Raw genomic sequence first — 56607 nt, 5'->3', positions numbered from 1 at the left:
GAGCGCGCCCGCTCGACCACCGCGAACACGAACAGGAGCAGCGCGGGCGCGAGTCCGAACAGCGCTGCGGTGATCAGCACCTCAGTCGATCGGCTCGATGATGGGGATGGCGGTCGTGATCACCGGGACGGATGCGGACAGCCGCGTGCCGTCCTCGCGCAGCGCGTCGGCGAACTGCCGCAGCGACGGGCGACCGGGGATGAGCGGTCCCTGATCCGCGAGTGGGACGACGACCTCCTGCTCGGTCGTGGCGATGTATGCCACATCGCGCACCGTGAAGGGCACCGGGTCTCCGGAGAGCACTCGCACGCGCAGCTCACCCGTCGTGAGCGTGACCTGCAGAGAGGCCCCCTGCCACTGCAGCGGGTACGACAGCGACGGCCAGTCGGCGGGCAGCCGCGGGTCGAAGCTGAGCTCGCCGGCATAGTCGCGCATACCGCCGAAACCGCAGACGAGAGCGGTCCACACGCCTCCGGCCGACGCGACGTGCACACCGTCCGCCGCGTTGTGGTGCAGGTCGTGCAGGTCGACGAACAGCGACTGCCGGAAGTACTGCAGAGCGAGATCCTGGTAGCCCACCTCGGCGGCGAGGATCGACTGCACGACGGCCGACAGCGTCGAATCGCCCGTGGTCAGCGGGTCGTAGTAGTCGAAGTCGGCCTTCTTCTCCTCCGGCGTGAAGTGGTTGCCCTGCAGGAACAGCGCGAGCACGACATCCGCCTGCTTGAGCACCTGGAACCGGTAGATGACGAGCGGGTGGAAGTGTAGCAGCAGCGGTCGCTGCTCCTTCGGCGTGTGCGCCAGATCCCAGACCTCGCGCTCGAGGAACAGCGAGTCCTGCGGGTGGATGCCGAGCCGTTCGCTGAACGGGATGAACATCGCGTCGGCGGCGCGCTCCCACCCTTCCGCCTCGCCCTCGGCGAGTCCGGTGCGCTCGACGACCCGGGCGAACTCCTCGCCGTTGGCCTCCTGCGCCTCACGCACGACCTTCGCCGCGTAGCGCAGGTTGTAGCGCGCCATGACGTTCGTGTAGAGGTTGTCGTTGACGACGGTGGTGTACTCGTCAGGACCTGTCACACCGTGGATGTGGAAGGTCTCGATGCCGTCGTCGTCCTTCGTGTCGGCGACGAGGCGCGAGGTGCGCCAGAACCCGAGTGTCGCCCACAGTCGCGCCGTCTCGATCGCGATGTCGATGCCCTCACGCCGCAGGAAGTCGTCGTCGCCCGTCGCGCGCACGTACTTGCCGAGCGCGAAGCTGACGTCGGCGTTGATGTGGTACTGCGCCGTGCCGGCCGCGTAATAGGCGGAGGCCTCTTCGCCGTTGATCGTGCGCCACGGGAACAGCGCGCCCGCCTCGTTGAGCTGCGCGGCCCGTCGGCGAGCCGCCGGAAGCATGAGCACTCGCGCCCGGAGGGCGTTGCGCGCCCACTGCGGCGACGTGTAGGTGAGGAACGGGAGCACGTAGATCTCGGTGTCCCAGAAGTAGTGTCCGCTGTATCCCGACCCCGAGACGCCCTTCGCGGGCACGCCGGTTCCGTCGGCGCGGGCCGAGGCCTGCGCGAGCTGCAGGAGGCACCAGCGGGTCGCCTGCTGGATGTCGTCCTGTCCGCCGATCTGCACGTCGCTGCGAGCCCAGAAGGCAGCGAGCCACTCGGCCTGTCGATCGAACTGCGCCTGGACGCCCTCGACCGCGACGCGGTCGAGGGATCGACGGCAGCGGTCGACGAGCTCACGGGCCGGCACACCGCGGGAGGTGTGGTAGCTGACGAGCTTGGTGACCGTGATGGGCACCCCGGCCTTCGCCTGCACCCGGAACACGTTCTTCGAAATGTCCGCCTCGATGAGAGTGCGCGAGGTGTAGTCGTTCTCGGTCTCGATGATGTGGTCGGCGACCACTGCGACCGTCATGCCTGATGCCGCGACGCTGTAGGACAGCGCGGAGCGCAGTCCGTCCTGCCAGTACTCGCCGGGCTCGAGCACGCGCTCGGCGATCTTCTCGGCCTTGCGCGGATCGAATCCGCCCTTGGCCTGGTTCGGGGTGCCCGCGTACACGCCGGCACCGTCCTGGCGGTTGATCATCTGGCAGCTGACGGTGACCGGGGCGTCGGCGTTCTCGACGACGACCTCGAGTCGCAGCACGGCGAGGTGGCGCTCCTCGAAGCTGACGATGCGCTCGTCGCGCATCCGCACGCGCTTGCCCGACGGGGTCTCCCACACCACGGTGCGCTCGAGCACGCCGGTGCGCATGTCGAGCGTGCGGCGGTACTCGCGCACGTCCGCCTCGTCGAACGAGATCGGCTCGTCATCGACATAGACGCGCATGACCTTGGCGTCGGGGGCGTTGACGATCGTCTGCCCCACCTCGGCGAAGCCGTAGGCCTGCTCGGCGTGCCGGATCGGCCACGTCTCGTGCAGTCCGTTGATGAAGGTGCCGTGCTCGTGGGCGCCGCGCCCCTCGATGTGGTTGCCCCGGAGTCCGAGGTAGCCGTTGCCGACGGCGAACAGGGTCTCGGCGACCCCGTCTTCGGAGTAACGCGTCTCGATGAGGCGCCAGGGGTCTACGGGGAAGCGGTCGCGGTCGATCATGCGGTCTCCTCGTTGTCGGAGCGGGGTGCCTGAGCGGCGGAGTCGGACGGCGCGGACTCGTCGGCCGCGGGGTCGAGGAACACGTCGAGATCGTCGACGACGACCGTCGCGCCGGCGGCGCGCAGCGCGTCGGCCCCGGTGCCGCGGTCGACGCCGACGACGGTCGCGAATCCGGCTGCGGCGGCAGAGGCCGCGCCCGAGGTCGCGTCCTCGACGGCGATGCTGCGGGCCGGGTCGACGCCCAGCGCCACGGCGCCGGCGCTGAACATGTCGGCGGCGGGCTTGGAGGCGAGGTTCTCGCGCTCTGCGACGACACCGTCGACCACGATGCGGAAGAACGAGCGGATGCCGGCGGCAGCCAGCACCTCTTCGGCGTTCTTGGAGCTCGAGACGACACCGAGCGGGATGCCGGCGGCGGAGAGCTTCTCGACGAGTGCGAGCGATCCGGGGAACGGGGCGATGCCCTCGCCACGCAGGGACTCGGCGAACGCGGCGTTCTTGCGGTTGCCGATGCCGCAGATCGTCTCGGCCTCGGGCGGGTCGTCGACCGCACCCCAGGGGATCTCGACGTTGCGGCTGCGCAGCAGACTGGCCACGCCGTCATAGCGCTTCTTGCCGTCGACGTAGTCGAAGTAGTCGGCATCCGAATACGGAGGAGTGATGCCCCAGCGCTCGAACACGTCGTCGAAGACGACCCTCCACGCGCGCATGTGCACTTCGGCGGTCGGCGTCAGCACGCCGTCGAGATCGAACAGGACGCCTTCGGCGCGGAGCGGATCGGGCAGGGCTTCGGGCACAGCAGCCTCCAGGAGAAGGACGAGGGTTCCGGCACCTCTCCGTGCCACTGTGCAAGCGTAGTGCGGCTCGGCACCGAGCGGTAACCCCCGAGGGCGTATCGGTCAGAGCAGACGGAACGTCTGCCGGGCGATCTCGAGCTCTTCGTTCGTGGGCACCACGAGCACAGCGACTCTGGACGCGTCCGTCGAGATCCGCCGGACTCCGCGCTGGCGTGCGGCATTGCGCCCGTGATCGATCTCCACGCCGGCGAATCCGAGCGTCGCCATCGCTTCCGCGCGCACGGCCGCTGCGTTCTCGCCGACCCCCGCGGTGAAGGAGATCACGTCGACTCCGCCGAGCTGCGCGATGTACGACCCCGCATACGCCCTGAGCCGGTGGATGTAGACGTCGAACGCGAGCGTCGCCGCCGCATCTCCCGCTTCCCTGCCCGCGAGGATGTCGCGCATGTCGCTGCGCCCTGCGAGGCCTTTGAGCCCACTGCGCGTGTTGAGGAGCGCATCGAGATCGTCGATCGAGTACCCGGCTCGACGCGAGAGGTGCACGAGCGCCGCAGGATCGAGATCCCCGGACCGGGTCCCCATGACGAGCCCCTCGAGCGGAGTGAGCCCCATCGAGGTCTCCACCGATCGGCCGCCCTCGATCGCGGTCACCGAGGCGCCGTTGCCGAGATGGAAGACGAGCTGGCGGAGTGTGCCGAGGTCGCGCCCGAGGAACGCGGCGGCCGACTCGCTCACGAACTGGTGGCTGGTGCCGTGGAATCCGTATCGGCGCACCCGGTGCTCCGCGGCGAGCTCTGCGTCGATCGCATAGGTGTAGGCGGCCGGAGGCAGTGTCTGATGGAACGCCGTGTCGAACACGGCGACGTGCGGGACGCCGGAGAACACCGCCCTCGCCGCGACGATCCCGGCGAGGTTCGCGGGGTTGTGCAGCGGGGCGAGCACCGAGAGCTCCTCGATCTGCTCCTCGACGTTCGGTGTGACGAGGGTGGGTGCGTAGAACCGTGCCCCGCCGTGCACCACCCGGTGTCCGACTGCGACGGGCGGATGCTCGTCGAGCAGCGGACCGTGCTCGGCGAACTGGTCGAGCATCACCGTGAACGCGGCATCGTGATCGGCTACGGGCTGCTCGGAGTCGTACGAGGCATCGAGCATCGTGACGACGGCATCCCCTCCGGCATCCGGACGCACCGTGTGGCGGACGGCACTGAGGTCCTGTCCGATCCGGTCGATGAGTCCCGTCGCGAGCTCGTTCTCGTTCTCGATGTCGATCAGGCTGTACTTGAGCGACGAGGAACCGCTGTTGATGACGAGGATCGCGCTCATGCGGTCGCTCCTTCGGACTGCGCCTGGATCGCCGTGATCGCGACGGTGTTGACGATGTCGTCGACCAGCGCACCGCGCGAGAGGTCGTTGATCGGCTTGTTGAGACCCTGCAGCACGGGGCCGATCGCGACGGCACCCGCCGATCGCTGCACCGCCTTGTACGTGTTGTTACCGGTGTTCAGGTCGGGGAAGACGAAGACGGTCGCCCGCCCTGCCACCGCCGAGTCGGGGAGCTTCGCCTTCGCCACCGCTGCGTCGGCCGCGGCGTCGTACTGGATCGGGCCTTCGACGAGCAGCTCGGGTGCACGCTCGTGCACGAGTGCGGTCGCGGCTCTGACCTTGTCGACGTCGGCACCCGAGCCGGACTCCCCCGTCGAGTACGACAGCATCGCGATGCGCGGCTCGATGCCGAACTGCTGTGCGGTCGCTGCCGACGAGATCGCGATGTCGGCCAGCTGCTCGCTCGTCGGATCCGGGATCACCGCGCAATCGCCGTAGACGAGCACCCGGTCGGCGAGCGCCATGAGGAAGACGCTCGACACGACGGTGACGCCCGGCTTGGTCTTGATGATCTCGAACGACGGGCGGATCGTGTGCGCCGTCGTGTGCGCGGCACCCGAGACCATGCCGTCCGCGAGGCCCAGGTGGACCATCATCGTGCCGAAGTACGACACGTCGGTGACCGTGTCGGCGGCCTGGGCCAGCGTGATGCCCTTGTGCGCCCGCAGCCGCGCGTACTCGGCCGCGAAGCGCTCGACCATCTCGGGATCGTTCGGGCTGATCACCTGGGCCGCCGAGATGTCGACGCCCAGCTCGACCGCCCGAGCCCTGACCGCCGACTCGTCGCCGAGGATCGTGAGATCCGCGACCTCCCGGGCCAACAGGGTCGCCGCCGCTCGGAGGATGCGGTCGTCATCGCCCTCCGGCAGCACGATGCGTCGACGGTCGGAGCGTGCTCTCTCGATGAGGCCGTACTCGAACATCAGCGGAGTGACGACGCGCGACTCCGCGAGACCGAGCTGAGTGGTGAGCTCGGCGATGTCGACGTGGGTCTGGAAGAGCCCCAGCGCCCGGTCGTAGCGGCCCCGCGACTCGGGCGAGATGCGGCCACGGGCCCCCATCACGCGCACCGCGGTGTCGTAGGTGCCGAGGTCGGTCGCGATGATCGGCACGGTCGAGGTGAAGCCGTCGAGCAGCTGGACGATCGGCTCGGGAAGCGGGAAGGGGCCGTTCAGGATGATGCCGGCGACTCGGGGGAACGTGCCGGACGCATCCGCGAGCAGCGTCGCGAGCAGCACCTCGGTGCGGTCGGCGGGGATCACCACGACCGACTCCTCCGTGAGCCGGGGAAGCACGTTCACCATCGACATGCCCGCGACGACGATCGTCAGCGCCTCGCGTGCGAGACGGTCGCGGTCACCCTTGATGAGCCGGCCGTCGACCGCGGCGAGGATGCCGTCGATCGACGGTGCCACCAGGGTGCGGTCCTCGGGGATCGCCCACACCGGCGTGGTCTTCTGCGGGCGCACCGCCGCGACGGCCTGTTCGATGTCGTCGAGCCGATCGGGGTCGGCCCGGTTCACGATGATCGCGAACAGCTCCGCACGCTCGACCTCGAGTTCGGCGAGCGCGAGCGCCCCGATCTGTCCGACCGCGGCGGGAGTGCGGGCGGTGGTCGTGCCCAGCTGCTCGGCCTGCCGCTGCTGATCGCGACCGCTGAGCACGAGCAGCACGGGCGCCGCCAGGTTCGCGGCGATCCGGGCGTTGTACCCCAGCTCTGCGGGGCTGGCGACATCGGTGTAGTCGCTGCCGATGATGACGACCGCGTCGCACTGGGCTTCGACCGCCTTGAACCGGGCGACGATGGTCGACAGCGCCCGGTCGGGGTCGTCTCGCACATCGTCGTAGGTCACGCCGATGCAGTCCTCGTAGTCGAGGTGCACCCCGTCGTGTGCGAGCAGCAGCTCGAGCACGTCGTCGCGCTCGGTCACCGACCGGGCGATCGGGCGGAAGACGCCGACCCGCGGGGTGACGCGCATGAGCGCGTCGAGCACGCCGAGGGCGATGGTCGACTTACCGGTATGGCCTTCGGCCGAGGTGATGTAGATGCTCTGCGCCACAGTCCCACCCTAGGTGCACGACCTCATGATCTCGCTGGGTTGACAGCCGTGCGAAACAGCTCAGCAGGGCGTCGAGAGCGCATCGACCACGGCTGCGGCGTCAGAGGCGTAGCGCGTGTAATAGGTGGGGTCGAGGTTGATCTGCACCCGGTGGATCGCGAGCGACGGATCCATCGACTGCCAGTCGGGGACTCTCGCGAGGCGCTCGTAGAACAGCGTCGCGGCGGTCGCCGGGTCCATGCGCTGCTCGGCCGAACCCCACCAGTGCTGCTGTTGGAAGAGTCCGATGCTCGTCGTCCGGCTGCCGTCGGGGTTCGTGAACCCGCTCGTCTCCCAGTCGCCGTAGTCGATGTTGTTCAGGCTGCTCTCGCCCATCGCCGTCATGACGCCCAGGATCTGCCCGTCTCGACCGAAGCCGAGCGCGGTCGCCGTCTGCATGATGGTCGCGGCGTTCTCGAGCTGCTCCCCCTGCCAGCCCGCGACACCCGCCTCCGGGAACGTGGTCGGATCGGAGATGCAGATCGCCAGCGGCTTCTCGTGGGCGAGTCCCAGCGGGATCAGCACCGCGGCGAGCGCGACCACGATCACCGCCGCCGCAGAGAGTGCGACGCGTCGCAGCACCTTCGCCCGCCGCATCCGCCGCTGCGCTCGACGTCGCGGCGACGCGCGGTGCGTGCGTGCGCGCTGCCGACTCGCCGCCTTGCTGTCAGTCGCCTTGCGGGCGCCTGCCTTCCTGCGAGCCGCCGTCTTCCTCGTCGACGGCGTCTTCCTCGTGGTCGCGCCCCGAGAGCTCATACGCTGCGGGTCTCGCGTCCGCCTCTGCCGACGAACGCGGCGAGGCCGCCCCCGATCGCACCGAACAGATGCGCCTGCCACGAGATGCCCTCGCGAACGCCGACGACGCCGGCGAGCATCGAGCCGCCGTAGAGTCCGATCACGATGAGCGCGACGATCGCATAGAGCACGCGATGAGCGACTCGTCCCGGCGCGAAGACCCGCATCACGGTGTATCCGAAGTATCCGAAGACGAGTCCTGATGCCCCGACGGTCAATGCTCCTGGCGCGTTCACGAGCCATGTGCCGAGGCCGCCGACCACGGCGGCGAATGCGGTGACGGTCCAGAACCTGCGGGCGCCCTCGACAGCGACGAGGCTGCCGAGCACGAGAAGCGGCACGGTGTTGCCGATCAGGTGCGCCCAATCCGCGTGCAGGAGAGGCCCGACCACGATGCCCCCGAGCCCCGAGAGGTCCCAGGACCGAAGACCGAAGCCCGTGAAGGACCCGGGGAGGATCGCGTCGACGAGCTGCACGAGCCACATCAGGGCGACGAGCAGCAGAGGCGCCGCGAAACGGCCGAGAGCGCTGGAGCGGGGGGAGTCGGCGGTGCGGGTCACATCGGGCCTTGTCACGTCACGATCCTGCCAGGACTGCCCCGGAGGACCCTGACAAAAAGAAAGTGACCCTCCGCGCACCCAGCAGAGCCCGGTTACCCTTGCTGCGTTTCCGCCCTGGGGGAATTGGCCTGGATGCCGCCACGCGGAGAGCCGTCGACAAGTCTAGCCGATGTCTGCCCCTGCTCTTTGACAGACTGGGCAGGTCATGGATCCCGTCGCCGCCCCTCCCCTGTCGACGTGGCATTTTCCGGGAACGCTGCGCACCTACCAGGCCGAGGTCCTCGACCGGATCCCTCCGGGAGGCGCAGCCCCGCTGCACATCGTCGCCCCGCCAGGCTCCGGGAAGACGCTGCTGGGCCTGCTGCTCGCCGCACGCGAAGGTCACCGCACTCTCGTGCTGTCGCCGACGGTGACCATCCGCCATCAGTGGGTGCGCACCGCGTCGGAGCTGGCGCCGGACGCGGCGGCCGTCTCGGATGATCCCGAGCGTCTCGGCGACCTGACGGTGCTCACCTATCAGCTGCTCAGCGTGACGGGAGACGGCTCACCCTTCGACGACCTCGCCAGGGCGATCTGGACGGAGGAACTCGTCGCGAGCGGCCGCACCGAGGCGGATGCCGCGACATGGCTCGCCGAGCTGGCGGTCGACAACCCCGCCCGCCACCGCTCCGGCATCCGCAGTCGTGCGCGCCGACTGCGTTCGCGTTTCACCCGCCAGCGCCCTTCGGAGCTCGCTCGCGTGCTGCACCCGAACGCCGTCGCGCTCATCGACCGACTCGTCGAGGCGGGGGTGCGCACGGTCGTGCTCGACGAGTGCCATCATCTGCTCGACCACTGGGCGATCGTGGTGGCCTATCTGGTCGTCCGCATCCGAGAGAGCGGCGCGGAGCCGACGCTGATCGGCCTCACCGCGACCCTGCCGTCGCCCGACGACGAGACCGAGTACGAGAACTACAGCCACCTCCTGGGCGAGGTCGACTACGAGGTGCCGACACCGGCGGTGGTCAAGGAGGGCCACCTGGCTCCGTATCGCGATCACGTGATGTTCACCGAGCCCATGCCCGCAGAGGCCGCGTTCATCCGACGGCACGAATCGCTGCTGCACGACCTGATCACGCAGGTGCTGTCGACCCCCGACGCGCTGTCGTACCTCGAGCATCACCTCCAACCCGCAGACCCGCAGGACGCCTCTCTCGCCGAGACCCCGCTCGCCCGCCTCGACCGGGCCTTCGCGACGGACTTCGCCCTCACCCGGTCATGCGCTCTCGTGCTGCGCGAGGTCTCTCCGCAGCATCCGCTCATCGCCTCCATCCCGCCGGCCCTGCTCGACCGATGCACGACCGACGACCTGCTGACGGTCCTGTCACGGTTCGCCCAGGCACGGCTGCTCTCGGATCCCTCTGCCGTGCGCCAGTGGGAGTACGTGCGGCGCTCGCTCGCGGACTTCGGGTACGCGCTGACCGACCGGGGTATCCGACGCGGCCGCAACCCGATCGAGACCACTCTGGCGTTCTCCGCCGCCAAGGACCACGCGGCCGTCGAGATCCTCCAGCGAGAACTCGCCGGCGCCGACGGCGATCGGATCCGCGCGGTCGTCGTGACCGATTTCGTCGAGCACGGCAACAGCCGCGGTCTGGCCGGTGACGCACCCGCCGGGGCGCTCCGCACGTTCGGCCTCCTCGCCGTCGACGCTGTCACCTCCCGACTGCGCCCCGTGCTGCTGACCTCGCAGCACCTGCGTGTCCGCGCCGACGACGCCGCCGACATCGCGGTCGCGCTCGGCGAACTGCTCGGCGAGCCGGTCGGCATCGCGGAGGGCACCGGTCCCGTGCGCGACCTGCAGGTGCGCGCCGCCGGAAGCGGACGAGTCGTCGCGGCCGTGTCCGAGCTGATCCGCCGAGGCGATGTGCGCCTGCTCGTCGGCACCCGGGGGCTGCTCGGCGAAGGCTGGGACTGCCCGTCGGTGAACACCCTCGTCGATCTCACGACCGTGGCCACCTCATCCGGCACCCAGCAGCTGCGGGGGCGCACCCTGAGGCTCGATCCGGCATGGCCCGAGAAGGTCGCGCACAACTGGTCGGTCGTCTGCCTGATCCCGTCGCACGTCGACCTCGACGATGCGTCCGAGTCCCTGCGACTCCGTCGTCGGCATTCGCATCTGTGGGGGCTGAGCGCCGAGGGCGACGGCCGGATCGTCAGCGGACTGGGTCATGTACTCACCGCACCCGCCGTCGAGGCGTGGACTCGTGTGCTCGACAAGGACCCGTCGACGACGATCGCGGATCTCGGCGCCCTCGTGCGCGCGCAGTGGCCCTCTCGGAGTCGGACGAGGGAGGAGTGGCGGATCGGCGAGCCGTACCGTGCCCACGAACGGGAGACGGTGTCGATCCGTCGGACGACCCGCGCCCCACTGCTTCGCGCCGCGCAGACGGCGAGGGCGGGAGCGGTCGGCGGCTTCCTCGCCGGCGCCGCGACGACAGGCGTGCTCGTCACCGTGCTCGCGCTCTTCGGGGTCTCCTTCGCCCCTGCCCTCGGGGTCGCGCTCGCGCTGATCGGGGGCGCTGTCGCTGCGACGGCATCCGCTGTGCGCATGCTCGTCCGCTCTCTGCGCGATCGCTCGCGGCCGGCCGAGATCTACCGAGCCGCGGCGGTCGCCGTCGCCCGCACGCTGGAGGAGGCAGGACGCGTCGGGCGGATCGACGAGTCAGCGATCACTGCGCGGCCGGACGACGCCGACCCCACCTGCATCCGCATCGAGCTCGGCGGCTCCGTCTCGGACGCACGCGTGATCGCCGATGCCGTCGAGGAGCTCTTCGCACCGGTGCGCACACCCCGGTTCCTGCTGCGCATCGACGCGGCCGGGCTGCCGCGGGTCCGGGTGCTCGAACGCCTCGCCGACCGCCTCTCCCCCGGACGCACGCTTCTCGTAGTGCCTCGCCTGATCGCCCGGCGGCGCGGAGACGCCGAGCGCTTCTGCGACCATTGGCGGGCCCTGATCGGCACGTGCTCACTGCACGAGCTGAGCGGGGTGCAGGGACTCGCCCTGCTGCGTGTCGCGCGCAGCGCCGACAGCCGGGTGGACCCCGCAGAACCCCGGGCTCGTGTCTGGGGCTGATGCCCGACGCCGGTTCTCACCCCAACCGTAGGCAGCCGGGTTACGATCGGTTCACGCGCACCGCAGCGCCCACGCGAGAGGGAACGCATGCCAGAGAACCCGCCCCTGATCCCGGCCGTCGTCGACGCCGAGCAGTTCGCCGCGCAGACGTCTGCCATCGTCGAGTCCGTCGGACGGGTGATCGACGGCAAGCCGGATGCCGTGCGGAGCGCGCTCGTGTGCCTGCTCGCCGAGGGACACCTGCTGATCGAGGACGTGCCAGGCGTCGGCAAGACGATGCTGGCACGCGCGCTGGCCGCGAGCGTGGATGCGACCGTCCGCCGCATCCAGTTCACTCCCGACCTCCTCCCCGGCGATGTGACGGGCGTGAGCGTCTACAACCCCGTCGATCGCGAGTTCGAGTTCAAACGCGGCGCGGTTTTCGCGCACATCGTGATCGCCGACGAGATCAACCGCTCGTCACCCAAGACGCAGTCGGCGCTGCTCGAGGCCATGGAGGAGGGGCAGGTGACGGTCGACGGGTCGACCCACATGCTGCCCGATCCGTTCCTGGTCGTCGCGACCCAGAATCCGCTCGAGATGGAGGGGACCTATGCGCTGCCCGAAGCACAGCGCGACCGCTTCATGATGCGCATCTCGATGGGCTACCCGGATGCGGCGGCCGAGGCGCTCATGCTGCGACAGCGAGACACCGTGAACCCGCTCGCCGCGGTGCGAGCGGTCGCCGACGCGGCGTCGATCTCGGGACTGATCGCCTGGGCGCGCTCCGTGCATGTCGCGCCGGCGCTCGAGGAGTACACGGTCGCTCTGGCGCAGGCCACCCGAGCCGACCCCAATCTGCACCTGGGTGCGAGCCCGAGGGCGACTCTTCAGCTGATCCGCGCCGCGAAGGTGTGGGCGGCACTCGACGGACGCGACTTCGTGATCCCGGACGACGTGACCGCGCTGATCGTCCCGGTCTTCGCCCACCGACTCCTTCCCGCCCGCGGCGCGCACCGCGCCGGAGCCCAGCCGGTCGAGGCGGCCCTGCGGCAGATCGTCGAGCGCGTGCGGGTGCCCGTGACCGCGCGCTCCTGACCCGCCGCTCGCCATGCCTCGCCGTCGAACCCTCACCCTGCGGGGAACGGGTGCGCTCCTCTCCGGTCTCGGCTGCCTGATCGCGGCGAACATGCTGGGCGCGCCGATCCTCCTCTACATCGGCATCCTCCTTCTCGTGCTCACCGTCTTCTCGGTTCTCGTCGTGCGGCTGCCGCGGCGCACGGGCACCGTCACGCGGCAGGTCTCGACCGACCTGCTGACCGTGTCGGAGACCTCGCGAGTGACCCTGCGCTTCACCCTGCGGGCCCTGCGCGTTCCCCGCGGACTCTGGCGCGACGTGCTGCCGCCCGCGGTGAGCGGCGACTCGGCGGGCGAGTACCCGTCCGAGACGGGGCAGCTGACCTATCTGATCACCGGCGTCCGTCGCGGCGTGTGGCCGATCGGCCCACTGGTGGTGCGCACCGTCGACCCGTTCGGTCTCGCGCAGCGCGAGCAGGCGTTCGGCGAGACGCGCACGGTCACCGTCGTCCCTGAGGTGTTCACGCTCGCGCCGCTGACCGTCAAGGTCGGGGCCGCCGGCGGGACCGCGCACACGTCTTCGAGCCGGCTCGGGCAGGGCAGCGACAATCTCTCGCCGCGCCGCTACATCCCGGGCGACTCGATGCGCCGCATCCATTGGCGGGCGACCGCGCATCGCGGACAGCTGATGGTGCGGCAGGAAGAGGAGGAGTCCAGCCCCGACGCTCTCGTGATCCTCGACCGCAGCGCCGCACGCTGGGCGCGCCCGGGTGATGCCGAGGACCCCGCTTTCGAGACCGCGGTGTCGATGTGCGCCTCCGTCGCCGTGCACCTCGTGCAGGAGGGATACGGCGTCGATGTGATCGACAGCGGCGGGACTCTGCTGGGCACGCTGCGCGGCCACGAAGACGATCGGGACGGCCTTCTCGTCGCCCTCGCGCTGGTCGGCCCGCGCGGCGAGCCCCGCGACCTTCCGACTCTGGTCGGTGGCACACCTCCGGGTCCGCTCGTCTACATCACAGGCGAGATCGACGACGAGGATGCCGCCCTGCTGCGCCCGTCCGGAGCGGCAGCGCCGATGCTGTTCGCGACCGCACCGGGCGCCGGCGTCGTCGCGGCGGCCGAGCGGACCGGCTGGCGCTTCGCGAGACTCGGCGACGACATCGCAGAGGCGTGGGAGGACGTGCTGCCCGACCGCATCGGCGGCACCGCGGACCACCGGGGAGCGACCGATGTCCCGAGCTGAACGACAGGCCGAACGCGGATCCCGCCTGTCGTGGCACCGCGAGCACGAGCTGCCCGTCGGCACCGTCCTGCCGTCGGTGCTGGCTGCGGCGGCCGGGCTCGTCGCGATGTGGCCGTTCACCTCGGTCATCGAACCCGGCAGCTGGTCGTTCGCGGTCCTCGCCGTGATCGTCGTCACGGCGCTCACGGGCATGACGTGTCGCACGCTGATGCGCGGCCGTCCAGCCTGGGCACGCGACCTCGTCACGATCGCCGTCCAGATCCTGGTGGTGATGGGCACCGTCATCCTGCTCGTCGCGGGCGACACCGCGGTGTTCGGCGTCGTGCCCACCGAAGCGACGTTCTACACCTTCCAGGCTCTCGCCGCCGCCGCCTGGGAGGAGATCGCTTTCGGTTCGGCCCCGCTCGCCGCATCACCGGGGCTCCAGGCGGTGATGGGCCTGGGGTTCGGCGTCGTCGCCATCCTGCTCGACCAGCTCGTCGCCCAGCGCGGCGCGATCCTCGCCAGCCTCCTCACCGCCGTCGTCGGATCCATGCCGATGATCGCCACTCTCGGGGGTGTGAACGTCGTCTGGTTCGTGCTGCTCGGCATCCTGATCCTCGTGCTACTGCGGTACACGGCGGCGCAGAATCCCGATTCGCCGCGGCGGACATCCGTGGCGGTCGCCGCCGGCGTCGGCGTCGCTGCGCTCGCGGCGACGGTGATCGTCGCACCGGTGCTGCCGGTCTCGGCCACTCTCACGGGTACAGGTACGGGGGTCACCGTCGATGCGTCGCTGCGCCTCGGCGATGACCTGCGACAGCCGAACCCTGTCGAGGTGCTCACGTTGGCGACGACGGCGGACACCGCGCCCTACCTGCGACTCACGACGCTGTCGTCGTTCGACGGGCGCGTGTGGGAGCCCGATCGCGGCGACCTGCAGGCGCAGAGCGAGGGATTCGGCCCCGACGAGTGGGCGGACGACATCGAGACGACCGACCAGAACACCTCCATCCGCGTGATCCGGATGTCGAGTTCATGGCTCCCCGTGCCGTACCCCGCGACCGGCGTGCAGGGACTTTCCGCCGCCTGGCGGGTGAGCCCCGAGAACCGCACTCTCGCGTCTCGCAACGGGGATGCCGTCGGCAACGACTACACGGTGCGGTCGCTCGAGGTCTCACCGACTCTCGAGCAGATCCGCGCGCTTCCCGCCGCTTCGCCGATCGTCGACCCCGATGCCGAGCCGGTCGACCTGCCGGACGTGATCGGCGAGACGGCGGCCGAGGTCACGGCGGACGCCACGAACGACTACGACCGCTTGGTCGCGCTCCAGTCGTGGTTCCGGAGCCAGTTCGCCTACTCTCTCGAGACCCCTGTCGATGAGGGCTTCGACGGCACCGGAGCCGATGCGGTCGCCGAGTTCCTCGAGGTGCGGTCGGGATACTGCATCCACTTCGCCGGGGCGTTCGCGCTCATGGCGGAGAGCCTCGACATGGAGGTGCGCATCGTCGTCGGGTACCTCCCCGGGGCGCTGACCGAGACGACGCGCGGCGATGAGGCGGTGTACTCGGTCTCGAGCGACCAGCTGCACTCATGGCCCGAGGTCCTCTTCCCCGGCGTGGGCTGGGTCCCGTTCGAACCGACGGCGTCTCTCGGGGTTCCGACGGCCTTCAGCGCCGCGGCGACGACGGGCGGGGGGACGGGCGGCGCCGCGACGCCCGCTCCGACGGCGGCTCCCAGCACCGAGCAGACCTCGGGACCGGAGCTCGAGCGTGAGGATGCCGGCGACAACGCCGGCGCAACCGGGGAGCGTCGTCAGCTCGACCCCACTCCCGTCGTGCTGACGACGCTCGGGGTGCTGGTGGTGCTGCTGATTCCCGCATTCGCTCGTCTCGCGCTGCGGTTCGCGCGACGCGGGCGCGCGCGGGACGGTGACGCCGGAGCCGCGTGGGCCGAGCTGCGGGCGAGCATGCAGGATCTGCGCGTACCCCTGTCGGACGCCGAGACCCCTCGCATGCGCGGCGATGACCTCGTGAGAGACAGCGGCGTGAATGCCGACGCCATCAGAGTGCTCGTCGCCGCAGTCGAGCAGGCGAGCTATGCGCGCCCCTCGGCGAGCGCGGCCCGAGATCTCGACGCCGCTCTGATCGATGTGACGGCTCAACTGCGCCGCAGCGTCGATCGCTGGACGAGGGTCCACGCGTTCCTGCTGCCGCGATCGCTCTTCGTCAGCCGCCGCACCGACGTGCCGCTGCTCGTCTGAGTAGTACCGCGACTGCCGAAGGTGCTGGCCAGGGGATCAGGCGGCGTGCAGCTCGCAGCGCACCGAGTCGCAGGATTCGCAGACGACGAACTGGGTGCGGCAGGCGGGGTCCGGGCAGTTCGCGGTGCGCTTGGTCGGCACACCGCAGCCGACGCACTCGCCGATGACGGCCGCGTGGTCGGAGAAGTCGACGGAGCCGCGCTTGTCGAACACGTAGAGTGACCCCTCCCAGAGGCCCTCGTCACCGTACTGCTCGCCATAGCGGACGATGCCGCCCTCGAGTTGGTACACCTCGCCGAACCCGCGGGCTGTCATCAGGCTCGAGAGCACCTCACAGCGGATGCCGCCCGTGCAGTAGGTGACGACCGGCTTGCCTTTGAGGTCGTCGTAGGCACCCGAGTCGAGCAGCTGCACGAAGTCGCGAGTCGTCTCGGTGTCGGGAACGACCGCTCCCCGGAAGCGGCCGATCTGCGCCTCGAGCGCGTTGCGTCCGTCGAAGAACACGACCTCGTCGCCTCGCTCCCCCATCAGCTCGTGCAGCTCTTCCGGTGTGAGCCGAGTGCCGCCGCCGATGACGCCGTTCTCATCGACCCGCAATTCGCCCGGCGCTCCGAATGACACGATCTCGTCGCGCACCTTGACGCTGAGCTTCGGAAAGTCGACGCTACGACCATCGGCGTCGACGCCGGTGCCTTCGCTCCACTTGATGTCGGCGTTCTTGAAGGGCGCATAGGCCCGGAATGACCGCGCCCATTTCTTCAGCGCCAGAAGGTCACCGCCCAACGTGCCGTTGACTCCGTCCTTCGAGATGAGGAGCCGTCCGCGCAGCCCGAGCGCTTCGCCGAGGTCGCGCTGCCACACCCGGATCGCATCCGGATCGGCGAGCGGGGTGAAGACGTAGAAGAGGACGATCTTGGGGGTTGCCACCCAGAGATCCTACGTCGCACGAGCGGGAGCCCGACGCCGCAGCGGCACCCGAGTGCCGAGAAGCCGCCCGACGTGACGATGCACCGCGGGCACGAGTCCGACGTGCTCTCCGGCGTCCGCACGCGTGAGCAGCTTCGTCATCACGTACAGCTGAGAGACGATGCCGCTCTCGGTCTCGAGGTCCCGACGGAATCGCCGCGCGATCTGATCTGCCACGTGCGGAACGGCCAGGGAGTGTCCGAGCAGGAACGCCGGGTCATAGCCGCGCGGCGCCAGACCCCAGGACTCCCAGTCGGCGATCGCGAACGGCTCCCGGTGAAGGTTGTTCCAGTGCAGGTCGCCGTGGCTCGCCACCCAGTCGTCCTGGTCGACGTCGAGGTCGATGCCGAAGAACACGCCGATCCTGCGGCGCATGATCTCGGAATCGAGCACGGTGCGCTCCGTCGGCGTCGCCGCGACGGCGTCGAGGTTGCGTTCGAGCGCGGTCCACCACGTCTCGTCCAGCCCGGGCGTCCGCTCGAGCACGGATGTCGGAGCGCACACCCGACCGGGAAGCAGGCTCATGAGGTCGGCCCGATACACCAGCGGTCCTTCCTCCCACGCCCGCGCGTCGATCAGTCGGGGCTTCTCGACCCCGGCGATGGTCATCGCGTCCTGGTTGCCGACCCACCACGAGCTCCTCGCCCACTCGCTTCGAGCCCAGACGACTCGCAACCAGTATGAGGAGCCGGCCCGTTCGACGGCTGAGCCGATCGACCGGTCGCGCCATCCGAAGCGGGAACGGCCGATCGCATCGAGGCCGAGGTCTGCGAGAGCGCGGGAGTGTGCCAGGCGCAACGCGGTGCGCACAGAAGTGCTGGCCACGGTGGGCAAAGGGTCTGTCGCCATGAACGTCCTTCCGAGACGAGTTCGCCGATCGGTGTCGGCTGCGCGGCCGGGCTCACACACCCTGGCCGTGCGCTCTTATATGACTGCATAGTGTCTACGTTCGAGGCTAGAGAGCATCGCTTTGCGGGCGCAAGGCTCGGACGGATCGCATACCGGTGGAGCAGCATCCCGCCGGATGATGCTCCTCACACGAGCTGGTCATGGGCTGCCCACCCGATCGGATAGACTGTTCAGGTTGTTCCTTGGTGACGTGTCCGAGCGGCCGAAGGAGCACGCTTGGAAAGCGTGTGTTGTGCAAGCAACCGCGGGTTCGAATCCCGCCGTCACCGCCAAATCGAAGGCCCCGACTCCCCTACGAAACACTGGGGGTGCGGGGCCTTCGTCATTTCGCGGGGGTGACCCGTGGCAACGTTCCGGCAACAACTGCAGCATGGCGAGCCACATCGAGAGCCTCTGCGACGCTGTCGAGGTCGTCCTCGAAGAGGTCCGCGTAGACGTCTCAAGCGTCATTGCCGCTGAGGCGTGACCAAGCATTCGCTGAACCGACTTCACATGCGCGCCGGTAGAAACGGCGAGCGAGGCCGCGGTGTGCCTCAGGTCGTGCGGCGTCACGCGGGGAAAGTCCTCATCCGCGTCGCGCACACGCTTCACCGCGAACGCGAACCATCCGCGCACGCTATTCGGCAACCGCATGTGCGTGACGCCGTCGCCGAACAGGAGATCCTCGCGGCGTTTCCCCTCGCACAGCTTCGCAATCGACATGGACAGGAACGCCGGGTATGGCACCGAGCGTGCCTCGTGAGTCTTCGGAGTTCCGACGTGTACCACTCCCCCTACAAGGACCGCATTCTCCTCGACGCTCACACGACGCCTGAGCGCGTCTACCTGCTTCACCCGCAGCCCCGTGGCCTCGCCCCATCTGAGGCCCTGTAGGCCAAGAAGAGCACGAGCACGGGGTATGTGGAGGCCGCCGCGAGTCTGTCGACCTGCTCGTGCGTCAGGTAGGGCTTCGACTTCGGCACCTTGCGCGGGAGTGCCACACCTCGAGCAACGTTGCGACTGACTCTCATGGGCGAGCTCAAGCCGCTCATCCCCGTGACGGTGAGCCTCGCTACGACGATGTCGGGCGTGCTCAACGCCGCCCTGCCCGTGGTCGCGTCTGGCATCAGTGCCGTCGTCTCGGTGGCTGGTCCGCTCGCGGACATCATCGGCGAGATCCCGGCCCCGATGCTCGCGTCGGCCGCAGCTGGTGTTGCTCTATTCGCAGCGCTCCGCGGCAACGAGACGTTGTTGAGCAGTGTCGGAGACGGCATCAAGTTCGTCACCGAATATGCTCACGCTTCGGCTCAAGCTGCGCTCGAAGCAGGCGGCGGCGCGACTACGATGGGGACCGCGTTCCGCGCCGCAGGCGGGTTCGCAACTGGGCTCGGCAACAGCCTCAAGGCGGCGTTCGTCGCCAACCCGGTTGGGCTCATCTTGCTGGGTGTTTCGACGGCCGCCGCCGTTCTCACTGCCGCGCTGGGTGAGCAGGCCCAGCGCGCCCAGGAGGTCCGCGAGAAGACGGCGGCGTACAAGGACACCCTCGTCGCCGTCACAGGCGAGATGACCGACGCGACGCGCGCGCTCGCGAAGGAGTCTCTCACCAACCGCGAGTCGTGGGCGTGGATGGAGTCGAGCACGGTCGCTGAGACGGCGACGAAGCTCGGCCTCTCGCTCAACACAGTGACGAACGCGATGCTGGGCAACTCCGACGCGATGTCTCAGGTGAACGCTGCTCTGAGTGACTAGTCGAACCAGTTCAAGATCACGGCCTTGGAGCAGGAAAACTTCACCAAGACCGTGCAGGTGAACGCCGAAGCGTCACGCACTGCTGCCGAGGAAACCCGCAAGAAGACGGAAGAAGATCGGCGCGCAGCCTTGGCGATGACAGACGCCGAACGCTCTAACCAACGTCTCAACGAGGCGCTGCGGATCACTAGCGATGTCGGAGCGGATGCCACATCGCGCCTACAGGCCTTCAAGCAAGTACTCGATGAGCTCCGCGGCGGCACCAATTCTCAGGCCGACCTCACCCAGGACCTCAACGACCAGGTCCGGTCCCTTGATGAGGCGTTCGCCGCGACCGACGAGAACGGCAACCGGCTGGCGAGTACGCTCGTGCTCGCCAACGGAGAGATCGATACCCAGACGTCCGCCGGCTCCCAGCTACGCACCCAGATCCAGGGCCTAGGCGACGACTACCTCAACGCCATGAGAGAGGCCTCAGACGCCGCCGCAAAGAATGGCGAGCACAGTGTCTCCCTCGACGAGGGCCGCGCGATTCACGAGAAGTACGCGACCGCCCTCGCTGACTCGGCACGTCAAGCGGGTCTGAGCGAGGAGGCAATTGCCGCGCTTGTGGCCGCCACGCTGGAGCAGCCCGCACTCGTCTCGACCGTGTTCTCTTCGAATGCGACCGATGAGAAGCTCAAGGCGATAGAGCTCGCGCAGCAGATCCTGTCCACGCCCGACAAGCAGTTCGAGGTGTCCAGCGATGACTTCCCCGGGCTGCGGGATGCGCTCGCGAGGCTCGGCGTTGATATCCGAACGCTCCCGGCCGGCCAAGTGACCGTGAGAAAAGACGATGGTTCGTTCGTCTCTGTCGAGCAGGCTCTCAATACTCTCGCGCGAAACCGGTCGATGAACATCCACGTCACGACGAGCGGTGTCACGAAGGTCGGCAACCGGGAGGTCAGCCCCGGCCAGTGGGCGACGGGTGGTCCGGTCTTCGGGCCTGGCTCGGGCACGTCGGATTCGATCCCCGCTCTGCTGTCGAACGGCGAGCACGTCGTCACGGCCGCCGAGGTGCAGGCCGCCGGCGGACACTCCGCGTGGGCGCGTATCCGGCGGGCCGCCGTCGACGGGACGCTCCAGGTGCCCCGGTTCGCAGAGGGCAGACCCGTGTTCCCGATGCGCGACACAGGCACAACGATGGTGCGTGTCACGACACCCGCAGCCTCGAGTCTCGGGGCCGGCGGTGACCTCGTCGGCGAGCTTCAAGCTCTACGCGCCGATGTCCAGTCGCTGCAATCCGCACTGGGACGCCCGAACGTGCAGATCAGCAATCCTGTGTCGCGGGATGCCAAGTCGGATGCATGGGAAGCGATGCAGATCCTCGACGCCTAGGAGGCAACCATGACCACAGAACCAGAAACGAACAACGACCGCGAACGCATCGACGCCATCCGCGCGACCCGCCACCAACACCCCGCCCACCCAATCGACGAGATACGAGCGCAGCGCCGACACCGTCACGAACACCGCACCATCCCCAAGGAGAACAAATGAGCACCGACCAGACCACCGACCTCGAGGCCGATCTCGCCGCCCTCGAGCAACGGGCCATCGACGGCGAGCCTGTCACCCCGGAGGAGCTCGCCCACGCCCGTGAGCGGGCCACCCTCGCGGGACTCGCTCGCAAGGGCCAGGCAGCACGGCAAGAGGCCGCGGAGCGGCAGGCAGCCCACGAGCGCCGTGAACAGGGAAAACGAGAGGCCGCCGCGCTGCTCGCGAACATCGACAGCGAAACCGACGCTGCGGCCGCCGCAGTGATTGCAGCAGTCGAGACCCTCGCAGCGGCCGTTGCTGAGCGCAATCGAGTCGTCGAAGAAGCCGCTCACGTACTCGACCGCGTGGGCCTGCCCAGCCCTAACTACTCACACCTCGACCCATTCGACGTTCCCAACCTCGATCGTGAGTACTTCGTATCCTGGGGGCACGGTATGCAGCTGAACAAGGTCACTGTGGCGGGTGAGAGCCACCACCCCGTCGCAGTCGCCTCGAAGGTGGTGCAGACGATGGGCCGCGCCGTCCAGACAGTCAGCCTTGGCCGGAAGGTCGAGATCCAGAGATGACCATGTAGACCGGATCGCGCTGCGGTCTTGGGCGTCCTGCAGCGCATCCTTTCCCAGGGCCCCGGCGACCACCTGCGCCGGGGCCCCTTCTACGCACCGCTCAGAGAACGCGCGGAGGGCGAGCACGGCGGCCAGAGCAGTGGGGACGATGAGACGACGCATCCGCTCGGAGTAGCGCCGTCTCACCCCCGTTCAGGAGTTCAGATCCTTCTGCAACTCGGCGAGGAGTCGGAGCAGCGGATGCTCGGTCTCCTGGTTGCTCTGCTTCTCGTAGGCCACGAACAGCACGACCTGCTTCCCCTGCTTCTCCGGGACGAGGTACTCGGTGTAAATCTGGACGTCGCCGGGCCAGGCATGCGCGGACGAACTGTTCTCGTCGATCGCGGTGCTGGCCTTCACCTCCACCAAGGCGAGGGCCTTGCGTCCGATCGCTCGCACGTCATCGACCTTCGGGCTGTCCCCCTTGACGCCGGTGGCATGTCCGAGGATCACCGCCTGCGCGGTGAGCACGGTGAAGAACACCTCACCCGTGCCCTCGTCCCGAAACTGCATCTGCGCCCAGATGATCTCCTCACCGGCGGCCGTGATGGTCAGCGCGGTGAGCACACGCGCGTACCAACGCGCGTGCGTGTTCTCGTCGCTTTCGCTGACGAGTACCGCGACGTGCTGATCCCGGCGGAACTTGCGGTCCAGGTCAGAGGCCGTCTCTCGGTGCTGCTTAGTGGGCTGCATCGTTGCGGCCCTCCTTTCGTTAGTGACCTCACCGTAGCGGCTCCTGCACACAGCTCAGCCCCTTGCTGGTTAGTGGTCGATCACGATCCAGACGATGTCTTCGCGCTGGTCGCCGTGATCGTCCTCCCACACTACGTTGGCCATCGGCCTGTCCATGAAGGGCAAGAAGCTCGTCGCAGTGCGGATCCGCCGCGCGGGGAACGTAACCGACTCTCCGTCAGCCAGCGTCACGGGAAGGTCCGGGTACTCCCACTCGAAGTTCGAGTTGACGCCCAGCATCAGTGCCTCGACCGTTCCGACCTGACCCGTCTGGTTACGAAGAAGCCAGGTCCGCGGCTCGGGTGCACGCTCCATCACCCAGCCCCGGTACTCGTCGGGACGCAGAGGCCGTTCCTCGCCGTCATCGTCGGGGTCCGGTTCGGTTGCTTCCCGCACGGCCACCTCAACGGCCGCCTCGACCTCCGCCTCGATCCGCGGACGCGTCGTGATTCTCAGCGAGCGGACGAATCTAACTGCGGTCCGCAGCGCAGCAACTATCCGGTCACGGATCCGCTTCCCCCAAGGTGTGACGGCGGCTCCAGCGGCGACGAGGACGAGCACTACGACGCCAGCGACGACCTGGCCGCCAACGTCGACCCACCATCTGGCCCATTCGTCTGAATTCATACCGATCACCGTATCGGTCACGCTTCTTGGCGCGATCCCGGGTCTGCCCCATTCATCGGCGGTCCGAAAGCGGGGCACGGGAGTGTCGCGGTGAACCACGGCGCGCGGTTGCCCGAGCGAATCACCGTGCACGAGGGCAGCTACCGCTTCAACGATGCCGGAAGCACATGGGACGGCGAGTATCACTACCGCAACCCGGAGTATCGCTTCGAGCCTCGATAGAGTGCCAGGCATGGAAATCGCCAGCTTCGTCGTCGCTGTACTCGCCGTCATCGCGTCAGGCGCAGCGGCGCTATACGCGCTGGGCGCGAACCGTCGAGCAGACGAAGCGAATCGGACCGCGGAGGAAGCACTCAAAGTGCAACGCGCCGCCCTACCGCCGGTCTGGAGCGCAGTCGAAGCCATTGGGGAAGGCACGATGGCGTTCCGCAACCAGTCGAGCCGCACGATCGAGGTCCTCGGCATTACCGTCGAGCCCGACGAGGCAGCTCAGTTGATCGGGGCCCCGCCGCGTCCTCACACTGTGGAGTATGGAGACTTTCTCGCCCTCCAGGTGCGAGCCCGATATATGTCACAGCCTGCACACCGCATCTTCATCGAGTGGCGCTACGAGGGTGAGGCCGACGTGCGCAAGACGATGCGTCAGGTTTAGGCGGCAACACTTCAGAGATGACAGATCGATTGCTGAAGGTTGCGGACGTCACCCAGACCCAGCGTGTATAGGATGCATACCATGCAACGATGGACTACGAGCTATCGATTCACCTGGACGCCGATCGTGACGTTCGCTCGCCGACAGCTCAAATTCCTCGACTGGATCGAGGCGAACCTCGACCCCGTATCTTTCTATGATCGCGAGGGAACGACGGGAGTGGCAATTCTCTCGCGAGATATCCGTCTGACAGTGAGCCGGTCCGGGATGGTGTTGGAGGACGGGGCTGCCCTTGAGGCAGGTGTCGGTGTCCTTCGCGAAGCAGTCGCGGGGGCGCTGGGTGTCCTTGAGCCCAAGGACCTCCGGCTCAAGAGCGGATCAGTAGCGTGGTCCGAGGGCCTGGCTGGGTTGCCGTACAACGAAGCTCGCGCGGGGCTCTCACGTCTGATGTCGGGTATCGATCTGTCGTCGGATGTCCCCGTGCCGGTGGACATCTCGGCCCTGATGGACGTGCTGACCCCGGAGTACAGCGGTCAGGTAGAATGGGGTGTGGTAAGCGCTGAGGAGCTCGTCGATCGACTCGCCCGTCCGCCTATCGGCCGGATCGCGACTAATCGCCCGGAAGCGTCGGCTGCAGCGATCCATCCGGACGAACTTCCAGAAGCCTCCGTGTTCGTCGACTCGACGTTCTCGAGCCTCGCGCCCGAGAATATTCAAGACGCGGAAGGTGTTATGAATGCTGTAGCGGATATCGATAGTGTGTCCAACAAGCTCGCAACTGCTTTATACGCTCAGATCACGAAAAATCTCCGGGGGAAACAATGAGTTCCACACCAACACTTGAGCGCAGGATCGGGACGGTCGACGCAGACTGGGTTGACATCGCTCCTACCGTTGCGCGAAGCAGCCGACTCACGGGTGCCCGCATCGTTGTCGCGATCAGCGGGATCCGGAACGCGCTCGCCACCGGCGCCGATGAGGGAATCGTCATCGACACCGATGACTTCCGCCCGGTCGACGAGCTTGACCGCGCTGCCGCGGAACAAGCCGACGCCCGCTGGAGCGACTGACCCGCCTACGGGGACCTTGCACATGCAGGTTCTGATTCAACGGGGGCAGGTGTGGTACGCCCAAGTTCCCTTCAACGACGAGGTAGTCGAGTCGAAGGTGCGCCCGGTCATCATCCTGGGGTGGTCTACCTTCGCCAAGAACGATGATCACAACGTGCTTGTGGTGCCATGCGCCACATTCGGTGGAGACCCGTCGAAGGCGCGCGGCGGTGACGTCAAACTTGCCGATGAGGCCGCAGCTGGACTAGCAGGACGAGGGTCCTTCGTAAGGTGCCGGCGACTGATGTCTCTACACCCGTCGGGCGTTCTCTGGAACCGGGGTTCCCTGGGCACTCTCATTCAGGCGGATTGGGACATGGTCCTGACCGAGGTCGAGCGTCTCTTCGCGACCCCCCAGCTCGCAGCAGTGCCCGGCGCGCACGTTTGAGTTGCCAGCTTCGGTACGCACCGAATGCCCCGATCTCATGGCAACGAGGTGGCAACGATTCTCATAACCGTTGCACCGCCTGCTAATCGAAACGTGCGCTAGATCGGCGTACTCTCGCCGGTCGAGCACTTCGTCCTTGGAACGGCGGGAGCCGAATTGGGGTTCGAATCCCGCCGTCACCGCCAAAAAGCATGAAGGGTCTCCGCGCCAGCGGGGGCCCTTCATGCTTTTTATCGAGCGCTGGCGATTCGGGGAGGCGCGAGCGCAGCGAGCACCGGGGACGCCGCCCGGCCGAGAACTCAGTCGAACGTCACGCCGAAGCTCTGTCCGCCCGGCTCCGCAGGGAGCGGTGTCATGCCCAGCCGCGTGTAGAAGGCGGCGGCGCCCGTGTTGTTCGGGTCCATGCCCAGATGCAGCCCCCGCACTCCGCGGCGGCGCAGTTCGTTGAAGAGCGTCTCGATCAGCTGGCGCCCGAGTCCCTGACCCTGGGTCTCGGGCAGGAGGTCGATGTGCAGGTGCGCGGGGTACTCCTCCGCGTTCGCGTCCCGGCCCGGGGCCTGCGCATAGCCGTATTCGATCATGCGATCCTCACGGGTGCTCGCCTCGTCGACCCTCGGGTACCGCTCCTGTCGCCTAGGCCACCACTCGTCGCGGAACCAGGTCGCGAAGGCATCCGTGTCGTCCGTCGCCACGATGTAGCCGATCACGCGCTCGTCGTCGGTCTCGACGACCCAGGCGAGGTCGGGGTGGCGTTCGACGTACGGCACGGCGAAGAGATCGCCCCAGAGCGAGTCGTCCGAGAAGATCCCGGTCGCGTCGGCTCCGGCATCCGCAGTCCGCACGCAGATGTCGTACAGCGCGGCACGGTCGGACGGACGATACGGACGGATGCGCGACAATGCTGCTCCTCGATGCGATGTGGACGGTGTCAGCCTACCGGCGCGACTGCAGGGTCGTCCCGCTGCGACGTCGACTGCACCCACGGCAGCAGCCAGGCCCCCAGCACGAGAACGACGCCGGCGCCGACCAGCGCACCGCCCAGCGTGTCGGTGGCCCAGTGCACCGACAGGAGAGTACGCGAGAGCGCCATCGCGACCACCCAGAGGATGCCGAGGATCGCGGTCCACACGCGAGGGAAGACCAGCCACAGGACCATCGCGATCGTCGCCGCGTTGGCGGCGTGCCCCGAAGGGAACGATCCGTAGTCGCTCACGACGATCATGTCCTCCGGGCGCGCTCGTCCGAACAGGTGCTTCAGCAGCTGCACGGCGCCGGCGCTCGCGAGGAACGCCACAGCGGCGAACACGGCGGCCTGCCATCGCCGAGCCACGAGAAGAGCGGTGATCAGCAGCAGCGGAACGAGCAGGATCGCTATCCACCCGCCGCCGATGCTGTTCAGCACCAACGCGAACGACAGCATCGCGTCGGTGCGGTACGTGCTGATCGTCTCGTTCCACCAGGTGTCGAAGCCGGGAGGCTCGGTGTACCCGAACACGATCGCCGCTCCGAGGAGCGTCGCCGCGACGAGCATCCCTATTCCCCACCACAGCAGCGTTCGTGATCTCATCGAACCATTCTGCCGGTCGGAAGCTGAAAGTCAGGGAGCCAGCATGCCGACAGTCCGTGGACGCACGATCAGCCACAGTGACAGGACCCCGATGGCCGCGCATCCGACCATCACGGAGGCCATGGTCGTGGCGGTGATCCCCGCACCCTGAGAGACCCAGCCGACGACCGGCGAGATCAGCCCTGCGACGCCGAAGTTCGTGGCTCCGATCACGGACGCCGCGGTGCCCGCGGCCTTGCCGTGCCTGTCGAGAGCGAGCACCTGCACGTTCGGGAAGGTGAAGCCGCAGGCCGTCATGAAGACGAACAGCGGGATGACCGTGCCCCACAGCCCGAGGCCGAGCTGATCGGTCACGATGATGGCGATGCCCGCGAGAAGCAGGACCGCCGTCGAGTAGGCCATGACCCACTGCGGTCCGAAGCGCGCGGCGAGTCGCGAGGCCGTCTGCACGCCGGCGACGACACCGAGCGAGTTGACCGCGAACAGGAGACCGTACTGCTGCGCGTCGAGCCCGTGCGTCTGCTGGAACAGGAACGGCGAGGCCGACAGGTACGAGAACAGACCCGAGAAGGTCATGCCCCCGATTATCAGCACGCCGATGAAGACGCGATCGGAGAACACCGAGCGGTAGCGCTGCATAACTGTCGCGCCGCCCTTCTCCTGGCGGCGTGCGATCGGCAGCGTCTCGGGGATGAAGACGATGGCCGACACGAGCATCACGACGCCGTACAGGGCCAGCACGACGAAGATGCCGCGCCACGGCATCAGCGTGAGCAGCCATGAGCCGATCAGCGGGGCGATCACCGGGGCGACGCCCGACACGAGGGCGAGCCGCGACAGCATCACCACGAGCCTGCGGCCGCCGAACAGATCGCGGACGATGGCCATGGCGACGACGCCGCCCGCGGCCGCTCCCACGCCCATCAACACGCGGGCGCCGCTGAGCAGCGGAAGGGTGGGCGCGTACGCCGCCGCCGCACTGGCGAGCACGTGCAGCGCTGTCACGACGATCAGCGGGATACGGCGGCCCACTTTGTCACTGAGCGGGCCCACGACGAGCTGACCGAGCGCGAAGCCGACCATCGTGCCCGTCAGGGTCAGCTGGATCGCTGCCGCCGTGGTCTCGAAGTCCTGCTCCAGCACCGGGAAGGCAGGCAGATACAGGTCGATCGTGAACGGGCCGAGCGCGGTGAGCGCGCCGAGCAGCACGATGTACAGGGCTCGGCGGCCGTTCGAGATCGAGTCGCCGGGGTGCAGCATGATCGGCGCGGTGGCCGGGTTCGAGCCGAGCGTGCGGATCGCGCCCGTCGACGACGGGATACGGATGCTGCCCGTGGCGGTCCGCTCGGGAGCGGGGGCGGTCGGGATGGAGTCAGTGCGTGGAGCGTCGGGCACGACGGTCCTTCCGGAGTTGGAGGGGATCAGGTGAGTCGCGAGGGATCACGTCGCGAGAGCGGCCGAATCCGCGACGGAAGTCGAATCGATTCGATCCGGGCGAAGTCTCCATGCTACAGCCCGCTCGCGCCCACCTGCGTGCGCCATCGACGCTGAGGGGTCAGCCGAGGCGAGCGAGCCCCTGCTCGAGGTCGGCGATCAGGTCGTCGACGCCTTCGATGCCGACGGACAGCCGAACGACGTTCTCGGGCACGGCGAGCGCGGTGCCCCGCACCGAGGCGTGGGTCATGTCCGGCGGGTATCCGATCAGCGACTCGACACCGCCGAGGGACTCCGCGAGCTGGAACAGCTCGGTCGATTCCGCGAACGACTTGGCTGCATCGGCACCGGCGGAGAGACCGAGTGACAGCATCCCGCCGAACCCGCTCATCTGCCGCGTGGCGACGTCGTGCCCCGGGTGAGAGGCGAGCCCCGGGTAGTACACGGTCGCGAACTCCGGGCGGCCGGCTGCCCATTCGGCGATGGCCTGCGCGTTCTCGGAGTGCTGGCGCACCCGCACCGCGAGCGTCTTGATGCCGCGGGTCGTGAGCCAGGCGTCGAGAGGCGCGGAGACCGCACCCACCGCGAACTGCTGGAACTTGACCTGCTCGAAGAAACGGTCGTCGCGGAACACGACCGCACCGCCCAGCACGTCGGAGTGCCCGCCGAGGTACTTCGTGGTCGAGTGCACGACGAGATCGGCGCCGAGCGAGAGCGGCTGCTGCAGTGCCGGTGAGGCGAAGGTGTTGTCGACGACGGCGATCGCCCCGGCCGCGTGGGCGATCTCGGCGATGAGCTCGATGTCGACGATCTTCAGCAGCGGGTTGCTGGGCGTCTCGACCCAGACGATCTTCGTCTCGGGCCGGATCGCCGCGCGCAGCTCGTCGACGTTCGACAGCTCGACCGTCGTGGTCTCGATGCCCCAGGGCGCGAGCACCTTGGTGAGCAGTCGGTAGGTGCCGCCGTAGACGTCGTTGCCGAGCACGATGTGATCGCCCGGTCGGAGGATGCCGCGCAGCAGCGCATCCTCCGCAGCGAGCCCCGACGCGAACGACAGCGCGCTCGCGCCGCCTTCGAGTGCGGCGAGCTGCGTCTCGAGCGATGACCGTGTCGGGTTGCCGGCTCGGTTGTACTCGTACCCGTCTCGGAACCCGCCGATGCCGTCCTGCACATGGGTCGAGGCCTGATAGATCGGCGGGATGATCGACCCGGTGGTCGGGTCAGGCGCCTGACCTGCGTGGATGGCTCTGGTGGCGAAGGCATGCTCGGACATGTCCCTCAGCCTACGTCCGCTCCGGCGACCGCATCCGCTCCTGTTACGTCCGGCGTCCGTGCGGGATCAGCGGGAGATGTACGACAGCAGGTCCTGTCGTGTGAGCACCGTGTGCGGCTTGCCGTCGAGGGTGACGAGCAGCGCGTCGACGTCGGCGAGCGCCGCACGTGCCTGCGCGATCGGCGCGTGGATGCCGATGAGGGGCAGCCTGTCCCCCACATGATCGCCCACGGCGTCCGCGGGCTTCGCATCGCCTCGGAACAGCAGGTCCAGCAGCCCCTTCTCGTCGACCGTGCCGACCACCTCGCCCATCATGACCGGCGGCTCGGCGCTCAGCACCACCAGCTGAGAGACGTCGTACTCGGTCATCATGCCGATGGCCTCGAGCACGGTGTCGGTCGGATGCGCGTGCACCAGATCGGGGATGCCCTCCCCTAGACGGGCCGTGCGCGCGGCGAGCACGTCGCCGACGGTCTCGCCCTCCTCCACCTCGCTGAACCCGTACGAGCGCATCCAGCCGTCGTTGAAGATCTTGCCGAGATACCCGCGCCCGCCATCCGGCAGCAGCACCACCATCACAGCGTCCGCCGGCAGATCACGCGCCACCCGCAGCGCGCCGACCACGGCCATGCCGCTGGAGCCTCCGACGAGGATGCCCTCTTCTCGCGCGAGCCGCCGGGTCATCGCGAACGACTCGGCGTCGTCGACGGCGACGATCTCGTGCGGCACGCTCGGGTCGTAGGCGCCGGGCCAGATGTCCTCGCCGACGCCCTCGACCAGGTACGGGCGCCCGGTGCCGCCGCTGTAGACGCTGCCCTCGGGGTCGATTCCGACGATGCGGACCCGATCGTCCGACACCTCCCGCAGATACCGGCCGGTTCCGGTGATCGTGCCCCCGGTGCCGACCCCGGCGACGAAGTGCGTGACGCGGCCGTCGGTGTCTCGCCAGATCTCGGGGCCGGTGGTCTCGTAGTGGCTGCGCGGCCCGTTGGGGTTCTCGTACTGGTTGGGCTTGAACGCCCCGGGGATCTCGCGGGCGAGCCGGTCGCTCACGCTGTAGTACGACTCGGGGCTGTCGGCCGCCACCGAGGTCGGAGTGACGACCACCTCGGCACCATAGGCGCGCAGCACGTCGATCTTGTCCTCGCCGACCTTGTCCGGCAGCACGAAGACGCACTTGTACCCGCGCTGCTGGGCGACCAGCGCGAGTCCGACGCCGGTGTTGCCGCTGGTCGGCTCGACGATCGTGCCGCCCGGCCGCAGGTCGCCCGAGGCCTCGGCCGCGTCGATGATGCGCGAGGCGATGCGGTCCTTCGCGGAGCCGCCGGGGTTGAGGTACTCGAGCTTCACGAGAACCGTGCACTCCACGCCCTCGGTGACGTGCTGGAGCTTCACGAGGGGCGTGTCGCCGACGAGGTCGACGATGGAGTCTGCGTACTTCATGTTCACAGCGTACGTGCGACGATGCCGCGACCGGGGCTGTGTTGCGCCCGATCGCGGCATCGTGTGCTCGACCTGTCTCCGAGAGCCGATCAGCCCTTGGTGGACCCCGCCAGGAGTCCTCGCACGAAGTACCGCTGGAGCGAGAAGAAGACGATCAGCGGGACGATGATCGACACGAAGGCTCCTGCGGTGAGCAGGTACCATCCCTCGCCGCGACCGGTGATCTCGGCGAGCACCTTCGTGATCGGCGAGGCGGCGCCGTCGGCGAACACGAGGGCGACGAGCAGGTCGTTCCACACCCACAGGAACTGGAAGATCGCCACCGACGCGATCGCCGGCATCGTCAGCGGAAGCACGATCCGGAAGAAGATCTGTCCGCGGGAGGCGCCGTCGACGCGAGCCGCCTCGATGATCTCCCCCGGGATCTCCGACATGAAGTTGTGCAGCAGGTAGATCGCCAGCGGCAGCGCGAACATCGTGTGCGCGATCCACACCTGTGCGTAGCCGCCCGAGGCGTCCAGTCCCTGCGTCACCTGGACGCCGAACAGGTTGATGCCCCGCGAGAACGACGACAGCAGCGGCACCAGAGCCATCTGGATCGGCACGATCTGCAGCGCGAACACGAAGATGAACAGCGCGTTTCGTCCCTTGAAGTCGATCCAGGAGAACGCGTAGGCCGCCATCGCCGCGATCATCAGCGGGATGAGCGTGGCGGGGATCGTGATCACGATGGAGTTGAAGAACGACTCCAGGATCGTCAGCTGCGTCGTTCCGGACTGCAGCACAGCGACATAGTTGTCGAGCGTCAGCTGCGGGTTGGTGAAGACCGTCCACCAGCCGCTCGTCTCGATCGCGTCCCTCTCACGGAACGACGAGATGAACAGGCCGAGCGTCGGAATCGTCCACACCACGGCGATCACGATCGACGCGATAGTGGCCCACGGACGGCTCAGGCGCTTGCGCGCGCGGCCGGCCGAGGCTTCGAAGCGTCCGGCGGTGGTGATCGCCCTCGTGCTCTGTCCGGTGTCTGAGTTCACGGTGTCGGTCATCGGATCTCCCGCTGCTTCTTGATCTGGCGCGCGTTGTAGATCACGATCGGGAGCACCAGGATGAACAGGATGACGGAGAGCGCAGCGCTGCGTCCCGCCTCGAACTTGGAGAACTGCGTGTACATCTCGTTCGCGAGCACCGAGGTGCCGTAGTTGCCACCGGTCATCGTGCGGACGATGTCGAAGACCTTCAGCGAGGCGATCGAGATGGTGGTGAGGACGACGATCAGCGCGGGGCGGATCGACGGGATCGTCACCGAACGGAATCGCTCCCACGCGTTCGCGCCGTCGAGCTCGGCCGCTTCGAGGAGCTCTGTGGGAACTCCCTTGATCGACGCCGACAGGACGACCATCGCGAAACCGGTCTGCACCCAGATCAGCACGACGATGAGGGCGAGGTTGTTCCACGGTCCGTTGAGCAGGAACTGCTGCGGTTCTCCGCCGAACCAGACCAGGATCTGGTTGAGCAGACCGATCTGCTCGAACTCCGGACCGCGGTAGGCGTAGACGAAGCGCCAGATGATGCTCGCGCCGACGAACGAGATCGCCATCGGCATGAAGACGAGGAGCTTGTAGATCTTCTCGCCGCGGGTCTTGTCGATGAACACCGCGTAGGCCAGACCGACGATGGTCGAGAGCGTCGGGACCAGGAGCACCCAGACGATCGTGTTCACGACCGAGGTGACGCCGTCGGACTGCGTGAAGATCCAGAGGTAGTTCGAGAAGCCGACGAAGTCGCTGCCGGTGGAGTTCCAGAACGACGCGTAGACCGTCTGGATGGACGGCAGGATCAGGCCCGCGAGCAGCAGCAGCATGGCCGGGGCCATGAATGCCACGAGCTGGATCAGGTACCCGGCTCCGTCGCGGGAACGGTAGTCGAGGAAGAAGAACAGGGCGCCGACGGCGACCGCTACTCCCATCGCCCAGTAATAGGAGTTGAAGAACCACATCACCGCGAACGGGATGAGCAGGCACATCGCCAGGCGGATGCCGGTGTAGAGCGCGCCCTTGCGGGGCGCGATGTCGACGAGAAGCAGGATGACGACGACGACCACCGCGAACGCGATGACGACGGCGAGAGCCTGGGCGATCGGGGGCAGAGACCCGATCCATTGGAAGAACACAGTCGCGTTCATGGATTCCCCTTCATGAGACGGAGCTGATCAGCGGTCCGCGCGGCGATGCGCGGACCGAGAGGGAGAAGGTGGGCCGCCCGACGGGGCGGCCCACCTCATCCGATCAGCTGGAGGGCCAGCCGGTCTCGATCTGGGTCAGGACCTCGTCGGTCGAGGTGCCGTTGATCCAGGCGACCATGCCCTTCCAGAAGGTTCCCGAGCCGACGGCGCCGGGCATCTGGTCGGATCCGTCGAAGCGGAACGTGACCGAGTCGTCCTGGAGCAGCTTGATCGACTCCTGCAGGATCGGGTTCTCGACGGCCTCGATGTCGACGCCCTTGTTCGCAGACGTCACGCCACCGAGCGCCAGACGGCTGTCGGCCCACTCGGGGCTCGAGAGGTACTCGAGCACCTTCTGCGTCGCCTCGTCGTCGCTGAACGCGCCGACGATCTCGCCACCACCGGTGATGAACGTCTCGTCCTCGCTCTGGCTCGGAAGCAGGAACGCCCACACGTCGCCGTCCTCGGCGATGTTCGTGCCCTCGGGGAAGAAGCCCGACAGGAACGACGCCTGGTGCGTCAGTGCGCACTCGCCGCTCGCGACCGCAGGGGCCACGTCGCCGAATGCCGTGGAGTTGACCGAGCGCACGTCGCCGAAGCCGCCGTTGACGTAGGCCGGGTTGAGCAGGATCTCGCCGGTGGCGTCGAACGCCTCCTTGATCTGCGGGTCGGTGAAGGGGATCTCGTTCTTGACCCACTGGTCGTAGACGTCGGCGCCCGCGTTGCGGAGCACGAGGTCCTCGATCCAGTCGGTGCCGGGCCAGCCGGTCGCCACACCCGACTCGAAGCCGGCGCACCATGGTGCCTTGCCGCTCTTCTCCTGGATGGTCTGGGTCAGTGTGAGCAGCTCGTCCCAGCTCGTGGGCTCCTGGACTCCCCACTCGGCGAACTTCGTCGGCGAGTACCAGACCCAGCCCTTGACGCTCGCCATGAGCGGCGCGCCGTAGAACTCGTCCTCGTAGGTGCCGAAGTCGACCCATCCCTGCGTCCAGTACTCCTTGGCGTTCGCCTCGACGGCGTCAGGGGCCGGCTTCAGGAAGTCGCGAGCCGCGTAGTCCGCGAACAGACCCGGCTGCGGGAAGATCGCGATGTCGGGCGGGTTGCCGCCCTGTGCACGGGTGCCGAGCTGAGTCTCGAAGTCCTGGCTGCCTTCGTACTTGATCGTGATGTCGTTCTCCTTCTCGAAGTCCGCCCAGGACTCTGCGAGAAGTTCTGCCTCTCCTTCGACGATCGTGCCGTAGATCGTGACGGTGTTGTCTCCGCCGCCGCCTTCTCCCCCGCCGTCCGTGCCGCCGGGAGCACCACAACCGGCGAGCGCGATGCCCGCGACTCCCAGCAGTGCGATTGGCGCGTAACGCCGGGAACGCTGTGACAGACCCATGTGAATTCTCCTCTTCGAGTTTCCCGGCTCCCACGACATTCCGCGCCGCCCCTCGGCACAGAATCGGGAACCGATTCCAGGACAACCTATCGGGGTCCGACGCCGCGGCACAATAAGCCAGGATCACAGACTGACAACCATTCGCAGCGCCCTGGCACGAACCATGGGAGCGCTCCCTCACAATTCCTGTGGAACCGGTTCCTTTTCGCCCCTGCGACCCGTTACGCTGTCATCGGCGCAGGGGGTGGGGGCTCGCGTCGCAGTCATGGTCGAGGAGGACCGGATGAGCACGATCGCCGACGTCGCGGCGCGCGCTGGCGTGTCGAAGGCGACGGCGAGCCGAGCACTCAGCGGCCGCGGTTACGTCTCGGAAGACACCCGCAAGCGGGTCGCCGATGCTGCCGGAGAACTCGCCTATGTCGCACACTCCTCCGCGACGAGTCTCGCCACGGGCCGCACGCAGACCGTCGGAGTCATCATGCCGCCGGTCGACCGCTGGTTCTTCTCGGAGCTGCTCGCCGGCATCCAGGAATCGCTGTTCGCCCTCGACTACGAGCTCGCGCTCTACGGCATCCGCGAAGGCAGCGAGACCCGCGAGCGCCTGTTCGACGTCGTGCTGCCCGGGCGACGGTTCGACGGGATCATCGCCGTCGGCATCCAGCCCAGCGCACAGGAGCTCGAACGTCTGCACCGCTCCGAGCGACCGCTCGTCAGCGTCGGTCCGTACAGTGAGGGATCCAGTGCCGTGTCGATCGACGACATCGCCGCCGCCCGGATCGCCACCGAGCACCTGATCGAACTCGGCCATACCGATATCGCGTTCGTCGGCGGATCCATGGATCCGGACCATCTCAGCTTCGGCGACGCCCAGCGCGTGGAGGGATATCTCGAGGCTCTCGCCGCGGCGGGACTCGAGGCGGTCGCGAGGATCGCGGACAGCCGCCCGACCATGCCCGGCGGCTACGCCGCTGCCGTCGAGCTCCTCGGTGACCGCAGAGGACGCCCCACCGCGATCGTCGGCGTCTGCGACGAGGCGGCGATCGGCGCGATGATCGCGGCACGTCGCCTGGGCATCGCCGTGCCGACCGAGCTCAGCATCGTCGGAGTCGACGACCACCAGCACGCCGAGATGTTCGCACTCACGACCATCAGGCAGTCACCGCGCGAACAGGGCCACGAGGCAGTGCGCCTGCTGCGGCAGCAGATCGACCACCCGGATTCTCCGCGCGAGCGCACCGTGACGACATCCTCGCTGGTCGTCCGGAGCTCCACCGCCGGACGACGCTGACCGCTCCTCTGCGGATCTGCGCCCCGGACGCACGAAAGCCCCGGGCGGACCCGGGGCTTTCGTGAAGCGTTCAGACGCTTCCAGGGCGAGGCATCACGCCGCGACCTGGAACGGATTACTTGAGGGTAACCGTGGCGCCTGCCTCTTCGAGGGCAGCCTTGGCCTTCTCGGCTGCTTCCTTGTTCGCGCCCTCGAGCACGGCCTTGGGAGCACCGTCGACGACGGCCTTGGCCTCGCCGAGACCGAGCGAGGTGAGCTCGCGGACGGTCTTGATGACCTGGATCTTCTTGTCGCCGGCAGCCTCGAGGATGACGTCGAAGGAGTCCTTCTCCTCAACCTCTTCAGCAGCGCCGCCGCCTGCGCCTGCAACGGCGACGGGGGCAGCAGCGGTGACCTCGAACTTCTCCTCGAACGCCTTGACGAAGTCGTTGAGCTCGACGAGGGTCAGGCCTGCGAACTGCTCGAGCAGCTCCTCAGTGGTGAGCTTAGCCATGATGTATCTCCTAGATAGGTGGGTTTGTTGAACGAGATCGTGGGTCGCTCACGCGGCCTCAGCGGTCTCCAGCTTTTCGCGAAGAGCATCGATGGTGGCAGCAGCCTTGCCCATCGTCGCCTTCATCATGCCCGCAGCCTTCGCCAGCAGAACCTCACGGCTCTCGAGCGCGGCGTACTTGTTGACCTCGTCGGCAGAGAGGGCGTTGCCCTCGAAGATGCCGGACTTGATCACGAGAAGCGGGTTGGCCTTGGCGAAGTCACGAAGAGCCTTGGCAGTGGCGACGAAGTCGCCATGCACGAACGCGACAGCCGACGGACCCTTGAGGTCGTCGTCCAGCGCGGTGATGCCAGCCTTGTTGGCGGCGATCTTGGTCAGCGTGTTCTTCACCACGGCGTACTCAGCGTCCTGACGGATGCTGTTGCGCAGCTCCTTGAGCTGGGCAACCGTCAGACCGCGGTACTCGGTCAGCAGAACGGCAGTCGAGTTCTCGAATGACTTCGTGAGCTCGGCAACCGATGCGTCCTTCTGCGCCATGGTCACTCCTTGGTGTGTACGAGGCGCCTCACGGAGGTGAGGCGCCGACCCCTGACCGCATGCAACAGAAAAGCTCCGGCGCAAGCGCACGGAGCTCTGAAAGTTCGTGTCCTGCGCGGGCCCCTGCTGAGCAGAGCTTCGATCGCCTCGCGTTCTCACGCACGACGATGACCAGCGGTCTTCGGTTGTTCCCAGGCTACCTCATCGACCGCCGACCCTCAAATCGGACGTCAGTCCCGGTGCGCCGCGCGTCCCCGGTGCCCGGCGAGTGCGTCGGCGGCCCGGATGAGACTCAGGTGCGAGAGTGCCTGCGGAGTGTTGCCGGCCTGCCGCTGGTGTCCGACGTCGTACTCCTCCGAGAGCAGGCCGAGATCGTTCGCCATCGCCATCACTCCGGCCATGAGGTTCTGCGCGTCGCCCGTGCGCCCGCTCGCCGCATACTGCTCGACGAGCCAGAAGCTGCAGGCGATGAAGGGATGCTCCCCTCCACCGAGTCCGTCGACCCCGGACTCGGTGCGATAGCGCCGCACGAATCCGTTCACGAGCAGGCGACTCTCGATCTCGGCGACGGTGCGCAGCATGCGCGGATCGTCGGCGGCGCAGTACCCGACCTGCGGCAGCAGCAGCAGCGAGGCATCGACGTCGCCGGATCCGTAGTGCTGGACGAAGTGGCCGCCCTCCGCATCGACACCGCGGTCGTCGATCTCGCGACGCAGGCGATCGCGCACGCCCTCCCATCGCTCGGCATCGCCGGCGAGACCATGCTCCCGCACGGCACGGACTCCCCGGTCGAGCGCGGCCCACATCATGACCCGCGAGTGCGTGAACCACTGCGGCTCGCCCCGGATCTCCCAGATGCCGTTGTCGGGGCGATCGATCGACGCGATCACCTGCTCGACGAGCGCGCGCTGCAAGGGCCAGGAGAAGTCCCCCTCTTCCAGACCCGCGATCCTGGCCGCCTCGAGAGCGACCAGGACCTCGCCGATCACATCACCCTGGTATTGGTCGACGGCCCCGTTGCCGATGCGCACCGGCGCTGAACCGTCATAACCGGGGAGACTGGTCAGCTCGCGCTCGAGGAGATCGCGCTCCCCGGCGATCCCGTACATGATCTGCACCTCCCGCGGTTCCCCCGCGACGGCCCGGAGCAGCCAGCGACGCCACTGATGCGCTTCGGCGAGGAAGCCATGAGCGATCAGCGCCTCGAGCGTCAGCGCGGCATCCCGCAGCCAGACGAAGCGGTAGTCCCAGTTGCGCGAGCCGCCGAAGTCCTCGGGCAGCGAGGTCGTGGCCGCGGCGACGATGCCTCCGGTGTCCTTGTTGGTGAGCGCACGCAGCACCAGCAGAGAGCGGACGACGGCGTCGCGATGCGGGCCGTCGTGGCGGATCCCGCTCGCCCATCCCTGCCACCAGGCCCGCGTCCCGGCGATCGCCTCTTCGACGTCGAGCGGCTTCGGCGCGTGCTCATATGAGAGGAACCAGCTGAGCGTGAGGTCACGGATCTCGTCGGGGCCGACCGTCACCGTCGCCCGGTGCCGATGGTCCTCGGCGTGGAATCGCACGCCGCGCACGATCACCGACTCGGGCCCGGCCGTCGCATGCAGCGCCGGGTGATCCGGAGTGCCGACCTGCCGCACCCACGGCAGCCGACGGGAGTAGTCGAAGTGCAGGCGCAGCTCGGTGTCGAACTCGACGCTGCCCGAGACGCCGACGACCCTGCGGACGACCTCGGTGCGGGTCGGCTGGATCGGCATGAACTCGTGCACCTCCGCGACGCCCTCCGCCGTCTCCCACCGGGTGACCAGGATGAAGGTGTCCGAGAGGTAGAACCGCGTCGATGTCGCCCCGGCATCGCTCGGGCGCAGCGTCCAGCATCCGTGACCGGGGTCGCCCAGGAGAGCGCCGAACACCGAGGACGAATCGAAACGCGGAAGGCACAGCCAGTCGATGCTGCCGTCTCGCGAGACGAGCGCGCCGGTGCGGCAGTCGCTGAGCAGGGCGTAGTCCTCGATCGGAGCGGGCATCGACCGAGTCTGGCATGTTCACCCGAGGGTCGGAGCGATTACGGTGAGAACATGACCGATGCGACGACGCTGGTGATCCTCGGTGCAGGTGGCGACCTCACCTCTCGGCTCCTCCTGCCCGCTCTGGGCCAGCTGCTGAAGAGAGAACCCGCGCGTTCGGTGCGGATCGTCGGCGCCGATCGCGAGGAGTGGACGGATGCCGAGCTGCGGGCCGTCGTCGACACGGCCTTCGCCTCGATGGACGCCGAGGACGCGGCAGCCCGTGTCGACGTCACCTACGCCCGCACCGACATCACGCGCGCCGACGATCTGCGTGCGTTGCTCGGCGGCCTCACCGGCCGCGTGGCCCTCTACTTCGCAGTGCCTCCGGCCGTGGCGGCGGCGTGCATCGCCGCACTCACGCCCGACATGCTGCCCGCGGGCGCGATGCTCGTGATGGAGAAGCCGTTCGGCACCGACGAGTCGAGCGCCCGCGAGCTGAATCGCATCCTCACCGCCCTCGTGCCCGAGACCCAGGTGTTCCGCGTCGACCACTTCCTGGGTCGCTCGACCACGCTGAACCTCCTCGGCGCACGGTTCGCGAACCGCATCCTCGAACCGCTCTGGTCTGCGGAGAGCATCGAGTCCATCGACATCGTCTACGACGAAGCGCTGGCGCTCGAGGGGCGTGCGGGTTACTACGACAAGGCCGGCGCACTGGTCGACATGATCCAGAGTCATCTGCTCCAGGTGCTCGCGGTGCTCGCGATGGAAGAGCCCGCCACCCTCGATGAGGTCGACTTCCGCGCCGCGACCGGCGCGGTGCTCCGCGCGACCGCCGTGTGGGGCGACGACGCCGCCGGGTCGTCTCGCCGCGCCCGCTACACCGCGGGAGAGATCGACGGCATCGCGAAGCCCTCGTACGTCGACGAACCCGGCGTCGACCCGGGTCGGGAGACCGAGACGCTCGCCGAGGCGACCTTCGAGGTCCGCAACGCGCGCTGGGCGGGAATCCCGTTCCGGCTCCGCTCCGGCAAGGCCCTCGGAACGCCCGCCAGAGAGATCGTCGTGCGCTTCCGTCCTGTCCGCCATCTGCCCCGCGGGCTCACCGGCACGTCCGACGGAGCGGTGCTGCGCTTCTCGCTCGGTCCCGACCGGATGTCGCTCGAGCTGAACCTGAACGCATCCGAGGACCCGCTCGAGCTGGAACGCGCGATCCTGTCCGCGGAGCTCGGCGAGGGCGCGCTCAAGGCGTACGCCGAGGTGCTGTCCGGCGTCCTCGACGGGGATCCGATGCTCGCCGTGCGGGGAGACGCCGCCGAGCAGTCGTGGCGGATCGTCGCCCCCATCCTCGAGGCGTGGCAGCGGGGCGATGTGCCGCTCGACGACTACGTCGCCGGATCCGCCGGCCCGGAGGCGTGGCCGACGCACAGCTGAGTCTCTGCCGGGGTCGAACGCCCGAGGGAACGCCCCGGGCGGCGTGTGCGGGAGGGAGAGTCGGCGACCGGGGTTACCCTCGATAGGTGACCCCCGAACTCCAAGCTCGCATCGTCGCGGACTCCCGCGACCGCGTCGCCTGGATGCGGGCACGGTCCCGTGGGATCACCGCCACGGATGTCGCCGGCCTCACGAGCGAGCGGTCCATCGCCCGCGCCGCCGACTCCAAGCTCGGCGGCGGGCCCCGGTTCGGAGGCAACGCCTACACCGATCACGGACGCCGCCGCGAGCCCGAGATCGCCGCCTGGGTGGCGGCGACCCACGGCATCCTCCCCTCCTCCGCCCTGTTCCGCGCCGAGGTCGAGCACCGCCATCTCGCGACTCCCGACGGTATCGCCGTCGACGCCGACGGTCGCGTGAAGCTCGCGGAGATCAAGACCACGAACAAGGCGTTCCGCGGCATCCCCCGCACCTACCTGCGTCAGGTGTGGTGGCAGCAGCACGTGCTGGGCGCCGAGCGCACGCTCTTCGTCTGGGAGGAGCACGTCGACTTCTCCCCCATCCATGACGAACCCCGCTGCGTCTGGATCGACCGCGACGACCGCGAGATCGCGAAGCTCGTCGGCCTCGCCACAGATCTCATCGACGAGCTCTACCGGCGCACCACCGGTCAGCAGGTGCCGACCCGCATCGCGGATGCCGCGGCGGCCGCCGCCGCCAGCCGGCGCGAGCACCTGCGCGAGCGCGATGCGTTCCGCGCTCTCGCACTCGCCGACTGAGCCGGTCCGCACCGCACGAACTCACGTGCAGGATGCGTTGAGCCCGAGCAGCGCGATCGACAGCTGGCGCGAGGTCCCGGCCGACACCCAGGACGTACCGGCCAGGAGGTTGGTCACCGTCAATGTCGTGGTGCTGCCGAGAAGGTTGGAGATGAGGCTGGCGAGCAGACTCTGAGTGAGGACGGCGGTGTGGGTGTAGAGGCCGCCGGCAGGACCTGTCGTGGTGATGTTCGCCGCCGGGACCACTGCTGTCGTCGCTCCCTGGGTGAGTGTGAGCCTGACCCCGCTGGCGGGATACACCGACGTCCACACGAGCCGGACGTTCTGGAAGACGCCCAGACCGTTGTTCGCCACCGTGCAGGCGATGATCGTGGCGGGGGGAACGCGGAACGCCGTGATCGTGGCTCGACCGTACTCCGGGTCGGTGAATGCCGCGTCGGTGATCTGCGCCGGCGGCGCGAGGGCCACTCCGCAGAGCAGCGCCGCGCCGGCGACTCCGGCCAGGACGCGCTGCCGCCGCACGATCACGACTCGCCTCGGTGAGCTCCGGTGCTGCGGCGGCGCCGGGTCGCACTCAGCGCGGCACCACCGGCCACCAGGGCCAGCGCCCCGCCGATCGCCCAGGGAGCGAAGGGCGCACCGCCCGTCGTCGCCAGCCCGCCGTCCGGTCCGACCGTCGCGGACTCTCCGGCGCCGCGTGCATGCACGCGCACCTGGGTGCTGCCGTCGTCCGCGCCGTCCAACGCGATGACGAGCCTGAGGTGGGCCACCTCTGTGTCGGCCATCTCGACGAGCGGTACCTCGAGGCCGTCACGAGGTATCGACCAGCCGGACTCGAGTGTGGTCGCGCCTCCCCGGCATCCGCTCTCATCCCACTCCTGCGCACAGCGGAGCACGTCCATCACCAGCGCCGCACCGCCGCTCGCACTGACTCCTACCGCCACGGTCCCGGGGTCCGGTGCCTCCGCGCTCACCGTCACATCCCACTGCACGGGCTGGCCAGGCAGGAGGCTCGACGCGGCATCCCAGTCGGCGACGGAGACCAGCCGCAGCACCTGCCCCTGCACGACCTCGGTCGAGGGTGCCGCCCACGCGGGACTCACCGCGACGAGCGCTGCGCAGACGACCGCACAGGCACCCGCGACGCACGCCACCCGCCGGTTCATCGGTCGACTCCCGCCGGATCGATCTGCTCACGACTCTCCTTCCGGGAGCGCGGCCAGAACGCCCAGACGACGAGGACCGTCGCGCCGATCGTGAGTCCGCCCAGCACGTACGGATCGCCCATCGCGACGATCACGGTCGCGATGCCGGGGATCGAGAACAGCACGATCCGAACGGTCTGCACGGTGTACGGATACGGATCGTCGGCCGCGTTCGCGTCTCCGCGCATCGTGATCACCCGTTCGTCCGCACTCGCACCGGGAGCGATCGAGGTGATGCGGTGCGTGACCGGCAGATCGCCTGCTCGATCGACGGTGACGACGTCGCCGACCTGCACCTCGGATGCCGGGACGCTCTGGACCACCGCCACGGAACCGGCGGGAATCGTCGGCGCCATCGATCCCGTGCGGAACATGATGAGGGTGATGTTCGCCGTGAAGGCGACGATCACGAGCACGATGCAGATGACCCCTGCGGCGGCGGCGAGCCAGAGGAGGACATCGGCGAGCGCCCTCCCGAGAGTGCCTCGCGAGGACGCCGCGGCGGGTGCCGGCGACGCGGACGCATCATCGACCGTCGCCTGTTCACGCAGGCTGCGCCTCGTCGGTGCACTCATGTCTCCTCCTCACGTCATCCGATGCTCTGCCCGCACGTCAGCTCGACACTCCGGCGATCTGCCATGTCTGGATCGCCGTCAGCCCTTGCGCGCCGTTGTCGGTCGCTGCCGGCAACGTCACTGCGAAGCAGTAGTTCACGGTCGTTCCGCCGTTGGCCGCGACCGCCTGGGTGCCGGTGCCGCCGACCGACAGCAGCGAGTTGTCGGGAACGACAGCCGTCCCGGCCGTGTAGGTCGTGCTGTTGCAGGCCGTCCCCGCGATGGCCCTCACTCCGTATCGCAGGTAGGTGCCGAGCCCGGTTCCCGCCGTCGACGTCACGCTGAGCTGCAGCGTGCCGGCCACCGATGGATTCGCGGTCCGCACGCTGAACAGCGCGTACGTGGTGTTGCCGGGAGCCATGGCCGAGAACGGTGCGCTGAACGACAGCGCCGCCGGGGTGCCCACCGGGTGGCTCGAGAACGTGGCACCGTCTGTCGCCCCGACGATGTCGAACCGCCCGGCGGTGAAGGTCGCATTGCCGTATTCGGAATCGTTCCAGGCGGCCAGGGTCATCGTCGCGCCGACGCCGAACACCAGCCCGCCCGCGAGCACAGCGCGTATCCGACGGGAGAGCAGTCGCTTCCCCTCCCGCATGCCTCTGCGGGTGTCGGCCATGATCAGTCCGCAGTCGAGGTGGCCGTGAACTCCCAGGTCGCGGTCGCGGCGGCGCCCTGCGTGAGACCGGCGCCCGCGGTCACCGCGAAGCACAACTGCACAGGCGTTCCCGCCGTCCCTGCCGGTGCGCCCTCAGCGAGAGGAACCGACGTGGCTCCGGTCTGAGCGCTCAATGTGGTGCCCGTCGCGACGACGGTTCCTGCCGCCGTGGCGTCGCACACGTCGCCCGCGTCGATGGCCGTCACGGTGTACGACAGGTTGGCCTCGTTGCCACCCGTGCCCGCGGTGATCCCCGACGGCACCAGCGTGGCGCCGTTGGTGGTCGTGCTGTCGAGACGCACCCAGAACGGTGCGTAGACGACGTCGCCCGGAGACATCGACGACGCCACGGCGGGCAGCTGGAAGACGAGCGCCGCTGCAGTGTCCCCCAGATCGACGTTGTGATCGTCGTACCCGTCGGTCGCGCTCGTCGTGGATCCCTCCAGATTGAACGAGCCTGCGGTGAAGGTGCCGGTCGCGAACTCGGAGTCGTTCCATGCAGCGAGCGTCACCCCGATTCCGACGCCGAGCACCAGCCCACCGGCGAGCACTGCCAGAACCTTGCGTTGCGTGTCCTTCTCAGCCATGACATTCCCCCTCAGGAATCTCACGAGACGCAGATGGCTGGGGATGGTCGCCCTTCGCGGCCCGCATCCGGTACTCGTGTCGTTCCCGACAGCTTTGTCCACTTCCTGCGCCTGTTCAAGGACTTCCATGTCACGATTGCGCATTCCGGCTCACGAATTGCGCAGAAACGTCTATCGGTTTCTGCGACCGATCGGATGGTTGCAGTTCGTCCAGAGCTGCAGCTCAGCTCGCGAGAACACGCTGCGCCTCGACGGAGACTTCGGCCGCGATGGTGTCGAGCAGCGCGGAGCGCAGGTTCCACTGCTGCCAGTACAGCCTGACTCGCAGCGGCGGCCCGCCGAGCGGCACGAGCTCGCGCTCCTTCTGCAGGAGCGGCAGCATCCCCCATCCGAGGCCGAGCCGCACGGCGAGCGCGTAGTCGTGCGACGCGGGCACGTAGTGCCGAGGGGCCCCGTGGTGCGCGACCCCCATCCGCTCGAGCCATTCGTGCTGAAGCGTGTCTCGTCTGTCGAAGTCGACGAAGGGCGCCGCGCTCAACGCCTCTCTGGTGACACCGGAGGAGAACCAGCGATCAGCGAACGCCGGTTCTGCCATCGCGTGATACTCCAGCACGCCGAGCGGTGCGACGGAGCACCCGGCGACCGGCGCCGCCTCACTCGTGACCGCCGCCATCACCGTGCCGGACTCGAGCAGCCGAGCCGTGAAGTTCTGGTCGTCGCGGTGCAGGTCGAAGTCGAGGTCGTGGGCTGCCGAGAGCCGTGCGAGCGGAGGCAGGAACCACGTCGCCATCGAGTCCGCGTTCACGGCGAGCGGTATGCGGGTGCGGGGCGCCTCGTCGCCCTCGAGGCCGAGTCCTGCGAGGGCATCGTGCTCGAGGAGTGCCAGCTGTCGTGCGAGCCGCACGACAGCCTCGCCCGCCTCGGTGAGACGGGCAGGCTTGGTGCGCACGACGAGGACCCGTCCGAGCTGCTCCTCGAGCGTCTTGAGCCGCTGGCTCACGGCGGAAGGAGTCACCCGCAGCACCCGCGACGCCGCGTCGAGGGTTCCCTCGTCGGCCACGGCGGCGACAGTGGCGGCAAGCTCCGGATCGATCTTCACATTAGCCATGCTAATGGCGCACAAGGAATCATCGCTGGTGCTCATGTCCGTGCCATCCGTACCGTGGACTCATGCTCTCCGTCTTCTCGGGTCTCGGACTCGGCCTCTCCCTGATCGTCGCCATCGGCGCGCAGAACGTGTTCGTCCTCCGTCAGGGCATCCGCAGAGAGCACGTCCTGCCCGTCGTCATCATCTGCGCCGTGTCCGACGCCCTGCTCATCGCCGCCGGCGTCGCGGGACTCGGCTTCGTCATCTCCGCAGCCCCGTGGCTCGTGGTCGTCGCGCGCTGGGCGGGGGCCCTGTTCCTCCTGGCCTACGGCATCCTCGCCGCCCGCCGCGCCTGGAGGGGCGGCGAAGAGCTGCGAGTCGACCGGACCGCTGCGGAGGGCTCGGCGCCCGGGTCGGGCGGCGGAACCACGACGGCGACCCGCACCGCGCTCGCTCCCGTGATCGCGACGGCTCTCGCCCTGACCTGGTTGAACCCGCACGTCTACCTCGACACGGTCCTGATGCTCGGGTCGATCGCCGCGACGCACGGCGACGAGCGCTGGCTGTTCGCCGCCGGAGCGATCGCCGCCAGCATCCTGTGGTTCACCGCGCTGGGGTTCGGCGCCCGCTATCTCGGCCGCTGGCTGCGCACGGAACGAGCGTGGCGCATCCTCGACGCGCTGATCGCCGTCGTCATGATCACCCTGGCTGTCAGCCTGGTGCTGCCGGTGCTCGGCGGCTGACCCTGCGTCGCAGACGTGAGCGGACGCCCGTCAGTCGCCGTCGAGGGGCCGAAGGATGCGAGTGAGGAACCTCTGGGTGCGCTCGTGCTGCGGCGCGCCGAAGATATCGGCCGGCGCGCCCTGCTCGACGACCACACCCGCGTCCATGAAGAGCACATGATCCGCCGCCTCGCGCGCGAAGCTCAGCTCATGCGTCACCACGACCATGCTCCACCCCTCGTCGGCGAGCTCCTTGATCACGAGCAGGACCTCCCCCACGAGCTCGGGGTCGAGTGCGCTCGTCGGCTCGTCGAACAGCAGGAGATCGGGACGCAGCGCGAGAGCGCGGACGATGCCGACCCGCTGCTGCTGACCGCCGGAGAGCTCGTGAGGTCGAGCATCGGCCTTGTCGGCGAGCCCCACGCGGGCGAGCAGGACGCGGGCCTCGGCGACCACCTCGGCCTTGGGTCTGCCCTGCACCCGCCATGGTCCCTCGATCACGTTCTCGAGCACCGAGAAGTGCGGGAAGAGGTTGTGATGCTGGAAGACCATCGCCGACCGATCGCGCAGCGCGAGACGCTTCTGCGCGCGCGTGCGCTTCGACACCGGATCCGACGGGGCGAAGTCGATGTCAGGGCCCCCGGCCACGACGATGGTCCCGGCATCCGGCGTCTCGAGCCCGTTGAGCGCACGCAGCACCGTCGTCTTGCCCGATCCGCTCGGACCGATCAGCACGACGACCTCTCCGCGGTGCAGCGTGAGGTCGATGCCGCGGAGCACCTCGTTGTCGCCGAAGCGCTTGTGAAGGCCGCGGGCGGTGAGCAGGGCGTCGGCTGTGGACCTGGGTGAGTGCGCCGGATCAGTGAGCGACATTGCGATCGAGTCTCCTCTCGAGTGCGCTCTGGCCGAACGACAGCACCAGGCAGATCACCCAGTACACGAGCGCGGCAGCCAGGTAGACGACCATGAACTCCAGGGTCGCCGCCGCGATCTGCTGCGCCACCTTGAAGAGCTCGGTGACGAGGATCAGCGAGGCCAGCGACGTGTCCTTCACCAGCGAGATGAACGTGTTGGACAGCGGAGGCACCGAGACCCGCGCTGCCTGGGGAAGGATCACCCGCGTGAGTGTGCGCGTGCGATTCATGCCGACCGTGTACGCCGCCTCCCACTGCCCCTTCGGGACGGAGAGGATGGCGGCGCGCACCACTTCGGCTCCGTACCCGCCGACGTTCAGCGACAGTGCGATGATCGCGCTGGTCCAGGGATCCAGCTTGAGTCCGATCGATCCGAGCCCGTAGAAGATCACGAACAGCTGCACGATCATCGGCGTGCCGCGGATGACCGAGATGTAGAACCTGGCGATGCCCGACAGCACGGGATTGACCGAGATCCGCATCAGCGCTGCGCCGATGGCGAGCACGAGACCCAGCGCGAAAGAGATCAGCGCGAGCGGAACCGTCACCGTCACCCCCGCGAGGGCGATCGGTCCGAGCGAGTCGAAGAACAGCTGCCAGGGATTCTCCATGGGCTACTGGGTCACGTCTTCGCCGAAGTACTTGTCGCTGATCTCGGCCAGGGTGCCGTCGGCACGCAGCTCTTCCAGAGCGCCGTCGATCGCCTCGACGAGGTCCGTCTTGTCCTTGGTGAAGACGAATGCCTGCTCACCGGCCTCGTCGGTCTCGGCGGCGATCTTCAGGCCGGACGGGCTGTTGGTGGTCTCATAGTCGAGGAAGGTCAGCTTGTCGTTGACGGTCGCATCGACGCGGCCCTGACGCAGCAGCTCGACGGCCTGCGCCCACCCCTCGACGCCTTCGACGGTGGCACCGGACTCGGTGGCCAGCTCGTACCAGTTGCTGGTGAGAGACTGCGCCGTCGTCTTGCCCTCGAGGTCGTCGAACGACGAGATCGAGTCGTCGTCCTCGGCGACGACGATGACTCCCGGCGAGACGGTGTACGGGGTGCTGAACAGGTACTTCTCCTGGCGCTCCTCATTGATGCTCACCTGGTTGGCGATCACGTCGAAACGGCCCGCGTCGAGACCGGCGAAGATCGCATCCCACTGGGTCTCCTGGAACTCGACCTCGAGGTCGAGCTTGTCGGCGACCGCCTGGATGATCTCGACGTCGAATCCGGTCAGGTCGCCGGTTCCGCCGTCATCGTGGAAGCTGAACGGACGGTACGTGCCCTCGGTGGCGACCGTCAGCGTGCCGTCCGTGACGAGGCCGAAGCCGGATCCGCTCTCACTCGAGCTGCTGTCGGCAGGCGTGGTGCTTCCGCTGCACGCGGTGAGTGCTGCTGCGGCGACGACCAGTGCGGTGACGGCGATGATGCGACGGGACATGTGACCCTCCTGGGGTGCGGTGAGGCGCGAGTGCTGTGACGCGGAACTCATTCACAGTACGCGGCATCGGACCGGCATCCCAACATCCGATGACGTCCGATGTCGTACTGCACGCAGAAAGGCCCCCGCAGAATGCGGGGGCCTTTCCGGAATCACACTCAGATGGCGTTGACGTCCAGCGGGATGCCGGGGCCGAACGTGGTCGACACGGCGCCCTTCTGGATGTAACGGCCCTTCGAGCTCGACGGCTTGAGGCGGACGATCTCCTCGAGCGCTGCGCCGATGTTCTCGTCGAGCTGCTCGGCCGAGAACGACGACTTGCCCACGACGAAGTGCACGTTGGCGTGCTTGTCGACGCGGAACTCGATCTTTCCGCCCTTGATCTCCTCGACGGCCTTGGCCGTGTTGGGGGTCACGGTGCCGGTCTTCGGGTTCGGCATGAGTCCACGCGGACCCAGGACCTTTCCGAGACGACCGACCTGGCCCATGAGCTCCGGGGTCGAGACGGCCGCGTCGAACGCGGTCCAGCCTGCGGCGACCTTCTCGATGAGCTCGGCGCCGCCGACCTCATCTGCACCTGCGGCGATCGCTGCCTCGGCCGCGGGGCCGGTGGCGAAGACGATGACGCGGGCGGTCTTACCGGTGCCGTGGGGCAGGATGACGGTGCCGCGCACCATCTGGTCTGCCTTGCGGGGGTCGACGGCGAGCTTCAGCGCGACCTCGACGGTCGAGTCGAACTTCGACGAGCCGGTCTCCTTGGCGAGGGCGACTGCCTCGGTGGGAGTGTAGAAACGGTCTGCCTCGATCTTCTCGGCGGCAGCCTTGTAAGCCTTGGACTTCGTAGCCATGATTATTCTCCTCAGCCCTCGACCGTGATGCCCATGGAACGGGCGGTGCCGGCGATGATCTTCGAGGCAGCCTCGATGTCGTTCGCGTTCAGGTCGGCCTGCTTGGTCTCGGCGATCTGACGGACCTGGTCCTTGGTGATCTTCGCCACCTTGACCGTGTGCGGCGTCGACGAGCCCTTGGGCACGCCGGCGGCCTTCTTGATGAGCTCCGCGGCCGGCGGGGTCTTCAGGATGAACGTGAAGCTGCGGTCCTCGTAGACGGTGATCTCGACGGGGATGACGTTGCCGCGCTGCGACTCGGTCGCGGCGTTGTACGCCTTGCAGAACTCCATGATGTTGACGCCATGCTGACCGAGCGCGGGGCCGATCGGCGGCGCCGGGTTGGCTGCACCGGCGTTGATCTGAAGCTTGATCAGGCCGGTCACCTTCTTCTTCGGTGCCATATCCTCTTCCTTTCATCGAACGGATGCCGGTTGCATCCGCTCTCCCGCGAACCCGGCATCTCCGGGCTGCGGTCGTCTGCGCGCACGCCGAAGCGGCACACAAACCAGACAAGTCTACCTGATGCGGAGCGGGCCCGGGAACGCGAGAACGGCCGCCCCGAATGGGACGGCCGTTCTCGGAGAGCGTAGGTCAGACCATCTTCGTGACCTGGTCGAACGACAGCTCGACCGGGGTCTCGCGCTCGAAGAGCGACACGAGCACCGTGAGCTTGCCGCTCTCGGGCTTGATCTCGCTGATCGAACCGGGAAGACCCGCGAACGAGCCCTCCTTGATCGTGATGGTCTCGCCGACCTCGAAGTCGACCTCGGCCGGAAGCGGACGAGCGACGGCGAGGCCGCCCTTCGACGCGATGTTCTTGGCGGTCGGGACGTCCTTGACCTCGACGAGCGACTTCAGCATGTTGAAGGCCTCTTCGAAGCGCAGCGGCGTCGGGTTGTGGGCGTTGCCCACGAAGCCGGTGACGCCAGGCGTGTGACGCACGACCGACCAGGTGTCCTCGGTGAGCTCCATGCGCACGAGCACGTAGCCGGGGATGCGCACGCGGGTGACCATCTTGCGCTGGCCGTTCTTGATCTCGACCACGTCTTCCATCGGGACCTCGATCTGATAGATCTCGTCCTCGACCTCGAGCGTCGACTTGCGCTGCTCGATGTTGGCCTTGACCTTGCGCTCGAATCCGGCGTAGGAGTGGATGACGTACCACTTGCCCGGAAGCATCCGCAGGTCGAGGCGGAACGCCTCATACGGGTCTTCCTCGGCGTCGTCGCCCTCTTCGGACTCATCGTCGTCGGACTCGGCCACGGCGTCATCGTCGCCGTTGATGTCGGGTCCGTCGTAAGGGGTGACCTCGTCGGCCTCAGCGGCCTCGAGCTCGGCGGTCTCTTCCGCCACAGAATCGTTCAGGACCTCAGCGGCAGCCTCAGACTCGGCCGCTTCGTCCAGGTTGAGAGCGTCGTTCACGATCGCGTCCGCCTCCGGGTCGTCGATTTCGATGTCGTTGTCGTCGTCCTGCACATCGGCGTCGGCGTCTCCGTCGACGTCCTCGATGTGGAGGGCGACATGTTCGGCCGAGGTGACCGACTGCTCTTCCGCAGCGAGCACGTTGCCCTCCTGGGCCTCGTCCTCTTCGCTGGACTGCTCAGCAGCAGTCGCCCAGTCGGCGTCGTCGGAATATCGTTCAGACACGTTGTTTCTTTCCAATCACTGCGGCCAGGGCCGCGAGGGCGTCAGGCGCCCGGGACCCCGAAGACGATGTGCGTGACCCAGGCGAACAGGGTGTCGAGTCCGTAGACGATGCCCATGACGATGAGAACGAAGACGAGCACCACTGCGGTGAACTTGACCAGTTCCTTGCGGGTCGGCGTGACGACCTTGCGCAGCTCGGCGATGACCTGACGGAAGAACAGAGCGATGCCTCCGAAGAAGCCCACGATGCCACGCTTCTTCTCGCGGGTGGCGCCGGCCGCGACGACCTCGCCGCGCGGTTCGTCCTGATCCATCCTGAATGTACCTTTCGTGTGTCAGCGTGTGCTGACGCGCAGGGCGGACAGGAATCGAACCTGCAACCTGCGGTTTTGGAGACCGCTGCTCTGCCAATTGAGCTACCGCCCTAGAGACCGGGAGGTCTCGGGGTGTCATCTCCATCCTGCCATCGTTACCCGACCGCAAGGACCGGGGCACGGCGAAAGAATGCAGACAACAACTGCTCGTCAAGCATACGGCATCCGTCGGTCAGCGCCGAACCGGGCCCGCTCTCGTCGTTGTTGTTAGGCTCGGCGGGCGGACGAAACGGGAGGGGGCGCAGTGAGCGCTGACGTGCAGCAGTTCCAGGTGGACCTGCGCGGTGTCGTCGACCTCCTGAGCCGCCACATCTACTCGAGTCCTCGCGTGTATCTGCGCGAACTGCTGCAGAACGCCCGCGATGCGATCACCGCACGGCGCGAGGTCGACGGGCAGGGCGGGAGCATCCGCATCACCGCGCTGACGGACACCACGGGCGAGTTCGTCCTGCGCGACGACGGGATCGGCCTGACCGCCGCCGAGGTGGGGGATCTGCTCGCCACGGTCGGCCGCAGCTCGAAGCGCGACATCTTCGGCCTCCCGCGCAGCGACTACCTCGGTCAGTTCGGCATCGGCCTGCTGAGCTGCTTCATGGTCGCCGATTCGATCGTCATCCGCTCGCGCAGCGTCCGGGGCGGCCCGGCCGTCGAGTGGACGGGCAGCGCGGACGGGACCTTCCGCGTCGTGGAGATCGACGACGATCTGCCGATCGGCACGAGTGTGCATCTCCGCCCTCGTTTCGACGCCGACGAGCTGCTGCGCCCCGCGGCCGTGCGAGAGCTGGCCACCGCCTTCGCCGAGTTCCTCCCCGTGCGGGTGATCCTCGACTCTCCGAGCGGCGACATCGACATCACCCGGCGCGCGCCGTTCCTCGACCCCGCCGACGACATCGACGGCGCCGTGCAGTACGGGCGCGACCTGCTCGGTGCGAGCCCGCTCGACGTGATCGAGCTCAGCGAGCCGGCCACCGGCACACGGGGACTCGCCTACGTCCTGCCCTACGCTCCCCCGCCGGGCGCCCGCCAGGCGACGCGCATGTATCTCGGCAGGATGCTCCTGGGCGAGCGGGTCGACGACGTGCTGCCCGAATGGGCGTTCTTCGTGCGCGCCGTGGTCGATTCGACCGGCCTCGCCCCGACGGCGAGCCGCGAATCGCTCGTCGACGACGCGGCCCTCGAGCGTGTGCGCGAGCAGCTCGGTGCCGGCATCCGCCGCTGGGTGCTCGAGCTGGGCCTGCGCGAACCGCACAGACTCGCCCAGTTCGTGGCGATCCACGAGGTCGGTCTGAAGTCGCTGGTGCGGCACGACGACGAGCTCGCGCAGTTCATCACGCGCTGGCTGACCCTCGAGACCACCCACGGAACGATGCGCATCGGCGACCTCGTCGAACGATACCCGCACGTGCGATTCGCGCAGTCGGTCGACGAGTTCCGCCAGGTCGCAGGGATCTCCCCCGGGTCCGAGGTGCTGGTCAACGGCGGCTACCTGTACGACGCGGACCTCGTGCGGATGCTGCCGGAGCTCTACCCGCACGTGACGATCGAACTCGTCGACGTGGCCGGGGAGCTCGATCGTCTCGACCCTCCGCCGCTGGACGACCGCGACGCCGCGCTGGCCCTCGAGGCCCGCGCCGGCGGCGTGCTGACCGCATCCGGCTGCTCCGTCACCGTGCGGTCGATCGACCAGCCCGAACTCGCAGCGCTGTACGTCGCCGACCCTGAGGTGCTGCGCAGGATCGACCGCGGCCGCACGAAGGGCATCACCGGATCGCTGTGGGGCGGGGTGCTCGACCGCATCGACTCGACCCTCTCCGCCTCCCGCGACGACGATCTCAGCGCGCGCCTGTGCCTGAATTGGTCGAACCGCGTCGTGCGCGCGCTCGTCCGCGTGCAGGACGACGCGGTGTTCGCCCGCACCGTGCAGCTGCTCTACATCCAGGCGCTGCTGGCGGGACACCATCCGCTCTCCGACGCCGATCGCGCACTCATGTCGACCGCGCTCTCGGACCTCGTCTCGCTGTCCGCCGGCATCGAAGCGGATTCGATCCCCTTCGACGACGCCCCGTGATCTCGCTCCGACCGCTCGCTCCGTTCGAAGGATCCCCCATGACCAGTCCGAAGAAGCGCTTCTCTCAGCTCATCGAAGAGATCGACCGCACGCCCTGGGGTCCGGCGGAGCAGGCGCTGGTGGCGGATGCCGTCTCGCTCGCCGTCGAGCTCGGCGACGAGCGGCTCGAGTACGAGGCGCGGATGAGGCAGACCGCCTCCGCGAACATGAACGGCGCGACGGATGTGATGCTGAACTCGTTCGCGTGGTGCCTCGCCCGACACGACTCCGACCCGCAGCGCTTCCCCGCCGACCTCGACTACGGCGGCGCCGATCTGATGTGGCAGTTCAAATGGATGGCGTCTTCTCTGCGTTCGTCGCCCGCGTTCTCGACCGAGCAGATCACCGCGGTCCTCGACGACATGGAGACGCACTATCGCAAGGCAGGGCTCGGCATGAGCGGAGTGCTCACGGCCCGATTCGAAGACGCCTGGGACGCCGGTCGACTCGACGACGCCGAGGCTCTGCGCGCGCAGCTCGAGGCCACACCCCGAGACGACCACAGCCACTGCGACGCCTGCGGACGCAGCCAGTTCGCCGGCTTCTTCGCCGAGACCGATCGGGATGCCGAGGCCATCCGACTCGTCGAGGAGATGCTCGAAGGCGGCTTCTCGTGCGGCGAGGAGCCCGAGCACGCACTGTCACGCGTGCTCGTGCCCTACCTTCGTGCCGGGCGCTTCGACGAGGCGAGGAGCGCGCACCTGCGCAGCTACCGGCTCGCGAAGGACAACCCGGACAACCTGCGGATCGTCGCCCACAACATCGTGTTCGCCGCCCTCACCGGCAACGAGGCACGCGCGCTCGCGCAGGTCGAGCGTCACATCGGCTGGCTCGCTCACGACGGACTCAACGTCGATGCCCACTTCGCCGCGCTGGCGGCGTTCGCCTTCGCCCTCGATCGTGTGACCGCGGCGGGTCACGGCGATGCCACGGTGCGCGGTGCCGACTCCCCCGCGCTCGAGGAGTTCTTCGGCGAGCACGACGGAGCCTGGGGCGCCGCCGAACTCGCCGCCACCGCGTGGGCTGCCGCCGAGCGCATCGGCTCGGACTTCGATCTGCGGGACGGCACCGAGGGCCACGCCCGCAGCCTCACCCGCCTGCGCGCTCTCGCCGACGAGCACTACGACGTGCCCATCCGTTCGGATGCCTTCGTCACGGCTCCGGACGCGGCGACACCCGACGATCCCGACGCGTGGTTCGAACGGGTCATGAACCTCGCCCAGTTCGGCGCGGAGCACGAGACGTTGCGGGCCCTGCCGCACGCGCTGAGCGTCGAGGACCCCTCGAAGCTCGCCGAGCTCCTGTCGATGCGCCTCGGCATCCTGATCGCCCTCGACCGAGCAGAAGAGGCCGCCGACCTGCTGCCCGCGCGGATCGATGCCCTGCGCGCCGCAGGCCTCGACGCACAGGCCGATCTCGAACTGCGCCTCGGTCTCGCGACCTTCGGCCTGAACACCCCCGAGGCTGCGGCGGCGCTCGAGGACGAGCTCGCGAACACGGACGCTCTGCCCGCATGGTCGCGCGGAGACCTGGCGATCAGCCGCGCGTCGCTGCACCTGCACGCGGATGAACCCGGCGCCGCCCTCGACATGGCGGAGATCGCGGCTCGCGCCTTCGCCGAGGCCGAGGACGCGCGCCTCTCGAACACGACGACGCTCGTCGCCATCTCGGCCGTGCTGCAGAAGGGCGACATCGAAGCGGCATCCGCTCTGCTCGATCGCTTCTTGGCCCAGGACGATCTCAGCATCGGTCATCGCGCGCAGGCGCTGCAGACGCGCGCGAAGGTGCGCGGCGGAAGCGAGTCGTTCGCGGAGGGCGCTGCGGATGCCGACGAGGCGACCCGTCTTCTCGCCGGGCTCGGTGCGACCACGGCCCTGGCCGCCGCGCACCTGCTCGCGGGGGCGCTCTGGGAGGACGCGGGCGACCCCGAGAAGGCCGTCACCCGCTACCGGGTCACCTCGCGGCTCGTCGCGCAGGAGGGCGGCGACCAGGCGGGCGCGGACTTCCGGCTCGCGCGCGCGATGCTCGCGGCCGGGGACGCCGAGGTGGCGGCCGAGCTGTTCGGACAGGTGCTCGAGCGCGAAGAGCAGGCCGAGGTGCCCGCCGCCTCCCGAGCGATGACGGCGTCTCTTCTCGCGCGCGCCCTCGGATCGGCCGGCGAGTTCGGACAGGCTGTCGGCGCATTCGGGTATGCGGGCGAGTTGTTCGGCGAGGCGGAGGAGCATGCCGACCAGGCGATGGCGCTGACCGAGCGCGCCAAGATCCTCGCCCGGTTCGACGAGCACGCGGAGGCGATCGCGACACTCGAATCGGCATCCGAGATCGTGCGCCGGGCCCCCGAGGCGGTCGGCGCCCTCGCTGACGTGCTGCACAACCTCGGACAGGCTTATGCGGCCACGCAGGACGACCGCGCCTTCGCCCTCTTCGACGAGGTCGCCGCGCTCGCTCACGAGCACGAGGCGGCGTGGCTGCTCGCCGACGTCACCGACTCGCGGGGCCGGGCGCTCGCCCAGTTCGGCCGCACCGACGAGGCCGTCGCCGCTGCGCTCACCGCGGCCGACGGATTCGCGGCGATCGGGGATGCGGGCTCGGCCGGCGGCTCCGAGCTGTTCGCCGCCCGTCTGCTGGTCGGCGACGACCGGGCTGCGGACTCCGTGCCGATCTACCGTAGCGCCCTCGAGCACTCCGACGGCTACCCGCCGCTGCAGCAGGTCTCGGCGCTCGAACTCGGCAACGTGCTCGAGGCGCTCGGACGCCACGGCGAGGCGACCGAGGTGCGGGCACTCCTCGACAGCTGACTCAGAGGAACTGCTGACTCAGAGGAACTGACGCCAGTTGGCCCGCGCGAGGTCGAGCAGCTCGTCTCCCTTGCCCGACATCACCGTGCGGATCGCGTACAGAGCGAAGCCCTTGACCTGCTCGGCCTCGATGGCCGGGGGCATCGACAGCTCCTGGCGCTCGGTCACGACGTCGAGCAGCGCAGGGCCGTCATGCGCGAGCACCTCGCGGACGGCATCCGGCAGGTCCTCGCTGTTCTCGACCCGACGGGCGAAGATCCCCATGGCCTCGGCGATGGCCGCGAAGCTCGGGTTGTCGAGCGCGGTGCCGTAGTTGACGAAGCCCGCGGCCTTCATCTCGAGCTCGACGAAGTTCAGCGACGAGTTGTTCACGACGACGGTCTTCACGGGCAGCTTGTTCTGCGTGAGCGTGAGCAGTTCGCCCAGCATCATCGCGAGCCCTCCGTCGCCGGCGAGCGCGACGACCTGACGATCCGGATGCGAGACCTGCGCGCCGATGCCGTGCAGCAGCGCATTCGCCATCGACCCGTGTGTGAACGAGCCGATCAGGCGTCGGTTCTCGGTCATCGACAGATAGCGGGCGGCCC

General features: G+C 68.3%; 54 protein-coding genes, 2 tRNA genes, 1 other RNA gene and 1 pseudogene (2 of these 58 cut by a window edge). 19 read left to right on the top strand and 39 right to left on the bottom strand.

Going from position 1 to position 56607, the window contains the following annotated elements; translation table 11 throughout:
• From QRN21_RS11215 to ffs, 8 genes are all read right to left on the bottom strand, one after another.
• On the bottom strand, positions 1 to 80 hold the 5' portion of the coding sequence (locus QRN21_RS11215) for a DUF2207 family protein (protein WP_285364121.1). The gene continues 1000 nt to the left of window position 1, outside the view; the window shows 80 of its 1080 coding nt (coding positions 1-80); its start codon is at positions 78 to 80; its stop codon lies off the left edge, out of view.
• Position 81: 1 nt separating this feature from the next.
• Positions 82 to 2586, bottom strand: coding sequence for a glycoside hydrolase family 65 protein (locus QRN21_RS11210; protein ID WP_056279834.1), 2505 nt, complete (start codon positions 2584 to 2586; stop codon positions 82 to 84).
• Positions 2583 to 3431, bottom strand: coding sequence for an HAD-IA family hydrolase (locus QRN21_RS11205; RefSeq protein WP_502883101.1), 849 nt, complete (start codon positions 3429 to 3431; stop codon positions 2583 to 2585). The genes QRN21_RS11210 and QRN21_RS11205 overlap by 4 nt, the downstream gene beginning before the upstream one ends.
• A gap of 54 nt (positions 3432 to 3485) precedes the next feature.
• Positions 3486 to 4706, bottom strand: coding sequence for an acetate/propionate family kinase (locus QRN21_RS11200; RefSeq protein WP_072591638.1), 1221 nt, complete (start codon positions 4704 to 4706; stop codon positions 3486 to 3488).
• Positions 4703 to 6826 carry a phosphate acetyltransferase gene (gene pta / locus QRN21_RS11195; protein ID WP_056279828.1) on the bottom strand — a complete coding sequence of 708 codons (2124 nt, stop codon included), beginning with the start codon at positions 6824 to 6826 and terminating at the stop codon, positions 4703 to 4705. Before pta ends, QRN21_RS11200 begins: the two co-directional genes overlap by 4 nt.
• A gap of 60 nt (positions 6827 to 6886) precedes the next feature.
• Positions 6887 to 7621 carry a hypothetical protein gene (locus QRN21_RS11190; protein WP_285364116.1) on the bottom strand — a complete coding sequence of 245 codons (735 nt, stop codon included), beginning with the start codon at positions 7619 to 7621 and terminating at the stop codon, positions 6887 to 6889.
• Positions 7618 to 8235 (bottom strand): rhomboid family intramembrane serine protease, encoded by a 618-nt coding sequence (locus QRN21_RS11185; protein WP_232224462.1) that lies wholly within the window; start codon positions 8233 to 8235, stop codon positions 7618 to 7620. Before QRN21_RS11185 ends, QRN21_RS11190 begins: the two co-directional genes overlap by 4 nt.
• A gap of 43 nt (positions 8236 to 8278) precedes the next feature.
• An RNA gene (gene ffs / locus QRN21_RS11180) (signal recognition particle sRNA small type) lies at positions 8279 to 8375 on the bottom strand.
• Positions 8376 to 8425: 50 nt separating this feature from the next.
• On the opposite strand from ffs, the gene QRN21_RS11175 reads away from it, so the two are divergent.
• From QRN21_RS11175 to QRN21_RS11160, 4 genes are all read left to right on the top strand, one after another.
• Positions 8426 to 11335: a DEAD/DEAH box helicase family protein gene (locus tag QRN21_RS11175; protein WP_285364113.1), complete on the top strand. Its 2910-nt coding sequence runs from the start codon at positions 8426 to 8428 to the stop codon at positions 11333 to 11335.
• A gap of 87 nt (positions 11336 to 11422) precedes the next feature.
• Positions 11423 to 12412, top strand: a complete 990-nt coding sequence (locus tag QRN21_RS11170; protein ID WP_056279820.1) for an AAA family ATPase — start codon at positions 11423 to 11425, stop codon at positions 12410 to 12412.
• 13 nt (positions 12413 to 12425) lie between these two features.
• Entirely contained in the window at positions 12426 to 13637 is a 1212-nt protein-coding gene (locus QRN21_RS11165; protein ID WP_285364110.1) for a DUF58 domain-containing protein, read from the top strand.
• Entirely contained in the window at positions 13624 to 15879 is a 2256-nt protein-coding gene (locus QRN21_RS11160; protein WP_285364108.1) for a transglutaminase TgpA family protein, read from the top strand. Before QRN21_RS11165 ends, QRN21_RS11160 begins: the two co-directional genes overlap by 14 nt.
• 36 nt (positions 15880 to 15915) lie before the next feature.
• Here the strand turns inward: QRN21_RS11160 and trhO are convergent, their stop codons facing one another.
• The gene (gene trhO / locus QRN21_RS11155) at positions 15916 to 16806 is read right to left on the bottom strand and encodes an oxygen-dependent tRNA uridine(34) hydroxylase TrhO (RefSeq protein WP_056279814.1); all 891 of its coding nucleotides are present in this window, start codon (positions 16804 to 16806) and stop codon (positions 15916 to 15918) included.
• 9 nt (positions 16807 to 16815) lie between these two features.
• Positions 16816 to 17694, bottom strand: a complete 879-nt coding sequence (locus QRN21_RS11150) for a hypothetical protein (RefSeq protein ID WP_285364106.1) — start codon at positions 17692 to 17694, stop codon at positions 16816 to 16818.
• A gap of 244 nt (positions 17695 to 17938) precedes the next feature.
• Between QRN21_RS11150 and QRN21_RS11145 the strand changes: the two genes are divergently transcribed.
• A tRNA-Ser gene (locus tag QRN21_RS11145) sits at positions 17939 to 18026 on the top strand.
• 50 nt (positions 18027 to 18076) lie between these two features.
• Here QRN21_RS11145 and QRN21_RS18045 read toward each other — a convergent pair.
• Positions 18077 to 18752: pseudogene (locus tag QRN21_RS18045) on the bottom strand (tyrosine-type recombinase/integrase); the annotation flags it as partial.
• A 70-nt stretch (positions 18753 to 18822) separates the two neighbouring features.
• On the opposite strand from QRN21_RS18045, the gene QRN21_RS11135 reads away from it, so the two are divergent.
• From QRN21_RS11135 to QRN21_RS11120, 4 genes are read left to right on the top strand one after another with little or no spacing between them, the layout of a single operon-like run.
• Positions 18823 to 19482, top strand: coding sequence for a hypothetical protein (locus QRN21_RS11135; RefSeq protein WP_285364104.1), 660 nt, complete (start codon positions 18823 to 18825; stop codon positions 19480 to 19482).
• Positions 19483 to 19506: 24 nt separating this feature from the next.
• A complete protein-coding gene (locus QRN21_RS11130; protein WP_285364102.1) occupies positions 19507 to 20859 on the top strand; it encodes a hypothetical protein in 1353 nt (450 codons plus the stop codon).
• A 9-nt stretch (positions 20860 to 20868) separates the two neighbouring features.
• Complete coding sequence (locus QRN21_RS11125; RefSeq protein WP_285364101.1) at positions 20869 to 21021, top strand: hypothetical protein; 153 nt, start codon at positions 20869 to 20871, stop codon at positions 21019 to 21021.
• Positions 21018 to 21587: a hypothetical protein gene (locus QRN21_RS11120; protein WP_285364100.1), complete on the top strand. Its 570-nt coding sequence runs from the start codon at positions 21018 to 21020 to the stop codon at positions 21585 to 21587. Before QRN21_RS11125 ends, QRN21_RS11120 begins: the two co-directional genes overlap by 4 nt.
• Before the next feature lie 192 nt (positions 21588 to 21779).
• Here QRN21_RS11120 and QRN21_RS11115 read toward each other — a convergent pair whose 3' ends face one another.
• Positions 21780 to 22319: a hypothetical protein gene (locus QRN21_RS11115; protein WP_285364098.1), complete on the bottom strand. Its 540-nt coding sequence runs from the start codon at positions 22317 to 22319 to the stop codon at positions 21780 to 21782.
• Between the two features lie 69 nt (positions 22320 to 22388).
• The gene (locus QRN21_RS11110) at positions 22389 to 23219 is read right to left on the bottom strand and encodes a hypothetical protein (RefSeq protein WP_285364096.1); all 831 of its coding nucleotides are present in this window, start codon (positions 23217 to 23219) and stop codon (positions 22389 to 22391) included.
• On the opposite strand from QRN21_RS11110, the gene QRN21_RS11105 reads away from it, so the two are divergent.
• From QRN21_RS11105 to QRN21_RS18025, 4 genes are all read left to right on the top strand, one after another.
• Entirely contained in the window at positions 23218 to 23637 is a 420-nt protein-coding gene (locus QRN21_RS11105) for a hypothetical protein (RefSeq protein WP_285364094.1), read from the top strand. The genes QRN21_RS11110 and QRN21_RS11105 overlap by 2 nt on opposite strands.
• 81 nt (positions 23638 to 23718) lie before the next feature.
• Entirely contained in the window at positions 23719 to 24462 is a 744-nt protein-coding gene (locus QRN21_RS11100; RefSeq protein ID WP_285364092.1) for a hypothetical protein, read from the top strand.
• A complete protein-coding gene (locus tag QRN21_RS11095) occupies positions 24459 to 24707 on the top strand; it encodes a hypothetical protein (RefSeq protein ID WP_285364090.1) in 249 nt (82 codons plus the stop codon). Before QRN21_RS11100 ends, QRN21_RS11095 begins: the two co-directional genes overlap by 4 nt.
• Positions 24613 to 25134, top strand: coding sequence for a type II toxin-antitoxin system PemK/MazF family toxin (locus tag QRN21_RS18025; RefSeq protein ID WP_350223953.1), 522 nt, complete (start codon positions 24613 to 24615; stop codon positions 25132 to 25134). Before QRN21_RS11095 ends, QRN21_RS18025 begins: the two co-directional genes overlap by 95 nt.
• A gap of 299 nt (positions 25135 to 25433) precedes the next feature.
• Here the strand turns inward: QRN21_RS18025 and QRN21_RS11090 are convergent, their stop codons facing one another.
• The 8 genes from QRN21_RS11090 to QRN21_RS11055 all read right to left on the bottom strand — a co-directional run bounded on the left by QRN21_RS11090 (position 25434) and on the right by QRN21_RS11055 (position 34456).
• A complete protein-coding gene (locus tag QRN21_RS11090) occupies positions 25434 to 26033 on the bottom strand; it encodes a GNAT family N-acetyltransferase (RefSeq protein WP_285364088.1) in 600 nt (199 codons plus the stop codon).
• 29 nt (positions 26034 to 26062) lie between these two features.
• Complete coding sequence (locus QRN21_RS11085) at positions 26063 to 26701, bottom strand: phosphatase PAP2 family protein (RefSeq protein WP_072591647.1); 639 nt, start codon at positions 26699 to 26701, stop codon at positions 26063 to 26065.
• A 30-nt stretch (positions 26702 to 26731) separates the two neighbouring features.
• Positions 26732 to 28096: a multidrug effflux MFS transporter gene (locus tag QRN21_RS11080; protein WP_447647975.1), complete on the bottom strand. Its 1365-nt coding sequence runs from the start codon at positions 28094 to 28096 to the stop codon at positions 26732 to 26734.
• Positions 28097 to 28256: 160 nt separating this feature from the next.
• Positions 28257 to 29408, bottom strand: coding sequence for a cystathionine gamma-synthase (locus tag QRN21_RS11075; RefSeq protein WP_285364086.1), 1152 nt, complete (start codon positions 29406 to 29408; stop codon positions 28257 to 28259).
• Between the two features lie 66 nt (positions 29409 to 29474).
• Entirely contained in the window at positions 29475 to 30851 is a 1377-nt protein-coding gene (locus tag QRN21_RS11070; protein WP_056279809.1) for a cystathionine beta-synthase, read from the bottom strand.
• 89 nt (positions 30852 to 30940) lie between these two features.
• Positions 30941 to 31900 (bottom strand): carbohydrate ABC transporter permease, encoded by a 960-nt coding sequence (locus QRN21_RS11065; RefSeq protein ID WP_285364083.1) that lies wholly within the window; start codon positions 31898 to 31900, stop codon positions 30941 to 30943.
• A complete protein-coding gene (locus QRN21_RS11060) occupies positions 31897 to 33036 on the bottom strand; it encodes a carbohydrate ABC transporter permease (protein ID WP_053097425.1) in 1140 nt (379 codons plus the stop codon). Before QRN21_RS11060 ends, QRN21_RS11065 begins: the two co-directional genes overlap by 4 nt.
• 103 nt (positions 33037 to 33139) lie before the next feature.
• The gene (locus tag QRN21_RS11055; protein ID WP_053097426.1) at positions 33140 to 34456 is read right to left on the bottom strand and encodes an ABC transporter substrate-binding protein; all 1317 of its coding nucleotides are present in this window, start codon (positions 34454 to 34456) and stop codon (positions 33140 to 33142) included.
• A gap of 283 nt (positions 34457 to 34739) precedes the next feature.
• On the opposite strand from QRN21_RS11055, the gene QRN21_RS11050 reads away from it, so the two are divergent.
• A complete protein-coding gene (locus QRN21_RS11050) occupies positions 34740 to 35744 on the top strand; it encodes a LacI family DNA-binding transcriptional regulator (RefSeq protein ID WP_187250355.1) in 1005 nt (334 codons plus the stop codon).
• Between the two features lie 115 nt (positions 35745 to 35859).
• Here QRN21_RS11050 and rplL read toward each other — a convergent pair whose 3' ends face one another.
• From rplL to QRN21_RS11035, 3 genes are all read right to left on the bottom strand, one after another.
• The gene (gene rplL, locus QRN21_RS11045; protein WP_042539579.1) at positions 35860 to 36237 is read right to left on the bottom strand and encodes a 50S ribosomal protein L7/L12; all 378 of its coding nucleotides are present in this window, start codon (positions 36235 to 36237) and stop codon (positions 35860 to 35862) included.
• A gap of 48 nt (positions 36238 to 36285) precedes the next feature.
• Positions 36286 to 36774: a 50S ribosomal protein L10 gene (gene rplJ / locus QRN21_RS11040; RefSeq protein WP_053097428.1), complete on the bottom strand. Its 489-nt coding sequence runs from the start codon at positions 36772 to 36774 to the stop codon at positions 36286 to 36288.
• A 230-nt stretch (positions 36775 to 37004) separates the two neighbouring features.
• Entirely contained in the window at positions 37005 to 38798 is a 1794-nt protein-coding gene (locus QRN21_RS11035; RefSeq protein WP_285364053.1) for a glycoside hydrolase family 15 protein, read from the bottom strand.
• Positions 38799 to 38849: 51 nt separating this feature from the next.
• On the opposite strand from QRN21_RS11035, the gene QRN21_RS11030 reads away from it, so the two are divergent.
• Both QRN21_RS11030 and QRN21_RS11025 read left to right on the top strand, forming a co-directional pair.
• A complete protein-coding gene (locus QRN21_RS11030; protein WP_285364051.1) occupies positions 38850 to 40214 on the top strand; it encodes a glucose-6-phosphate dehydrogenase in 1365 nt (454 codons plus the stop codon).
• Between the two features lie 86 nt (positions 40215 to 40300).
• Entirely contained in the window at positions 40301 to 40993 is a 693-nt protein-coding gene (locus QRN21_RS11025; RefSeq protein ID WP_053097431.1) for a YqaJ viral recombinase family protein, read from the top strand.
• Between the two features lie 21 nt (positions 40994 to 41014).
• Here the strand turns inward: QRN21_RS11025 and QRN21_RS11020 are convergent, their stop codons facing one another.
• The 6 genes from QRN21_RS11020 to QRN21_RS10995 all read right to left on the bottom strand — a co-directional run bounded on the left by QRN21_RS11020 (position 41015) and on the right by QRN21_RS10995 (position 45153).
• Positions 41015 to 41521, bottom strand: a complete 507-nt coding sequence (locus QRN21_RS11020) for a hypothetical protein (RefSeq protein WP_056279802.1) — start codon at positions 41519 to 41521, stop codon at positions 41015 to 41017.
• Positions 41518 to 42159: an LAVTG motif-containing sortase-dependent surface protein gene (locus QRN21_RS11015; protein ID WP_053097433.1), complete on the bottom strand. Its 642-nt coding sequence runs from the start codon at positions 42157 to 42159 to the stop codon at positions 41518 to 41520. Before QRN21_RS11015 ends, QRN21_RS11020 begins: the two co-directional genes overlap by 4 nt.
• Positions 42156 to 42773, bottom strand: coding sequence for a signal peptidase I (locus QRN21_RS11010; protein WP_285364047.1), 618 nt, complete (start codon positions 42771 to 42773; stop codon positions 42156 to 42158). Before QRN21_RS11010 ends, QRN21_RS11015 begins: the two co-directional genes overlap by 4 nt.
• A 37-nt stretch (positions 42774 to 42810) precedes the next feature.
• Positions 42811 to 43428 carry a SipW-dependent-type signal peptide-containing protein gene (locus QRN21_RS11005; protein ID WP_056279798.1) on the bottom strand — a complete coding sequence of 206 codons (618 nt, stop codon included), beginning with the start codon at positions 43426 to 43428 and terminating at the stop codon, positions 42811 to 42813.
• A 2-nt stretch (positions 43429 to 43430) separates the two neighbouring features.
• Complete coding sequence (locus QRN21_RS11000) at positions 43431 to 44054, bottom strand: SipW-dependent-type signal peptide-containing protein (protein ID WP_053097436.1); 624 nt, start codon at positions 44052 to 44054, stop codon at positions 43431 to 43433.
• A gap of 223 nt (positions 44055 to 44277) precedes the next feature.
• Entirely contained in the window at positions 44278 to 45153 is an 876-nt protein-coding gene (locus tag QRN21_RS10995) for a LysR family transcriptional regulator ArgP (RefSeq protein ID WP_200955182.1), read from the bottom strand.
• A gap of 71 nt (positions 45154 to 45224) precedes the next feature.
• Between QRN21_RS10995 and lysE the strand changes: the two genes are divergently transcribed.
• Positions 45225 to 45884 (top strand): L-lysine exporter, encoded by a 660-nt coding sequence (gene lysE, locus QRN21_RS10990; RefSeq protein WP_285364044.1) that lies wholly within the window; start codon positions 45225 to 45227, stop codon positions 45882 to 45884.
• 30 nt (positions 45885 to 45914) lie between these two features.
• Here the strand turns inward: lysE and QRN21_RS10985 are convergent, their stop codons facing one another.
• From QRN21_RS10985 to QRN21_RS10950, 8 genes are all read right to left on the bottom strand, one after another.
• Entirely contained in the window at positions 45915 to 46736 is an 822-nt protein-coding gene (locus QRN21_RS10985) for an amino acid ABC transporter ATP-binding protein (protein WP_285364042.1), read from the bottom strand.
• Entirely contained in the window at positions 46723 to 47388 is a 666-nt protein-coding gene (locus QRN21_RS10980) for an amino acid ABC transporter permease (protein WP_053097440.1), read from the bottom strand. Before QRN21_RS10980 ends, QRN21_RS10985 begins: the two co-directional genes overlap by 14 nt.
• Before the next feature lie 3 nt (positions 47389 to 47391).
• A complete protein-coding gene (locus tag QRN21_RS10975) occupies positions 47392 to 48204 on the bottom strand; it encodes an amino acid ABC transporter substrate-binding protein (RefSeq protein ID WP_285364039.1) in 813 nt (270 codons plus the stop codon).
• Positions 48205 to 48362: 158 nt separating this feature from the next.
• Positions 48363 to 49052, bottom strand: a complete 690-nt coding sequence (gene rplA, locus QRN21_RS10970; RefSeq protein ID WP_053097442.1) for a 50S ribosomal protein L1 — start codon at positions 49050 to 49052, stop codon at positions 48363 to 48365.
• 11 nt (positions 49053 to 49063) lie between these two features.
• The gene (rplK, locus tag QRN21_RS10965) at positions 49064 to 49495 is read right to left on the bottom strand and encodes a 50S ribosomal protein L11 (RefSeq protein WP_053097443.1); all 432 of its coding nucleotides are present in this window, start codon (positions 49493 to 49495) and stop codon (positions 49064 to 49066) included.
• A 190-nt stretch (positions 49496 to 49685) separates the two neighbouring features.
• Positions 49686 to 50741, bottom strand: a complete 1056-nt coding sequence (nusG, locus tag QRN21_RS10960; RefSeq protein WP_056279788.1) for a transcription termination/antitermination protein NusG — start codon at positions 50739 to 50741, stop codon at positions 49686 to 49688.
• Positions 50742 to 50782: 41 nt separating this feature from the next.
• Positions 50783 to 51055 (bottom strand): preprotein translocase subunit SecE, encoded by a 273-nt coding sequence (secE, locus tag QRN21_RS10955; protein WP_053097445.1) that lies wholly within the window; start codon positions 51053 to 51055, stop codon positions 50783 to 50785.
• 39 nt (positions 51056 to 51094) lie between these two features.
• Positions 51095 to 51167: transfer RNA gene (locus QRN21_RS10950), tRNA-Trp, on the bottom strand.
• A 192-nt stretch (positions 51168 to 51359) separates the two neighbouring features.
• Here QRN21_RS10950 and QRN21_RS10945 point away from each other — a divergent pair.
• Positions 51360 to 53183, top strand: coding sequence for an HSP90 family protein (locus QRN21_RS10945; protein ID WP_285364037.1), 1824 nt, complete (start codon positions 51360 to 51362; stop codon positions 53181 to 53183).
• A gap of 38 nt (positions 53184 to 53221) precedes the next feature.
• Entirely contained in the window at positions 53222 to 56020 is a 2799-nt protein-coding gene (locus QRN21_RS10940) for a hypothetical protein (protein ID WP_230100384.1), read from the top strand.
• A gap of 18 nt (positions 56021 to 56038) precedes the next feature.
• Here the strand turns inward: QRN21_RS10940 and poxB are convergent, their stop codons facing one another.
• Positions 56039 to 56607, bottom strand: the final stretch of a protein-coding gene (gene poxB, locus QRN21_RS10935; protein WP_285364035.1) for a ubiquinone-dependent pyruvate dehydrogenase. 1156 nt of this gene lie beyond the right edge of the window; 569 of the gene's 1725 nt are visible here — the last part of the coding sequence; its start codon lies beyond the right edge, outside the window — the gene reads right to left on this strand; it ends in the stop codon at positions 56039 to 56041.

The sequence above is a fragment of the Microbacterium sp. LMC-P-041 genome (assembly GCF_030209555.1).
Taxonomy (GTDB): domain Bacteria; phylum Actinomycetota; class Actinomycetes; order Actinomycetales; family Microbacteriaceae; genus Microbacterium.
This window is presented reverse-complemented; position numbering and strand designations above follow the sequence as displayed.

Excerpts from the sequence above, each read along its gene's own strand:
- QRN21_RS11210 (WP_056279834.1), bottom strand. The coding sequence starts at position 2,586 with ATGATCGACCGCGACCGCTTCCCCGTAGACCCCTGGCGCCTCATCGAG.
- QRN21_RS11200 (WP_072591638.1), bottom strand. The coding sequence starts at position 4,706 with ATGAGCGCGATCCTCGTCATCAACAGCGGTTCCTCGTCGCTCAAGTAC.
- QRN21_RS11190 (WP_285364116.1), bottom strand. The coding sequence starts at position 7,621 with ATGAGCTCTCGGGGCGCGACCACGAGGAAGACGCCGTCGACGAGGAAG.
- QRN21_RS11175 (WP_285364113.1), top strand. The coding sequence starts at position 8,426 with ATGGATCCCGTCGCCGCCCCTCCCCTGTCGACGTGGCATTTTCCGGGA.
- QRN21_RS11170 (WP_056279820.1), top strand. The coding sequence starts at position 11,423 with ATGCCAGAGAACCCGCCCCTGATCCCGGCCGTCGTCGACGCCGAGCAG.
- QRN21_RS11165 (WP_285364110.1), top strand. The coding sequence starts at position 12,426 with ATGCCTCGCCGTCGAACCCTCACCCTGCGGGGAACGGGTGCGCTCCTC.
- QRN21_RS11160 (WP_285364108.1), top strand. The coding sequence starts at position 13,624 with ATGTCCCGAGCTGAACGACAGGCCGAACGCGGATCCCGCCTGTCGTGG.
- QRN21_RS11150 (WP_285364106.1), bottom strand. The coding sequence starts at position 17,694 with ATGGCGACAGACCCTTTGCCCACCGTGGCCAGCACTTCTGTGCGCACC.
- QRN21_RS11125 (WP_285364101.1), top strand. The coding sequence starts at position 20,869 with ATGACCACAGAACCAGAAACGAACAACGACCGCGAACGCATCGACGCC.
- QRN21_RS11120 (WP_285364100.1), top strand. The coding sequence starts at position 21,018 with ATGAGCACCGACCAGACCACCGACCTCGAGGCCGATCTCGCCGCCCTC.
- QRN21_RS11115 (WP_285364098.1), bottom strand. The coding sequence starts at position 22,319 with ATGCAGCCCACTAAGCAGCACCGAGAGACGGCCTCTGACCTGGACCGC.
- QRN21_RS11105 (WP_285364094.1), top strand. The coding sequence starts at position 23,218 with ATGGAAATCGCCAGCTTCGTCGTCGCTGTACTCGCCGTCATCGCGTCA.
- QRN21_RS11110 (WP_285364096.1), bottom strand. The coding sequence starts at position 23,219 with ATGCCTGGCACTCTATCGAGGCTCGAAGCGATACTCCGGGTTGCGGTA.
- QRN21_RS11100 (WP_285364092.1), top strand. The coding sequence starts at position 23,719 with ATGCAACGATGGACTACGAGCTATCGATTCACCTGGACGCCGATCGTG.
- QRN21_RS11095 (WP_285364090.1), top strand. The coding sequence starts at position 24,459 with ATGAGTTCCACACCAACACTTGAGCGCAGGATCGGGACGGTCGACGCA.
- QRN21_RS18025 (WP_350223953.1), top strand. The coding sequence starts at position 24,613 with ATGAGGGAATCGTCATCGACACCGATGACTTCCGCCCGGTCGACGAGC.
- QRN21_RS11085 (WP_072591647.1), bottom strand. The coding sequence starts at position 26,701 with ATGAGATCACGAACGCTGCTGTGGTGGGGAATAGGGATGCTCGTCGCG.
- QRN21_RS11075 (WP_285364086.1), bottom strand. The coding sequence starts at position 29,408 with ATGTCCGAGCATGCCTTCGCCACCAGAGCCATCCACGCAGGTCAGGCG.
- QRN21_RS11070 (WP_056279809.1), bottom strand. The coding sequence starts at position 30,851 with ATGAAGTACGCAGACTCCATCGTCGACCTCGTCGGCGACACGCCCCTC.
- QRN21_RS11065 (WP_285364083.1), bottom strand. The coding sequence starts at position 31,900 with ATGACCGACACCGTGAACTCAGACACCGGACAGAGCACGAGGGCGATC.
- QRN21_RS11060 (WP_053097425.1), bottom strand. The coding sequence starts at position 33,036 with ATGAACGCGACTGTGTTCTTCCAATGGATCGGGTCTCTGCCCCCGATC.
- QRN21_RS11055 (WP_053097426.1), bottom strand. The coding sequence starts at position 34,456 with ATGGGTCTGTCACAGCGTTCCCGGCGTTACGCGCCAATCGCACTGCTG.
- QRN21_RS11050 (WP_187250355.1), top strand. The coding sequence starts at position 34,740 with ATGAGCACGATCGCCGACGTCGCGGCGCGCGCTGGCGTGTCGAAGGCG.
- rplL (WP_042539579.1), bottom strand. The coding sequence starts at position 36,237 with ATGGCTAAGCTCACCACTGAGGAGCTGCTCGAGCAGTTCGCAGGCCTG.
- rplJ (WP_053097428.1), bottom strand. The coding sequence starts at position 36,774 with ATGGCGCAGAAGGACGCATCGGTTGCCGAGCTCACGAAGTCATTCGAG.
- QRN21_RS11035 (WP_285364053.1), bottom strand. The coding sequence starts at position 38,798 with ATGCCCGCTCCGATCGAGGACTACGCCCTGCTCAGCGACTGCCGCACC.
- QRN21_RS11030 (WP_285364051.1), top strand. The coding sequence starts at position 38,850 with ATGACCGATGCGACGACGCTGGTGATCCTCGGTGCAGGTGGCGACCTC.
- QRN21_RS11015 (WP_053097433.1), bottom strand. The coding sequence starts at position 42,159 with ATGAACCGGCGGGTGGCGTGCGTCGCGGGTGCCTGTGCGGTCGTCTGC.
- QRN21_RS11010 (WP_285364047.1), bottom strand. The coding sequence starts at position 42,773 with ATGAGTGCACCGACGAGGCGCAGCCTGCGTGAACAGGCGACGGTCGAT.
- QRN21_RS11005 (WP_056279798.1), bottom strand. The coding sequence starts at position 43,428 with ATGGCCGACACCCGCAGAGGCATGCGGGAGGGGAAGCGACTGCTCTCC.
- QRN21_RS11000 (WP_053097436.1), bottom strand. The coding sequence starts at position 44,054 with ATGGCTGAGAAGGACACGCAACGCAAGGTTCTGGCAGTGCTCGCCGGT.
- lysE (WP_285364044.1), top strand. The coding sequence starts at position 45,225 with ATGCTCTCCGTCTTCTCGGGTCTCGGACTCGGCCTCTCCCTGATCGTC.
- QRN21_RS10985 (WP_285364042.1), bottom strand. The coding sequence starts at position 46,736 with ATGTCGCTCACTGATCCGGCGCACTCACCCAGGTCCACAGCCGACGCC.
- QRN21_RS10980 (WP_053097440.1), bottom strand. The coding sequence starts at position 47,388 with ATGGAGAATCCCTGGCAGCTGTTCTTCGACTCGCTCGGACCGATCGCC.
- QRN21_RS10975 (WP_285364039.1), bottom strand. The coding sequence starts at position 48,204 with ATGTCCCGTCGCATCATCGCCGTCACCGCACTGGTCGTCGCCGCAGCA.
- rplA (WP_053097442.1), bottom strand. The coding sequence starts at position 49,052 with ATGGCTACGAAGTCCAAGGCTTACAAGGCTGCCGCCGAGAAGATCGAG.
- rplK (WP_053097443.1), bottom strand. The coding sequence starts at position 49,495 with ATGGCACCGAAGAAGAAGGTGACCGGCCTGATCAAGCTTCAGATCAAC.
- secE (WP_053097445.1), bottom strand. The coding sequence starts at position 51,055 with ATGGATCAGGACGAACCGCGCGGCGAGGTCGTCGCGGCCGGCGCCACC.
- QRN21_RS10940 (WP_230100384.1), top strand. The coding sequence starts at position 53,222 with ATGACCAGTCCGAAGAAGCGCTTCTCTCAGCTCATCGAAGAGATCGAC.